We start from the raw sequence: 42,324 nt of genomic DNA on the forward strand, positions 1-42,324 counted from the left end.
TCCTTCGCTCATCCTTCGCTGAAGGTTCGGTGAGGCAATTTTGAATTTTGAATTGGCATTTTACTATTTCTGTTGAAAAAAGAGTTGCATTTATAAAAGAAAGTTGTACCTTTGTGGCATCAAATTATAAAACAATAAGAAACGATGAATACCCAACAACTTACTGACCTTACTACCCAAGTGCGTAGGGATATATTGCGAATGGTACACAAAGTAAATTCCGGACACCCTGGAGGCTCTTTGGGCTGCGCTGAGTTCTTAGTATGCCTATACAACGAGGTGATGGATATTAAACTGCCTTTTAGTATGGAGGGCAAAGATGAAGACCTTTTCTTCCTTTCTAACGGACATATTTCGCCTGTATTCTACAGTGTACTGGCTCGTAGAGGCTTTTTCCCAGTGGAAGAACTCAATACTTTCCGCTTGCTTAATTCGCGCTTGCAAGGGCACCCTACACCTCACGAAGGGTTGGAAGGCATACGTATAGCTTCAGGCTCTTTGGGACAAGGGCTTTCGGTAGCTATAGGGGCGGCTTTGGCTAAGAAACTAAACGGCGATAAGCATTTGGTTTATACTCTACACGGTGATGGCGAGCTACAGGAAGGACAGATATGGGAGGCGGCAATGTACGCTGGTGGCAAAGGGGTGGATAACCTCATCGCTACGGTTGATTACAACCAAAAACAGATTGATGGTCCTACCGATAAGGTACTGCCTTTGGGTAACCTTCGCGCTAAATGGGAAGCCTTTGGTTGGCAGGTAATTGACATTGAAAAGGGTAATGATATTAGTGCTATCTTGAAAGGTTTGGCTGAAGCTAAAGCACTGACTGGCAAGGGGAAACCTGTTTGTATTTTGCTACATACCGAAATGGGTAATGGTGTAGATTTTATGATGGGTACTCACGCTTGGCACGGCAAGGCTCCTAATGACGAGCAATTAGCGAAAGCTTTGGCACAGAATGCTGAGACGTTGGGAGATTATTAATTAGGAAATTAGAAAATTAGCAAATTAGGGAATTAGCAAATTAATATTTATGACTGAAATTACTGAAAGATTAGCTGATAGTGAAGAAAAGGAAGAGCTATCAGCTTTGAAAGAAAAAGCTATTGACTTACTAAAAGAGAACAATTTTACTTGTGATGAAAGCAATCCTAAAGAAGTAGCTACTTCTTTGAGGCATTTTATTGATGCTTATAAAGAGCAAAAAGTTACTGCTAATACCTTAGCATACGACAAGGTTGATTTAGCTTATGGTTTAGGAGAATTATTTGCTAATGCGGTAATGAATTTTTATCAATGGGAGTATTTCTATCTTGATAAAGGGAATGACCACGGAGGTTTTGCAGTGGTAAATCCTAACAAAAAATGGTATATTTTTGTTCATCATTATCTTTACGACTTGCTTTTTGATGAAGAAAAAGAAAATAACCTATTGTTAAACTTTAATATGCTTAATCCAAGCGAGTTAAAGCCTTACGAAAAACCACATATTAATTATATGGGGTTAAGTTAAGAATTATAAAAAGAGCAAATCAGCTTATCGCTACAGAAGTAGAGGAAAGTCTGGACACCACAGAGCATCATAGCGGGTAACGCCCGTCCGCCGCGAGGTGAGGACAAGTGCAACAGAAAGGATGTATGGGTAATGCCATAGTGAAATCAGGTAAACTCTATGAGGTGCAACGCCGCGTAAACCAGCGTTTGAGGGTTGCTCGCCCGATGTTGGAGGGTAGGCGGTTAGAGCTAATGAGTAATCATTAGCCGAGATAAATGATAAGCACTTATCAGCAATGATAAGAACAGAATCCGGCTTATGATTTGCTCTTTTATTTTTATAGAATATTTATAGTGTAGGGATGAAGAAAAAAATAGTTAAAAATTTGTTAATTATATAGAGAAGTTGTACCTTTGCCTCAAAATCAATAACCAACTTAGTAAATAGAAAAAAAGAATAATTATGACAGCAGAAGAAAAAAAGGATTTGGAAAAATATTTGTGGGATAAATTTAAAATAAATGTACATTTTACAGAGTTTTCAACAAAAAAATACGATCCTATTAAGAATTCTTTTCCTAAAAAACTAGCTGAAGCGAATGCAATGCTGAAAAAAATGCGTTTTCCTGAAGGTTTTTTTGACCAAAAAGAAAGTGCTGGCATTTAGTGCTTGGCTTTACAAAAAACAAACTATAAATCTTTACAAAAAATAATCATAATTGCTTAATTAATAATTTTTTATGTATAAAACATAAAGTATTATATTAAAAAAACGTTATATTTTTTTTGATATTTAAACGAAAAGTTATACCTTTGCACTCACTAAAGTATATACTTAGGCTTATTATATTATAACCTTTAATTATTTGGATTATGGCATCAAACCTTTTAGAAGAATTGAAACAGTATTTTGAAAATACTCCAAGAGAACAGATTTTAGAAGATTGGGAAAGAACCAAAGAATATGAAGGTGTAGGGCTCACTGCAGATGAGTTTTTAACTTCTGTATATTCCCAAAGAGTCAAAATTGTTACTAATATATATAGCCCGAGTTTTTCTTCGGGCTTTTTCTTTAATTAAAAACATAGAATTATGCAACCAGCATCTTTTTCAATTATCAATTACCAGTTTGATGAGGTATATATCAACCTTCATAATTACAAGGAAGGTGATTTAGGTATTCTTTTCACTACGAAAGGTATTTTTCAAAAAGATAAAAAGATATTTGAACTTATTTTTTCGATTTCTTTACAACAAGAAAATACAGAGCCTTTTGTGCGTATAAATTGTAAAGGACTCTTTGAGTTTAAAAATGTAGAAACTATTAATGATATTCCCGATTTCTTCTACAAAAATAGTATAGCTATTTTATTCCCTTATGTACGAGCTTATATAAGTTTAGTTACTACTCAAGCTAATGTTCCTGGAATCATCCTTCCGACTTATAATTTATCGGGTTTAGAAGAAGAACTACGAAATAATACCACAGAAGCATAAAATGAAACTGAGAAAAGCCTATCAAACTCTTGAAAACAGAAATAACCCAGACGAAATAGAGGAGAAAGGACCTTTTTTATGTAGTCATAAAAATGCTTGGTTAGGTAAAGGCTATTATTTTTGGGATTCTTTTATTGAAAATGCACATTGGTGGGGACAGAAAGGAGCTTGTTATAAAAACGGATATATCATTTGTGAGTCTACTTTTGAATTAGATGAAGATAAGTGTTTCAATTTAATAGATAATCCTGAACATCTTGAATTATTTGACTTTACGAAAGAAACCTTAATAAAACAACAAATTCATAACAATCCTGTTGTTCCACGTGTCATAGAATTTCTAAAACAACGAGAAAGCTTTAAGTATGAAGCCATTAGAGCAAATGGTATCAATAGTAAAAATGAAAACAGAACTCCTTTTAAAGCAAATCGCCCTCATCAGTATTTAGAACTATCTCCTGCTATACAAATATGTTTTCTTACTAAGGAAGCTCTTAATAGAAAAGGTTTTAAAATTGTATATCCTGAAGAGTACGCAGAGGGATATGTAGTATAAAAACTCTTTATCTCTACCTCTATTCCAACCTTTAAAAAAATATTTCGTTTATATAAATGAAAATTAAAATTAACAAAACCAATGAAAAAAATTATTTTATCACTGCTATTAGCAGCAACCACCAGTGCCTTTGCACAATCTTCTTTCAAAGGTACTCTCGTAAGCACTGACCAAAAACCTGTAAGTGCTGCCAATATTATCCTTATAACGCTTCCTGATTCTACTCTTGTAAAAGGGGCTATTAGCGATGCTAAGGGTGTTTTTGAATTGCCTAATACGGCAGAGCATAAGAAAATCATTATTAAAATTACTCATTTGGAGTATGAGCCTAAGATACTTACTCCCTCACAATCGCAGTTGGGCACTATTGAGCTCACTCCTGCTACTAATCAGTTGGGCGAAGTAGTGCTAACCGCTCGCCGTCCTATTATTGAGCAGAAAGGTACACGCATCAGTACTAATGTGGCGCAATCTTCCTTGCAAAACTTACCTCGTGCTGAGATGCTTATCAACTTCCTGCCTGGGGTTAGCACTTCCTACACGGGGGGTGGTTTTGAGGTTTTTGGCAAAGGTAACCCTATTTTCTTTATCAATAACAGACGCGTACGTAACCTTGATGATGTGTATCACCTTTCGCCTAAAGACATTGAAAGCATAGAACTTGAAACCCAACCAGGTGCTGAACACGATAATAGCGTGGGGGCTGTGATTTATATCAAACTGAAAAAGAAACAAGGCGATGGACTTAGTGGCTCTATTGAAAACGAAGAATACTTCCGCAAAAACGGGCTACACAATAATAGTTGGGCAAATTTGAATTATCGCTCGGGAAAAACTGATCTCTTCTTAAACATAGGTGCATATAACAACTTCAAAAATCATTTTTACCGCAATAATGAGTTGCAAACTTTCACTACCCCTCACCAATGGCGTGTAACTACCAATGAAGTAAGCGATAACAATGATAAAAGTGCTGAGGTGAAGGTAGGTTTTTCACACGATTTTTCTGACAAACACGCTATTGGAGCAAGTGTGTGGGGAGGTATAACGCCTTATTCTGGGCACGCTTATACCCAGCAAGAAACAGCCACTTACCGAAATAATGCTATTATTGCTAAAGGACTGAATGAATACGACCAATTCAACCAAAACAAAGACCTCAATGCAAATGCTTATTACGAAGGAAAACTTACTGATAAACTCAAACTGCAAACTGATATTGACTATATAGGGCAACGTTCTAACAACCAAACCGACATAATAGAACACAACTTGCTCACTTCTTCGGCACAAAAAGTGCACAAACATCAAGAGGCTTCTTCTAATTGGTGGAACTTAAAAGCTACTTTTTTACAACAAATAGGCAAAGGTGCCCTCAACTACGGAACGGAACTTAGTAACCAATACCGCAAAGAAACCTACAATGATAACGCTCTCACTACTCCCGATATTAAAAATACCGAAGTGCGTTCGGCAGGATTTGCAAGTTGGGCATATCCTTTAGGCAAAATAAGTACTAAAGTGGGATTGCGTTATGAATACGCTGATTTTGGCTATTATGAAAATCAACAAAAAAGTGAGGTGAAAAGCCGAATTTATCGCCATTGGTTGCCTAATGTGTCTGTCGCTTTTCCTTGGGATAAAACACAATTCACCCTCAGCTATGTGCGCAAAATAAAACGACCTGCCTTCTACGAGCTTAGCGATTATAGTGCCTATTCTTCTCCTTTCTTGTACGATAGGGGTAATCCTTACATAATACCCCAACTCAATGACGAATGGACTGCCTTGGCTACCTATGGTCCTATTTCGGCTTCGCTGATGTACGGACATATACGCAACGCTATTCACAATGATTATTCGCTTTCGGCAATAAACCCTAATGTGATTGAAAAAACAATTCGTAATTATGACCATTACAGCTTGCTAAAAGGGGTGCTGAATGCACAAATGCAAATAGGCAAATGGATGCCCAAACTAACGCTTACTTACTACAAGCCTTTTGCTAAAGATGTATTACCTACTAGTGAAGCTGCTTTTTCAGCTGAATTGATGAACCAAATAGCACTTAACGACAAATGGTTGGTATTGGCACTTTTCAATTACGTTAGTAAAGGTACAGAACGAGAGTATTATATGTATGAACAACGCAGTGGGGTGCATTTGTTTGTAGCCCGTATGCTGTTCAATCAATCGCTTACTATATATGGAGGGGTAATGGACGCTTTTAATCAGCTGAACAATCACAGTGAGTTTCGCAATCCCTACATAATGAGTAGGCAGTCTAAAAACTACGAGAATTACTGCATCAAAGTGGGGATTGATTATAATTTCAATACCACCCAAAATAGATATAAAGGGCACAGCGTTAATAATTAAATCTTGAATTTTGGTTTTAGTGTATTTTTTTGTAATTTTGCGGTTTGAAAGTTACAAATAAATAATTAAAACGATGGAAGTGAGCAAACGCTATGCACAACGGGGAGTTTCGGCTGCTAAAGACGAGGTGCATAAAGCTATCAAAAATATAGATAAGGGATTGTTTCCGAAGGCATTTTGCAAGATTGTACCCGATATGCTTACAGGTGATGACAACTATTGCCTTGTGATGCACGCTGATGGGGCTGGTACAAAATCATCTTTGGCATATATGTATTGGAAAACAACTGGCGACCTGAGTGTGTGGAAAGGAATTGCTCAAGACGCTCTGATTATGAATATTGACGACCTGCTGTGTGTGGGTGCTGTGGATAATATTATGCTATCTTCCACCATAGGGCGCAATAAAAACCTTATTCCTGCGGAAGTAATTTCGGCAATCATTAATGGTACTGAGGAACTTATAGCAGAGTTGGCAGCTCACGGGGTGCATATTCACTCTACGGGCGGGGAGACTGCTGATGTGGGAGATTTGGTACGCACTATTATTGTCGATTCGACTGTAACGGCGCGTATACACCGCAGTAAGGTGATTGATAATGCGAACATCAAAGCAGGAAATGTGATTGTAGGCTTGGCTTCGTACGGGCAAGCTACTTACGAAACGGCATACAATGGCGGTATGGGTAGCAATGGACTTACTTCGGCAAGGCACGATGTATTTGCTAAGGAATTGGCAAATCGTTTTCCTGAAAGTTTTGACCCTTCAGTACCTGAAGAATTGGTATATGCGGGTACTAAACAACTGACCGATAGAGTAGAGGGGAGTCCGTTGGATGCTGGTAAATTAGTGCTTTCGCCTACACGTACTTATGCACCTATCATCAAGAAAATTTTAGAAAAATACGACAATACCCAAATAAATGGTATGGTGCATTGTAGCGGAGGGGCACAGACAAAAATACTACATTTTATTGAAAATCTGCACATTGTAAAAGATAACTTATTTGCTGTACCGCCGTTATTTCAATTGATACAACAAGAGTCGGGGACAGAATGGAAGGAGATGTACCAAGTGTTCAACTGTGGGCATCGTATGGAGTTGTATGTAGATGAGACGATAGCTAATGATTTGATAGCTATTTCGGAGAGCTTTGGTGTGCCTGCCCAAGTGATAGGACGCGTAGAGGTTTCGGATAAAAAACGCCTGACTATAAAGAGTGAGTATGGCACTTTTGAATACTAAATTGGATATACGTACCGATGTAAAATGGGCATTTACTTACTTTGCAATAGTAGTATTGTTGGGGATATTTATGCGTTCGGCAACGGTGGTAGCCTATCCTTTTACTTTTAATTATCGGAATATAGTACATACTCATTCGCATTTGGCGTTATTAGGCTGGGTGTATGGGTTACTTTCGGCACTATTGGTGCGAACATTTATTCGTTTTCCTCAAAAGAATATTGATGAGGTAGGTGAGAACTCTTGGGGTATTCGCATCGTAAATAGGCGGCTTTTTAACTATCGGTTGCTGTTTTACATCACACAGTTTTCGGTATTAGGAATGCTTTTTAGTTTTCCTTTTCAGGGCTATGGAGCGGTGTCTATCAGTTTTTCATCGGTATTTATTATATGTACTTATATTTTTGCAAGATTTTATTTTAAACATTCTGAAAAAGATGTTTCGTTGCTGAAAAGAGCGGTAAAAGGGGAAGATTTTGTAAAAATGGGGGTATTTTACCTTGTATTATCAAGTATAGGGATTTGGTTGATGCCTGTAATGATTGTGAAATTTGGCAAATACTCTGATATGTATATGTGTGCTATTGCCTTTTTTTTGCACTTTCAGTACAACGGCTGGATGCTAAGTAGCCTGATGGGGCTTTTTATAAAGAAATACGGTTGGGCAGAACGTTATCCTCAGTTGCTAAAAAAAGTATTTATAGGTTTTCATATAGGTATTATTGGCACGTTATTTGTTTCGTGGTTGGGGTACTTTGGTTATTCCATTTACTATGTAGTGGGGGCAGTTTCGGCACTTATGTGGTTGGCAGCGGTGTGTGTGATAGGGTATTTGTACTTGAAACACAAAGAACGAACACTTTTGGCAAGTATTTTTATAGGAGCTTTTGCCGTAAAAGTGTTGTTGATGCTCATTGGAACCCTGCCTGTGCTTACGCAGTATCTTTTTACTAATATGGATTTGCTGATAACCTACTTGCACTTCAATTTTTTGGGAATTATCACCATCGGGCTGTTCTTGTTTTTGGAAGAAGTATATAAGGTAAATCGCTATTTGCTTTATATATATTTGTTTGCATTTTTTAGTACCGAATTGCTGATAGCCTATAAAGGATTTGCAATTGTGTTTCAGTATCCTATACTTACAGAGTTATACGATTGGCTTTTTATAGCGACCGCCTTGTTTTACTTACCAGCCATAGGTTGGCGCATAGGGTGTTATAAAATAAAATATATATAAAATTGCATTTGTAGAATAATAGTATTACTTTTGCAACCTATTAAAAGGAGAAGAACAATAAACTTATGAATAGAACAAAGATTTTCACATTTTTGGGAATGTTATTGGCTACTACGGTAGTTTTTGGACAAACGAGCCGCAAAAAAGTAGACGGAGTAGCTGCTGTAGTGGGCGATTATTTGATATTGGAGTCGGATATAGATAAAGCATATATAGATTTGCGCCAGCAGGAGGTGGATACTAAAGATATATCGCGCTGCCAGATGCTTGGCAAGCTGATGGAGGACAAGCTATATGCACACCAAGCCGTGCAGGATAGTATTAAACTTACGGATGCTGAGATACGCGACCAAGTGAACCAACGTATTGAGTTTTTGACAGCTCAATTAGGGGGAGATATTAAAAAACTATTGGAGTTTTATAAAAAAGATGATGAGCAGGCTATGCGCGATGAGCTTTTCAACCTCTTGAAGGTGAATACACTTGCCCAACGAATGAAGCAACAGGTGGTGAAAGATGTGGAAGTAACCCCTGAAGAGGTGCGCAACTTTTTTAATGCTATTCCTGCCGATGAACGTCCGCATTTTGGTACAGAATTAGAGATAGCACAGATAGTGGTAAACCCAGTAGCACCCCCAAGTGCTGTACAAAAGGTAATAGACCAGCTGAACGACATAAAAAAAGATGTGGAAGAGGAGGGGATGAGTTTTGCTACTAAGGCAATACTTTATTCACAAGACAGAGCGACTGGAGGACAAGTACTTACATTCAATAGAAATTCGGCTTTTGACAAAGCATTTAAAGAGGTAGCTTTTACCCTACAAGAAGGGGAAATATCAAAGCCTTTTGAGTCGAGTTTTGGGTGGCATATTATTCAGATGGATAAAATAAGAGGGAAAGAGGTGAGTGTACGCCATATTTTGATAATGCCTGATATACCTGATGAAGCTTTGAATGAGGCTAAAGAGAAAATAGCAAAAATACGCGACCGCATTGTAAATAAAGAATTAACTTTTGACGAGGCAGCTCGTAACTTTTCTGACGAAAAAGAGACCCGCAATGATGGAGGACAGCTCATAAACCCTGAAGACTTATCTACACGCTTTGAGCTGACACGTATAGAACCGTCCCTTTATGCGCGTATATCAGACCTAAAAGACAATGAAGTATCTGTACCATTCTTGGATGAAGACCGCACGGGCAAGAAAAGTTATAGAATTTACCAAATTACTAATCGTATAGAGGAACACCAAGCGGATTTTGTGAAGGATTACGTAAAGATACAAGACTTGGCACTAAAAGAAAAACAGCTAAAAGCTATTAGTAAATGGCTGAAAGAACACATTGAAAAAACTTATATAGCAGTAAAAGGCGAGTACAGAAAGTGTGAATTTTCTAACAATTGGCTAAAAAAATAGCGATGGAAGTTTCATCATATTATACATTACAAGGCGATAAAAATGCAAAAACGATAGTATTTTTGCACGGATTTTTGGAAGATAGCACTGTGTGGCAATCACTTGCCGAAAAACTATCGGGCGAGCACCAAGTGCTTTGTATAGACTTATTGGGGCACGGCAAAACGCCTGTAATAGCTGAGGTACATACTATGGAGCTAATGGCAGCAGCAGTGCGCGATGTGCTACAAAAAGAGGGTGTTAGCCGCTGTAGCTTGGTGGGGCACTCTATGGGGGGATATGTGGCACTTGCTTTTGCAGAATTGTATCCTGAAATGGTGGAGGGGCTCGCCCTAATGAACTCTACTACACTTCCTGACAGTGAAGAAAAAAAGAAAAATAGGGATAGGGTATTGAAGATTATACCTACGCAGAAAGAACTATTTGTGAGAGCTGCGGTAACGAACCTATTTAGTACTGAAAATCAGGTGGTGATGAAGGACGCCTTGGAAAAATTGGTAGCTATAGGAATGGCAACCAACAATGAGGGGATAAAAGCGGCTTCGCTGGGGATGAAGGTACGTTTAGACCGTACGATAGTATTTGAACAATTGGCGGCAAAAAAACATATATTTATAGGGGCTAATGATGCACTCATTCCTGCGGATAGCTTAGTAGCACTGGCAAATAGTGCAGGGGCTACCTATTCACTTCTTTCGGGTGGGCATTTATCGTATATAGAAAATGAGGCAGAAACGCTGGAAGCGTTGTTGGCATTTACTTGTTAGTGAAAAATAATTATGGCAAAATATTGGGGAATAGGGCTGGGGGTGCTTATGCTAGTGGCTTGTAGTGGAAATGAGACGTCACAAAAAAAGACCACAACTACAACCACAGTAGCGGAGACAGTAACACCTACCACCAACGAAAAAGATAAAGAGGCTAAAACAGATGAAGCGGAGGGTAGTGTGCTTAGCAAGACACTCACTACCGATTCGGCAATACCTTTTTTGTACGAATACGAAAAACAACATAAAGAACGCTATGTGCGTATTATTACCGATTACGGAAATATAGATATAGAGCTTTTTAACGAAACGCCTTACCATAGGGCGAATTTTATTTTTTTGACAAAGCAGCATTATTTTGACGGTACGGTATTTCACAGAGTAGTGAAGGATTTTGTGATACAAGGGGGAAATTCGGAAAGTTGGAAAATAAGCAGACGCCGAGCTGCAATAGGTTCGTACCTACTGCCTCCTGACACAAAAAAAGGATTTAAGCACCACCGAGGGATTGTATCGATGCCGAGTAGCGATATAGACAATCCGCACCAATTTGCATCGCCTTATGAGTTTTTTATAGTGGTGCAAAAGCCAGGAGCGTATCACTTAGACGGGCATTATACGGCTTTTGGCAAGGTGATAGCAGGAATGGAGGTTGCGGATAAAATTAATCAGGTGGAGACAGAAGGCAGGGACAATTGGCCTAAACGAGATATAAAGATGAAGGTTGTTATTCTCAATAAATAGCGAGCAATGAAATACTACATCATAGCAGGAGAAGCTTCGGGTGATTTGCATGGGGCTAACCTGATGAAAGAACTATACAAAAAAGACTCCAAGGCAGAGATTCGCTGTTGGGGGGGCGACCAAATGCAGCGGGCAGGAGGCACGCTGGTGAAGCACTACCGAGACCTTGCTTTTATGGGTTTTTGGGAGGTGCTTGCTAACTTGCGCACTATTTTGAAAAATATAGACTTCTGCAAAAAAGATATTATTGCTTTTGCGCCTGATGTGCTTATTTTTATAGATTACCCAGGTTTCAATATGCGGATAGCTAAATGGGCAAAACAGCAGCATATCCCGACACATTACTATATTTCGCCACAAATATGGGCGTGGAAAGAGAACCGCATAAAATCTATAAAGCGAGATGTGGATGCGATGTACGTAATACTGCCTTTTGAGAAGGAGTTTTACGAGCAAAAACACCAATATAAGGTGCATTTTGTGGGGCACCCGCTCCTTGATGCTATAGGGCAACGAGAAGAAGTGAATGAAGAAGCCTTTAGAGAAGCTAATGGATTGGACAAACGCCCTATCATAGCACTGCTGCCAGGCAGTAGGAAGCAAGAAATAGCCAAGATGCTAAAAGTAATGCTAACGGTAGTAGATGATTTTCACGAATATCAGTTTGTAATAGCAGGGGCACCAGCGATAGATTACAGTTTTTATGAGCAATTTATCTGCAATGAAAACGTGCATTTTGTGAGTGGCAAGACTTATGACCTGCTATCACTATCATATGCAGCTTTGGTAACAAGTGGTACAGCTACTTTGGAAACGGCACTACTGAATGTGCCAGAGGTGGTGTGCTACAAAGGGAATAGAATTTCATACGAAATAGCAAAACGCGTTATTAAGCTGAAATATATATCGTTAGTAAACTTAATAATGGACAAGCCTGTGGTTACAGAGCTTATACAAGGAGATTTGACGACTGAAAATTTGAAAAAGGAATTGCACAAGCTCACAACCTATGTGCATAGATATGAAGTTTTTAAAAACTATGTATTGTTGCGGGAAAAATTGGGAGGCAAAGGAGCGAGTGAAAAAACAGCGGCTTTAATTATAGGAGAATGAAGAGAGATATTTATTGGCAACAGATGAACCTTAATCTATCGGATAGGCTTATACTGCTAATAAGTGGGGTATTTTTATTAGGGAAAGTGTTTGTAGCTATGGAGCTCATTGAGGTAGAGACACTGAATCGTTGGCTTTGCTTGTCTGAAGATTTTTCTTTATTTGTGAAACGACCATTTACCATACTCACCTATGCCTTTTATCACGTGAGTTTTGAGCATTTTTTAGGCAATATGCTTTTTTTATTTTTTATAGGGCGTATATGGTTTCATTTTTTGGAATGGAAGCGTTTTTGGGAGGTGTTTTTGGTGGGTATAATTACAGGAGGTGTGTTGTTTTTGGGAAAGGGATATTTCTTCTGGGAGGCCACCGAACACACGATGTTGTTGGGTACATCGGGGGGCATAATGAGTTTGCTGGCTTATATGGCAATAAAAATGCCACGACATAAGGTAAATTTATTCACGCTAAGCATACCATTAATTTACTTGTTTGTAGGGGTAATGGTGCTGGATATGTTTAATTTTACAGAAAACCCAGGAGGTAAAATAGCTCATTTGGGAGGAGCTATGGGTGGGCTTATTTATGCTCTATTAAGTAGGTATAATGTTGCCTTGCGAAAAATATTTTTAAATGATAAAGAAGCAGCTATAGAGAAAAAAAAGGCTATAGCAGCTGAACAACAAAGGATAAAACAGCTAAAGGTTAATAAATTATTAGAGAAAATAGGAGTGAGTGGTTATGACAGTTTGACGGATGCCGAGAAGAAGTTTTTGTTTGAAGCGAGTAGGGATAGGTAGTTATTAAATATTTAACATTCCATTAACATTTCATTAACATTGGTTTGTGAGATTTTTTTGTATCTTTGCAGAAAGTTGAATGATAATTGATTTAATGACAGATGAGAAAACTATTGCTTATAATTTTATTGTTCCTATTTTCTTGTAATAGGAAAGGTGAGGACAATACGGTTTTGCGAGGATTTTTTCCTAACGCAAAGGATATGCAAGTAACGCTATATGCTGATGATGTTCCTATAGATACGGCTTATTTGACCAAGGATAAGAAATTCATATTTAATATGAAGTTATTTGAGAGTAAGCTTTACAATTTTGAGATAGATAAGAATTATCAGTATGTGTTTTTAGAACCTAAAGATAGTTTGGTGGTGTATGCCAATGCTTTTAGGTTTGCAGAGAGTATTTCATTTTCGGGCAAAGGGGCAGGCGTAAATAATTTTATTATATTGCAAGCGAGTGAGTTTGACACTCAAGAGAGCTTGTTTAAGGCATACCACAGATTGCCACCTGTTATTTATAAACGAGTAATGGATTCTATTTGCCTACAAAAGCAAAAGGAATACAATAATTTTGTAAAAAATAATCCTAGATTATCAGCACGAGCAAGAGATTTGGCACTAGTGAGTGCTACATTTCCTATTTACAAAGAGATGGAGATATATCCGTTTGTATATCAAGATGTAGATGGAAGTGCTATAACAGATCGTTTGCCTGCTAATTTTTACGATTATAGAAAGCGAATTAATTACAATAATACTTTTTTGGAGTATTTTCGTCCGTATTACAGCTATATGGTGATGTATGTGAATAATCTTGCTTTTACGAAATATACTCGTGATAGGCAAACGCTGGTGGATGTGAGTAGGGAGCTTGGATTTCATTTAGAGAAAATAAAGATTATAGATAGCTTGTTTAGTAAAGGGAGCTTGCGAGATAATTTGTACAGGAATGCTGCCTATGCTTATGTGTTTAACATTCAGGGACATATACCTTATAAGGATTACTTTGATAAATTTGCAGCGTATAACAAAGATAATAAGCACAAAGCAGAACTTGATAAGGTTTTTGGGAATGTAGTAGCCTTGCAAGCAGGGAAGATACCGCCGGACTTTGATTTGATAGATACAAAGGGAGAGCCTACAAAATTTTCGCAGATACAGAGGCAGGAGGTAACGATTTACTATTTTTGGTCGGTGAGCCAACAAGAACTTTCTAATCTTATATTTGATAGGATAGCGCAATTAAAACAGTTGTTTCCTAATGTAAAGTTTGTAGGGATAGATATAGGGCAAGACAAGCACCAATGGCGTAAGCAAATAGAGCGTACTAAATGGACAGACCAATATCACTCTATCAACTTTATGGATTTATCACAGAAGTTTTTAATCAACAATATCAATAAATCATTGATTATAGATAAAAATGGGCGAATTATATCGGCATTTGAAGATATTTTTAGTCCTAACTTAGAAAAGATATTATTGCTAAAAGAATCATAATTTAGTTATGACAAATCAGATTATTACGCTGGTAATGTATTGTATTCCTGCTATAATAGTGGGAGCGGTGGCATTCTATTTTTTTAGGATACACATAGAGAATGAAGACCGCAAACGGTTGTTTTTGTTGCAACAAGAGGCGCACAAATACGCTTTGCCTATCAGGTTGCAAGCCTATGAGCGAATGACGCTTTTTTTGGAGCGTATAAGTCCGCAGCAGTTGTTTTTGCGGATTCCTCCTCGAACATTATCAAAGAAGGAATACGAGATGCTGTTGGTGAATAGTATAGATGAAGAATTTGAGCACAATTTGGCACAACAAATTTACTTAACGCCTAAATTGTGGAATATTATACGTACTGCCAAAGCAGCTACAATACAAGTAATAAGGAAGGCAGCTTATAATAATGAGGTGGCTGATGCGAATGCTATGGTAGAGACTGTTTTTAAGGAGTACATAGATAGGAGTACGCCCACAGCGAGTGCGCTTAGCCATTTGAAAGACGAAGTTCGTCAGTTTTTAAGATAATATATAGTATATAGAGGTTGTTCTTGATAGGACGACCTCTTTAATTGTGGATTATTAATTTTTTTCTTATGAAAATACTTTTAAAGTCAGCACATATTATTGATAAAGAGAGTGCTTTTCATAATACTATCAAGGATATATTGATTGAAGATGGAGTAATAAGACAGATAGGAGAAGCATTAGGAACGATAGAGGCTGATAGTGTAATTGAAAATATATTTGTTTCGCAGGGCTGGACAGATAGCAGTGTGTGCTTTGGGGAGCCAGGTTATGAGGAACGAGAAACTTTGGCTAATGGAATGCGTACTGCGGAAAGGAGTGGTTTTACACACGTGCTGGTAAATCCGCTAACGCATCCTGTAGTGGATAGCCAATCGGGGGTGGTGTATATAAAGGATAAAACACGAGGTTTTGCAGCTACGGCACACCCTATAGGAGCTTTGACGGTGGAGAGCAAAGGCGATTATCTTGCGGAGCTTTACGATATGCAACAAGGAGGAGCTGTGGCTTTTGGCGATTATAAAAAGCCAATAGCTAATAGCAATTTGCTGAAGATTGCCTTACAATATGTGCAGCCATTTGGAGGTTTGGTTATCTCATTTGCCAATGATACTAAAATAATGGGTAAAGGGGTGGTGCACGAGCATAAAGAGAGTACGCGCTTAGGGCTAAAAGGGATACCCCCTTTGGCAGAAGAACTATGTGTAGCGCGTGATTTGGCTATATTGGAATATACGGGGGGAAAGCTGCATATTCCTACGATTTCAACCCAGCAATCGGTAGCACTTATTAGGGAAGCTAAAAAGAAAGGATTGGATGTGAGTTGTAGTGTAGCCCTTGCTAACTTGCATTTGACAGATGAGGTACTTGAAGATTTTGACACGAACTATAAAGTATTGCCACCATTGCGTGATGCTGCTACTGTAGCGGCTTTGAGAGCAGCACTAAATGAGGGAGTGATAGACTTTGTAACTTCTGACCATAACCCTTTAGACATAGAATTAAAATTTAAAGAATTTGATTTGGCTGCTTTTGGCACTATAGGGTTGGAAAATATGTGGGGGATATTGAGCAAGTATGTTTCGGTGGAAAAAGCAGTAGAATTACTTACAGCTGCCAGAAAGCGTTTTGCTATAGAAACACACCCTATAAAAGAAAATGGAATAGCTGACCTTACTATTTTTAGAACAGAAGGTACGCATATTTTTAGAAAAGAAGATATACTTTCAGCTTCAAAAAACAGTGCTTTTATAGGTGCTGAGCATCAAGGAAGTGTAGTGGGTGTAATAGCAAACAATAAGGTGATAATAAAAGAAAACAACGCATAAAGAAACTATGAATGCAAATAAAAAATTACCATTGGAGTACATTCTTAGAGAACCGTTATTGAAAGTGGAACTACCGCCAGTTATTTTTATGATACACGGTTATGGTAGCAACGAAGAAGATCTTTTCTCGTTTGCAAATGCTTTGCCGCCAGAATATATGATTATTTCTTTTAGAGCACCTTATCATTTGGCTACTTTTGGTTATGCGTGGTATATGATTAACTTTGATGCAGACCAAAATAAATGGAGTGATAACCAACAAGCGATAGAGTCGCGAGATTTGATTATGCACGCTATAGAGGAGGCTTGCAAGGTATATAAGCTGGATACTAACGATATTACTTTGCTCGGTTTTAGCCAAGGAAGTATATTGAGTATGGCAATAGTTCTTTCATATCCTAATAAAATACGCAATGTAATTGCACTGAGTGGTTATTTAAACGAAGAACTTATAAAAGAGGGTTACGAAAAGCAAGATCATACAGGGGTACGCATTTATGTATCGCACGGCACGAGCGACCAAGTAATACCTGTGGAATGGGCGAGGAAAACACCCGAAATATTAGCGCGATTAGGAATAAAATACAAATACGAGGAATATCCTGTAGGGCACGGTGTATCGCCTCAAAACTTTTATTCATTTCGAGATTGGCTTACAAACAAGGATTAGCAATGATTAAGAAAGAGTTTAAAGAGAAGTATGAACTTTTCAAGCGGCTGGCTTACGTGATTATTTATGGAACTAATACACGCTTAGGCAGGCTTTTTGACCTTGTGCTTTTGGCACTAATAACCGTTAGTGTGATAATGGTGATGCTTGAAACCGTAAAAGGCATAGACCATCGCTTGCACGGATTATTAGTTTTTATGGAGTGGATTATTACTGTTTTTTTTACAATAGAATATATACTTCGTATCATTAGCAATAAAAAACCATATCGCTATATCTTCAGTATGTATGGTATCATTGATTTGATATCCATATTGCCAATGTATCTATCATTTATAACCCCCTATACGAAAGCTATCTCGGTAGTACGAGCATTGCGTTTGTTGCGTATTTTCCGTATTCTTGATTTGGTAACTTTTATGAACCAAGGGGAAGAACTGAAAATGGCACTTAGGGCAAGCCGTAATAAGATTATAGTTTTTGTATACTTTGTATTGGTAATTTCTATATTATTAGGTTCCTTGATGTACGTTATAGAAAAACACCAAAATGGCTTTACAAGTATACCGCGCAGTATTTATTGGTGTATAGTAACCCTTACTACAGTGGGTTATGGCGATATATCGCCTTCTACCACTTTGGGACAGCTGGTAGCAGCAGTAGTAATGATATTAGGTTATGGTATTATAGCGGTGCCTACAGGTATTGTAACGGCTGAATATACAAAAGTATCGCGAGCTAATATTTTGAAGGAAGAAGAAATGAACTACCGTGAGGAAATAGCACAACGAGAAAAGAAGATAATTTGCAATCATTGTGGTAATACGCAACATTTGCCTGATGCGAAATATTGTTCGGAGTGTGGACATTTATTAATAGAAAAAAGAATAGATGCAGCCCAAACGTAAAACATTACTAACCATAGTGGGACCTACTGCTATAGGAAAAACACGTATGGCAATAGCTCTTGCTACTCACTTTGGCACAGAAATACTATCGTGTGATTCACGTCAGTTTTTTAAGGAATTGCGTATAGGTACGGCTGTTCCTTCGGCAGAAGAGCTAATGGCAGCGCCTCATCATTTTATACAACACAAGAGTATTTTTGAAAGTTATTCGGTGGGAGATTTTGAGCGTGATGTGATAGCATTGTTAGATAAATTGTTCAAAAAACACGATGTAGTAGTGATGGTGGGCGGTAGTGGCTTATATGCCAAAGCAATTATTGATGGTTTGGACGATTTTCCCGAAGTAGATGAAGTAATTAGGCAGGAACTGAACGAGGCTTATGCACAAAAAGGCATTGAGTACTTGCAAGAGCTGCTAAAAACTTTAGATGAGGTGCAATATAACCAAATGGACGTACAAAATCCTCAGCGACTTATCAGGGCACTTGAGGTGTGTAGAGCTTCGGGGAAGCCTTATTCTTCATTCTTGCAAAGAAAGGAGAAGCAGCGGGATTTTACAAGTGTGCAAATAGGACTTACCGCAGATAGAACAGAAGTGTATGAACGTATCAATAAGCGTGTGGATATGATGCTTGAAGAAGGACTACTGATAGAAGCGCAAGATATGATGCCCTATAAACACCTGAATGCGCTACAAACTGTAGGATATAAAGAATTGTTCCCTTTTTTTGAAGGAGAGTGCAGTTTTGAGGCAGCCATAGAAGCAATAAAAATGAACACACGCCGTTTTGCAAAGCGTCAATTTACGTGGTTTCAGAAAGATAAACGAATTAAATGGTTTGATTATAGAAGTTCATTAGAAGAAGTAGTGCTTGGTATTTAGTGCTTTTCTTTTTTGCCGTTTGGCGATGACAAACTAAATAATAGATAAAAAATATAAATAAGAGTATGAAAAGTATTTTTAAATATTGCCCCAATTGTGCTTCTACAGATATAGAGTTTCCTAACAATGTGCGTTTTGAGTGTCACAATTGTGGTTTTACCTATTTTCACAATATAGCAGCTGCGGTAGCAGTAGTTTTTAAACAAGGTGATAAGATACTTTTTACAGTACGAAATATAGACCCTGACAAAGGGAAATTAGACCTGCCAGGTGGTTTTATAGATCCTAATGAAACAGCTCAAGAGGCTGCTTGTCGCGAAGTGAGAGAAGAGTTGGGCATAGAGGTTGTACCATCGCAAATGCGCTTTCTTACAACCTTTCCTAATAACTATCTATACAAAGAAGTGCCTTACAGAACAATGGATATGTTTTTTTTATGTGAATTACCTACTACACAACTATCTATAACAGCTCCTGATGAAATAAAATCTCTTGAGTGGTTTCCTATAGCTGAAATCCCAGTTGATAAGATAGGATTTTTATCTATAAGAACTGTAACAGAGATGATTATCAATAAAGAATTGGCAATCTAAAAAAAATAATTATTGATAATTAAACATTATTTTGTACCTTTGCTGCCTGAATATAAAAATAATTTGTAAATGTTTAAATGGGTTAAAGCAGCTTTTTGGAGTAATATTGCAGGTTTAATTTTGCGCAATAGAATTACATTTTTGCTACTTTTGGCTGCCATTACAATAGGTTTGGCATCGCAGTGGAAGTATATACGCTTCACTTTTACAGAAGCAAATATGTTACCAGATGATCACCCTGTAAATATGCAGTACAAAAATTTTCTTTCTAAATTTGGTGAAGAAGGAAACCTTATATTGCTGGCACTTGATGATCCTAATATTTATACTCCCGATGTATTGAATAAATGGATAGCACTTAGCAAAGAACTAAAACAGTTTAAGCAAATAGATGCTGTAATATCTATTGATAATTTGCCAATATTGGTAAAAGATACGGCTACACAGCGTTTTATTACCCATAAATTCATTACAAAAGAGATTAAAACACAAGCAGAAGCTGATAGCTTGCGACAAGTACTCTCTGAACGTCTTCCTTTTTACGAAAATCTTATTTACAACAAAGCGACCAATACACTGCAAACAGCGGTGTATATGAATAAAAAAATCGTCAATACGAAAGCCCGCAAGGATTTTATACTGAATGATTTTATACCTATTATTGAAAAGTTTGAGCAACAAACAGGGCTAAAGGTACACACTTCGGGGATGCCTTATATACGTACGCTTAGTGCTCAAAATATTATGGACGAAATAGGGCTTTTTATCATTGCGGCACTTATTTCTACATCATTAATCTTCTTCTTTTTCTTCCGTTCATTTAGGGCTATGCTCATCTCGCTGGGAGTTGTATCAATAGCAGTAATGTGGGTATTTGGTTTTCTAGGTCTTTTTGATTATGAAATTACGATACTTACGGGATTAATACCTCCTTTAGTAATTGTAATTGGTATTCCTAATTGTGTATTTTTGATTAATAAATACCAACAAGAAATCAGCAAACACGGTAATCAGGCAAAATCGTTGGTTAGGGTGATAGGCAATGTGGGTAATGTTACCCTACTTACGAACCTTACTACGGCAATAGGCTTTGCTACTTTTATTTTTACAGAAAGTACCTTGCTGAAACAATTTGGTATTATTGCCTCTATCAACGTGTTATCTATATTTTTTATATCGCTGTTGTTTATTCCTATTGTATATAGTTATTTGCCTATACCTAAAGAGAAACACTTGCGACACTTACATCGCAATTGGATAGGAGGCTTGATTAAATTTATAGAAAATACGGTGAAACATCACAGAATAGCTGTATTTGTGGTGGCAATAGGCTTGCTTGTGGCAAGTATTATAGGTATCTACAAAATAAAAGTATCGGGTAGTTTGATAGAGGATATGCCTAAATCGGCAGCTTTTTTTGATGATATTTCGTTTTTTGAGAAGAATTATGGGGGTATTATGCCTTTGGAAATTACTATTGATACGAAGCAAAAAAACGGAGTTACCAAGTTGGCAAACTTAAAGCGCATAGATGAGCTTTGCAGTCATATAGAGGAAATACCTGAAATATCTAAACCTCTTTCAATAGTAAACTTGGTGAAATATGTGAAGCAGGCGTACTATAATGGTAATCCTAAATATTACAGTTTGCCCACTTCGCAAGAACAGACTTTTATACTTTCTTATATAAAGAATTCTAAGGGCAAAGCCAATATGCTTTCGGCTTATGTGGATTCGTTGGGGCAAACAGCGCGTATTACTACTTTTATGAAGGACATAGGCACAGAAAAGATGCAACAAATAGAGGAGGATATTTATAATAAGGCACAAAAACTATTTCCGAGTGATAAATATGAGGTAAAAATTACGGGTAAGGCTTATTTATTTACCAAAGGGACGAATTATTTGGCGAGCAATTTGATTTGGTCATTGGCATTAGCTATATTGCTTATTGCAACGATAATGGCATATATGTTTAGATCGTTTAAAATGATAGTGGTTTCGCTGATACCCAACTTGCTGCCACTGCTCATTACAGCAGGCTTAATGGGGTATTTGGGTATTCCACTTAAACCTTCTACTATATTGGTTTTCAGTATAGCTTTTGGTATTTCGGTAGATGATACGATACACTTTTTGGCAAAATATCGTTTGGAACTGGTGGCGCGTAATTGGAAAATTAGTAAATCGGTATATGGGGCGTTGCGAGAAACGGGTATAAGTATGTTTTATACTTCTGTAGTATTACTTTCTGGATTTTCGGTATTTTTATTGTCAAGTTTTGGAGGTACGAAGGCTCTTGGAGGTTTAATATCGGCAACTTTACTATTTGCAATGATGACGAATTTGATATTATTGCCAAGTTTATTGCTTTCGTTGGAACGCTCACTATCAAACAAACAGACTATTAAGGAACCTAATATAGATATTTTTCCAAAAGAAGAAGAGGAAGCACAAGAACAAGATAAAAAAGAAAACTAAATTAGAAATCTTATGGAAAATAAGAAACACGTAGTGATTGTGGGCGGTGGATTTGCAGGTTTGCAATTGATGAAAGGACTTGACCGCTCGGATAAATACAAAATTACTTTGGTGGATATTAATAATTATAATTTTTTTCCACCTTTACTATACCAATTGGCGGCGGGCTTTATGGAGCCTTCTTCTATTTCTTATCCTTTTAGGCGATTGCTCAGGCAGCATAAAAATGCGCGCTTTAGAATGGGGGTGCTAAAAGAGGTAGTGCCTGCTGAAAATAAAGTTATTCTTAGCAACGGAGAGCTTGGCTATGATATTTTGGTAATGGCAACGGGTGCGGAGTCTAATTTCTTTGGCAATAAGAATGTAGAAGAGAAGGCGATGCCGATGAAGACGGTGGGTGATGCGCTGATGTTGCGCAATTTGGTATACACGCGATTGGAACGTGCAACACGAACAGACGATAAAGAAGTGCGCCGCAAGCTGCTTTCATTTGCTATAGCAGGTGCGGGACCTACAGGGGTGGAACTTTCGGGTATTTTTGCTGAAATGAAGCAAAATATTATGAAAAAAGATTACCCTGAATTGAGCCAATCGGATTTGGGGGATATTTACCTTATAGATGGGCAAAAAACGGTGCTTGCTCCTATGTCAAAAAAAGCTCAAGAATATACCGAGAAAGCCCTTTTGAAAAAGGGAGTAAAACTGAAAATGGGGGTATTCGTAAAGGATTTTGTGAATGATGAGGTTGTACTTTCGGACGGGACTATACTGGAAGCACGTAACTTGATATGGGCAGCAGGGGTATCGGCAAAAACCTTTAAAGGGATAGACGATAAGGAATATTTGGGACGCGGCAAACGTATGAAGACTGATGCGTATAACAAAATGGAAGGTTTTGATAATATTTATGCTATAGGCGACTCGTGCATTATGACTGCTGACCCTAATTATCCTGAAGGACACCCTCAGCTAGCGCAAGTAGCAATACAACAGGCTGATAACCTAGTTGCTAATATGAATAACGACTTTCAAAAACCTAAACCTTTTAGCTATGTAGATAAAGGTTCTATGGCTATTATAGGACGAAACGAAGCTGTAGCTGATTTGCCTAAAAATATTTTTATTAAAGGTTTTTGGGCGTGGGCTATTTGGGCGTTTATTCATATAATGTCGTTAGTGAATTTTAGAAATAAGATGCGTGCTTTTTATAATTGGGTGGGTTACTACATTAGCAAAGACCAATCATACCGAATGGTACTAAAACCTAACGAAAAAGCGAAGGGATAAGGCTAAAAACTGATGGACATAGCAGTAAAACAATGGAAACAAGCTTTGCAATACGAATTGCAGGGGGAGGATTATCAGTCGCTGGTATATACCTCGCACGAGGGTATTCCTATACTGCCATTTTATACTGCTGAAAATGTGAAGGAATCTTTTGGAGTAGGGGTAAAGACGCAAGTAATGATACCGCTATTTGTACGAGATAAGGAGCTTACTTTGGCACGTATTAGTTTATGGAAAGGTTTTTCGGTTGGTAATTTTTTGCTTGTAATACAGCAGGATACAACCCAAGCGGAGGTGTTACAATGGTTGCCTAAAGAGGCTAATTACATTTTTGCTACAAGCCTTGTAGATGTAACGGCTTACCAGAATGCAGGAGCTACCATAGTGCAACAAATTGCTTTTGCGATAGCGCAAATAACAGAAAATATAAGTGCTTTGCAAGGTAGGGGTAGGGATATTGCTATAAAAGTGGCGGTAGGAGGTAGCTTATTGTTGGAAATTGCAAAATTACGAGCTTTTAGAAGGTTACTTTCAGAGTGTTTTCCACAGCACAATATACAACTGATAGCAGAGGTCTCTAATAGAGGACTAAGTTTGCAAAAAGGGGATTACAATAGGAATTACGTGCATTTGGCTTATGAAGGAGCTGTATTGGGTGGGGTGGATTATCTGTTGCCTAAAAATCCGCTGTTTTTTAAAAAGAGCCATTTGAATATAGAAAAGGAAAATGTGGGCGTTATCAATAAATTGCTTAACAACCGACAGGCAGCACTACTTAATGGGGCTTGCGCTATTGAGGCATTGAGTTATGAAATTTATAAAAAATCATCTGAATTATTGGAACAAGTGATGAAAGCTGGAGGTTTTACTATGCTGCTTAATAGCAATAAATTGCAGCGGCAAATAAAGCAAAAGGCAGATGAGGAACAGGCGATTTTTGATAAACAATGCAATGCCTTATTGGCAGGGGGTACATTGACTTTTTACGGCAGGAAGGAGTGGGATTTTTATCCGTTTAGCAAAAGACAAGCAGAAAAAGGAGTGATAATACCACTTGTAGCGAAACGGCTTTGGGAAAAGATAGAAAAGCAATATGGACAAAAAGACGACACAAATAGCAGGACTTCCGCCTTATGAACGAGGATATGACTATATGGGGTATTTGAAGAAAATACCTGAGCTGAAGGTGGTGGAAAATATAGCGCATTTGCCTTCGTATTACTTGCCAGCGGTGGAACTTTTGGAAGAAGACCATAATAAGCAGTTGGTAATGCAATTTATGCCAAATGAGCCATATAGAATACTTTACCTACTTGATGAAAATAGGCTGTATGAAAGTATAGCGGACTTGCGAAAATTGCGTGCAATGGCAGCCACATTGGGAAAGAAGTTGCCCATAGCTTGCTGGGTAACAAGTATAGAGGCTTATTTATACGCACTTATAGCCCAGGCTGATGAGTTGCTGTGTGATGAGGCTCATAAAGAATTGGCTTCGGCAGCAAATAGGATGCTGATAGAAAATAGTTTGGTAGGGCGTAGTATAGATGTTTTTTATACTATATAGAAAAACGATACAAATAAAAAATAAAAAAAAACTTACGATTTATTTTGCTAAGTGATATTTTTTTTGCACCTTTGCAAATATTTTTAAGGTGTAGTGTTTAGAGACTACTCTATAGGCTGAAAATCAGTGGAATTAACATAAAAAAGAATAACAAATAATAGATTTTTACACATAAACGAATGAAAGAATTTGATAAAGAAGTGTACCTAAAATGGTACGAGGATATGCTTTTTTGGAGAAAGTTTGAAGATAAACTTGCGGCAGTTTATATTCAGCAAAAAGTAAGAGGTTTTTTACACTTGTATAACGGTCAGGAAGCGGTGGCAGCAGGATGTTTGCACGCTATAGATAAGACCAAAGACAAGATGATTACTTCTTATCGTTGCCACGTACAACCTATAGGGTTAGGAGTAGATCCGCGCCGTATTATGGCTGAATTGTATGGTAAGGCTACTGGTACTTCACAAGGATTAGGAGGCTCTATGCACATTTTTTCTAAAGAACATAATTTTTATGGAGGGCACGGTATTGTTGGTGGACAAATAGCATTGGGTGCAGGTTTGGCATTTGCAGACAAGTATTTTGATAGAGGAGCAGTTACCCTTACATTTATGGGTGATGGAGCTGTACGTCAAGGAGCTTTTCACGAGACACTTAACCTAGCAATGCTTTGGAAACTGCCTGTAGTTTTTATTGTGGAAAACAATCATTACGCTATGGGTACATCAGTAGAAAGAACTGCTAACCACGTGGATATTTGGAAGCTTGGTTTGGGCTACGAAATGCCTTGCCAAGAGGTAGATGGTATGCACCCAGAGCCAGTAGCGGAAGCAGTGTATGAGGCTGTAGAACGTGCACGCAGAGGCGATGGTCCTACTTTGCTTGATATTCGTACTTATCGTTATAGAGGGCACTCAATGTCGGATGCACAACACTATCGTACAAAAGAAGAGGTAGAGAAACAAAAAGAGAATGACCCTATTACTAATGTACTAAAAGTGATAAAAGAAAAGGGTTATGCTACTGATGCAGAATTGGACGCTATAGAAGAACGCGTAAAAGAACACGTAGCAGAGTGTGAGAAGTTTGCAGAAGAATCACCTTATCCAGAAAAACACGTGATGTATGACGTTGTTTATGCTGAACCAAACTATCCATTCTTGCCTAGCAGATTGTAAAATAGAGATAAACACTAATAAAAATAACAACATAAATGGCAGAAATTATTACTATGCCACGCCTTAGCGACACTATGGAAGAAGGTGTTGTGGCAAAGTGGCTTAAAAAAGTAGGAGATAAAGTAAACGAAGGTGACATTTTAGCCGAAATAGAAACAGATAAGGCTACGATGGAGTTTGAGTCTTTTCATTCAGGGACTCTATTATATATAGGTTTGCAAGAAGGTGAAGGTGCTAAAGTAGATACTCTTTTGGCTATTATAGGTAAAGAAGGAGAGGATATTTCGGCACTTATAGGAGGTGGAGCTCCTACGGCGGCTGCTGCTGCACCTGCAGCTGAAGCAAAACCTGTAGCTGAAGTAACAAGTGCGCCTGCAGCGGCTATGCCTGCAGGTGTAGAAGTGGTTACAATGCCTCGCTTGAGCGATACTATGACTGAAGGTACTGTAGCTTCTTGGTTGAAAAAAGTGGGTGATACTGTAAAAGAAGGTGATATACTTGCTGAAATAGAAACTGATAAAGCTACTATGGAATTTGAATCTTTCCATTCAGGTACTTTATTGTATATAGGTTTGAAAGAAGGTGAAAGTGCTTCAGTAGATTCATTATTGGCGATTATAGGTCCTGCGGGTACTGATGTAAATGCGGTATTGGCAGCTTTACAAGGAGGTGGTGCTAGTGCTCCTGCTGCTGCGGCTGCACCAGCGGCTGAAAGCAAGCCAGCTGCGGCGGCTGCTCCTGCTGCTACAGCATCTAATGCTAATGATCGTGTATTTGCTTCGCCACTTGCTAAGAAAATTGCACAAGATAAAGGAATTAACTTGGCTGAGGTGAAAGGTTCTGGAGAGAATGGACGTATTGTAAGAAAAGACGTAGAAAACTTTACTCCGAGTGCTAAAGCTGCTGCTCCTGCTGCCTCATCAGCTTCTGCGGCTATACCAACAGTAATACCTGTGGGAGTGGAAGTTACTGAAGAAGTGAAGAACTCACAAATGCGTAAAACTATTGCAAAACGCTTATCAGAATCTAAATTTACTGCGCCACACTACTATTTGGCTATTGAAATAGATATGGATAATGCAATGGCATCACGAGCTCAAATAAATAGTTTGCCTGATACCAAAATATCTTTCAATGATATGGTAGTGAAAGCTTGTGCAATGGCACTTAAGAAACATCCACAAGTAAATACATCTTGGAAAGGAGATACTACAGTGTATAACAAACACGTGAATGTGGGTGTAGCTGTAGCTATTGAAGATGGTTTGGTAGTACCTGTGATTAAATTTACTGATTCATTAACTCTTACTCAAATAGGAGCTTTAGTGAAAGATTTGGCAGGAAAAGCGCGCAATAAGAAATTGACTCCTGCTGAAATGGAAGGTAGTACTTTCACAGTGTCTAACTTGGGTATGTTTGGGGTAGATGTATTTACTTCTATTATCAATCAGCCTAACTCAGCAATCTTGTCGGTAGGTGCTATTATTGAGAAACCTGTAGTGAAGAATGGACAAATAGTAGTGGGACATACTATGCAAGTAACCCTTGCTTGTGACCACCGTACTATTGACGGTGCTACTGGCGCTCAGTTCTTACAAACATTGAAAGCTTATATAGAAAATCCTGTAACTATGCTTGCATAATTAAGGAGATAAAAATAAGCCCCAAGTTACTTTGTAGTGCTTGGGGCTTTTTCTATATCCTAAACTTAAACATTACGTTCCATTAAATCTAACGAAAAATCTTTTAGGTATTGTACTTTTTCTTCTGAAATAGATAGTTTTTCTAATATACTAAGAGCATTTTTAGTGGTTTGAGCTATTGCTTCGCGTACTTGCGTTGCTGCATTTGTATCTTTGAATAGTTGTTTTACTTTGTTTATTTTTTCATTGCTTTCTTCTGTAGTGTTGTACCATTGCAATAGTTGTTTTCGCTGGTTTTCATTGGCTAATTCTAAAGCTTTTAAGTATAGTATAGTTTTCTTATTTTCAATAATATCACCTCCTATTTTTTTACCAAAATTTTCATCGCCGAAGGCATCTAAATAGTCATCTTGTAGCTGAAAAGCAAGCCCTATTTCTACTCCAAAGTCATAAATATATTGCTGATTTTTTTCTGAAGTTTCTGCTATAATAGCACCCATTTGTAAGGCAGCTCCTATTAGTACGGCAGTTTTATAGCGAATCATTTGTGTATAACGAGCAACACTTACTTCTGTTTGTGCTTCAAAGTCCATATCCCATTGTTGTCCTTCGCATACTTCTAAAGCTGTTTTAGAGAATAGTTTGGCTAATTGGGCAAATATTTCAGGAGGATAGGTTTCAAAGAGTTGGTATGCAATAATAAGCATAGCATCGCCAGAGAGTATTCCTATATTGGTATTCCATTTTTGGTGTACGGTAGGTTTGCCACGCCTGAGGGGAGCTTTATCCATAATATCATCGTGTACTAATGAAAAGTTATGGAAAACCTCAATAGCTATAGCTACATTCATTGCTTTTTGGTAGTTGCTATCAAAAAGATCAGCAGCTATGAGAGCCAATACAGGTCGCAAGCGTTTGCCACCAAGTTGCAGTATATATTGGATAGGCTCATATAAATTGCGAGGCTCTTTGAGTGTAATTGCAGTGTTAAGATGCTTTAAAAAAGCTTCACGGTAATAATCAACGGAGTACATTAAAAAGAATTGTTTATTAAAAAACTCCAAACAAGTAAGAGTATCTTATATGTTTGGAGTTTTCAGTTTATGAAATAGATGAATTAAAATATTAAATGTCAATAGCCTCACCATAAGCTGCAGCTACAGCCTCTTTTACGCCTTCACTCATTGTAGGGTGAGGGTGAACAGCTTTGATGATTTCGTGTCCTGTAGTTTCTAATTTACGAGCTACTACAGCTTCAGCAATCATATCAGTAACACCTGTACCAATCATATGGCAGCCTAACCATTCGCCGTATTTAGCATCAAATATAACTTTGATAAACCCTTCGGTAGTACCAGCAGCATTTGCTTTACCTGATGCAGTGAATGGGAATTTACCTACTTTTATTTGGTAACCTTTTTCTTTAGCTTGTTTTTCGGTAAGACCTACTGAAGCGATTTCAGGAGTACAATAAGTACAACCAGGTATGTTACCATAGTTAAGCGGTTCTACGTGTAGTCCTTTAATTTTTTCAACACACAAGATACCTTCAGCAGAAGCAACGTGAGCCAAAGCTTGTCCAGGAACAACGTCACCAATAGCGTAGTAACCAGGAACGTTAGTTTGGTAGAACTCATTTACCAAAATCTTATCGCGCTCTGTTTTGATACCTACAGCTTCTAAGCCAATATTTTCAATATTAGTTTTAATACCTACAGCCGAAAGAAGAATGTCGGCTTCTAATACTTCCTCGCCTTTAGCAGTTTTTACGAAGGCTTTTACACCCTTGCCTGAAGTATCTACTTTAGTAACCTCAGCAGAAGTCATAATGTTGATACCAGACTTTTTGAGGCTCTTTTCTAATTGTTTAGAGATGTCTTCATCTTCTACAGGAACGATGTTAGGCATAAATTCTACGATAGTAACTTCAGTACCCATAGCGTTGTAGAAGTAAGCAAACTCAATACCGATAGCACCACTACCTACTACAATCATTTTTTTAGGTTGTTCAGGAAGAGTAAGCGCTTGGCGGTAGCCAATGATTTTCTTACCATCTTGAGGCAAAGCAGGTAATTCACGTGAGCGAGCTCCTGTGGCAATGATAATATGGTCGGCACTATATTCAGTTACTTTACCATCTTTATCTTTTACATCAATTTTTTTACCAGCTTTTAGGGTACCATACCCCATTATTACATCAATTTTGTTCTTTTTCATCAAGAACTGAACCCCCTTGCTCATAGTACCCGCTACATCACGGCTACGCTTGATAACTGCTGGGAAGTCTTTGTCAAAACTACCTTCATTTACGTTGATACCGTAATCTTTAGCGTGTTTTAAGTACTCAAATACCTGAGCTGATTTTAGTAGTGCTTTTGTAGGGATACAACCCCAATTGAGGCAAACGCCTCCAAGGTTTTCTTTTTCAACAATGGCTGTTTTAAAACCCAATTGAGAAGCGCGAATAGCGGTAACATATCCACCAGGTCCGCTTCCTAAAACAATAACATCGTATTTACTCATTTTTTCTAATTTTAATTGTCAAGTTTATAATTAGGCTACAAAGTTACAAATATTTTTTGAACAAGCATCATTATTTTCCTTTTTTAATTGTTCTTCTTTCGTATTAAAGTTATAATTATCTGAAAAATAATTCTTTATGGTGTTTATAATTTATAGCTTACAGTTCAAAATCTCCTAATTCAGTACCTAAGAAACGAATTTTAGCACCACCTCCTAATTCGGTAAGCCAATAACCATCTACGTTTTTTAGAAGATAAAAATCTGATTGAGGGTGTGTATCTCGGCTGCAACCCATACGATACCCTGTATAGATAGCCAATACCTCAAAATTTCTATTTTTTACGAGCCTATATCTACCGAAATACACATAATTTTTATCTACCAAAAAGCCATTACGCTCCTCTTTTAGGGTTGCAGCATCATACCCCTTTACCTCTTTTAAGGGCTTTCCATCTTCAGCCCAACGGTCAAAATAATACACCTTCTTAGCATCTTTGTAATAAGGATAACTCACTTCTTGGTAAACGGTTTTGCTGGGGTAGGGGTTAGGTTTGTCATAATCTTCTTGTATAACATCATTATTGTTGATTAATAATTCGTTATAGCTTATTTTTTTATCTTTCAGCTCTTGTATTTGCTTATCGGTAAGGTTATCTATAAGAGTTTTAGGGTAATGATGATACAGCTGATTTTCATACAAAACAACCCCATCTATATAAAATAGATTTTTACCATACACAGGTGGTGTGGTGTATCTGAAAGGTAGTTTTTGGCTCCAATTATAGACTCCATTCTTATCGTATTGATAATAATCTACCTCAGGGAATTCGGCAAAGGTAGCCGCATCATACATTTCTAAAGGCTCTCTGCCGTAATATACCAATTTTCCATCGGTAGCAAAACTTTTGAAAGCCTTTACATTGGGTAAATCTTCAGTAGCAATAGGCACTCTAAAGCCCTCATCTCTCACAGGGTAGTAGCTCGGGATATTATAAAGGCTGTTTTTATCTATTAAATAGTAATTGGTTAAGGTTTTAAGGGTAGGAATATCAAAATCTTCCGAATGTAATTCTGTAAAAATAGACTTAGTTTCATCGTCTTCCCACTTATACCCCAGTACATACTTAGATGTTTTGAATATCAGTGATGAAATTTGCTGTACGGGTTCCCCCTTGTAATACAAAGGTTTCCCTTTGCGATACAAGAATTTATCATCACAAATTCTGTCGTCTTCTGTGAATTTTTCGTTAATCTTATTAGGGTTTATACCCTCTATAATTTGGTCGTAGTAATACACGTGGTTTTTGTCTTTGAAATAGCAATAAGTGACAGTTTCAAAAGTAGCAGGATCGGAGATAGCAATAGGTTTGGTGCCAAAAAAAGCCTGTTTGTTGGTACGCCAATAATACCTGTCGACTCCTCGAGACCAGCCTTTAATCTCTTTGATTTCTTTACTACCAATAATCTTAAAGCCCGTAGTATCTACCTTCACCAACTTCCCTTGATAGTAAATGCCATTTTTATCTGCCGAAAAATCTTCGTCTATGACTTTAAATGTAGCCATATCGGGGTAGAACACTTTTCTAAGGTCATAATCCTGATATACTACATAGGTTTCATTCATAATGTAAACATCTCGCACATAGCGACTCGGACTCATAGTTCGCTGTACTGATAGGCTATTATCTTCTGTAGCCTTAATAACCTCTAATGGTTGCGCCTTGCAGTAGGGCAAACACCCAATGAGTAATGTAAATAATAAGAATTGTTTCATAGTTATATATTTTTAGTAAGTAGCCCTATCAATTTGTTATTAGGTAAAAATTCTTTTAAAACTACTTTTAAGACGGTATAAGCGGGAATAGCTACTACCATACCTACCATTCCAAAAAGCGTACCACTGATAAGAGTAATAAGGAAAATCTCTAAGGCGGTGGATTTTACAGAATTTGAAAAAATAAGCGGTTGCGAGAATACATTATCAATAAATTGCCCTACTAAGAAACCTATCAGTACGTAGATAGTTGTAGGCAGGCTAACGCTCATAAAGTCGTTTTGCAGGTTGCTGCTCATCGTTAGCAATGCCATTAGCACAAAGCTTATCATAGGACCTATATAAGGAATAAGATTAAGCATAGCACAGAGCAACGCTATGATAAAAGCATTTTCTACCCCAAAAATAAGTAAAACAATGGTGTAAATAACGAAAAGTATAGTAATTTGGAGTATCAACCCTACGAAATAGCGAGATAAAAGGTTGTTTATTTTGAAAATAGAAGTTTTAAGTTTTCGTTTTCTATGAGAGGGGAAAGTAGAAAGAAGGGCAATAAGGATTTTTTCACCGTCTTTCATAAAGAAAAAGCTGATAAAGAGTACCGAAAAAGCACCTACTCCAAAATCACTAATAAAAGAGATAAAGGAATTGAGGAAGTTAGGGATATCAATAAAATTTAGAATTTCTTGTACTCCGAAAGAATATTCTTCAGGGTTAAGCCCTATTTTGCTAAGAGTCTGCTGGATAAGGTCATCGAGATTGTTTTTGAGTAAATCAATATTAAGTCCTGAGAGGTTTTTGCCTTGCGAAACGAGCAGCGGTATAAACAAGCTAAACACACTCAAGGCTAACAAGATAAAGATAGTCATTGTAAGAATAACACAGAGGGAACGGCTTTTTATGCGCAGTCGCTTGTGGAAGAACTGAATGAGGGGTTTGCCCATTAGTGTTAGTACTAATGAAACGATAAGATAAACGATAATAGATTGTAGCAAATAAAGGGTGTATAGCCCTAATACTACTAAAACAATGATTGCTACGGCACGCAATATGCCATTTGCTATTTCTTTTGAGGTCACTTGCAATAATTTTGAATTATGAATTTTAAATTATAATAAAAGGGAATTGTCTTTCGTCTCTACAGCTTTATTCAATAGGTAAAAATCTAATAGTACCATTGCGGTCATTGCCTCGACAATGGGGACGGCACGGGGTACTACGCAGGGGTCGTGCCGGCCTTTGCCTTGCATCTCTACGATATTGCCTTGGCTATCAAGGGCGGGTTGTGACTGCATAAGGGTTGCTACAGGCTTAAAAGCTACCCGAAAATAAATATCCATACCATTGCTGATACCCCCTTGTATGCCTCCTGAATGGTTGGTTTGGGTAGTGCCATCGGGGTTGAAAAGGTCGTTGTGCTGACTGCCTCGCATTGTTGTACCCGCAAAACCACTGCCATACTCAAAGCCTTTTACGGCATTGATAGAGAGCATCGCCTTGCCGAGTTGTGCGTGGAGCTTATCAAATACAGGTTCGCCCCAACCTACGGGTACCCCTTTTACCACACAGCTTACCACTCCGCCTACCGTATCGCCCTCCTTACGTATGGCTTTGATATAGGCTTCCATTTGTTCGGCTAAAATAGGGTCGGGACAGCGTACAGCATTGGTTTCGGCTAAGGCTAAATCGAGGTTGGGGTAGGGTTTAGTGAGGGAGAGCTCGCCTACACTCGACACATAAGCATTGATTTGTATCCCTTTGAGTACCTGTTTGGCAATAGCTCCTGCTACCACGCGGCTCACCGTTTCGCGTGCTGATGAGCGTCCGCCGCCGCGAACATCACGAATGCCGTATTTCTGTTGATACACATAATCGGCGTGGCTGGGGCGGTATACCTCGGCTATATGGGCATAATCGGCTGAATGCTGATTTTCGTTTTCAATGATAAAGCCAATGGGTGTGCCGGTAGTTTTGCCATCTAAAATCCCCGAAAGGAAGCGTACCTTGTCGCCCTCTTTGCGCTGGGTAACAATAGCTGACTGCCCCGGACGACGACGGTCGAGTTCGTGTTGTATGGCTTCAAAATCTAAAAGGATATTAGGAGGGCAACCATCAATGATGCCTCCTAATGCTTCGCCGTGCGACTCGCCAAAGGTGGTAAGCCTAAAAAGTGTACCAAAGCTATTGCCTGCCATTTATAAGTCCTTCATTTTGGTTACTAATACTTCTATAAACTTGCTAATGGGCGTTTTGACCATCATCGCCATTACAGGGTTGAGGTCGCCTTTGAAAAGTAGTTGCACTTCACTTTCCTTATCGGATATTTCAGCAATATTGGTAGTAAGCTGAAAAGGGATTTTACCATTTGCTTCGCCTAATACTAACTGACTATTGGGGGTGGTGCTTTTCTTTTCTAACGAAATTTCGGGCATTCCTTTTAGGGCAAACACAAAAGATGTATCGCTAAGTTTTTGAAATTTGCTGATGTTGTCGGGCATCAGATGTTCAAAGTTTTCTACTTTTTCTAAGAGTGCAAATAGGTCTTTGGCACTTTTGGGGACGATTGTTTTTGGAGATTCTAAGTTCACAATGATTAAATTATTAATGGTTAATTGTTATTTTACTAAAATGGTTTCCCAGCCGTCATACTGACCATTGGTATCGAGGGCTACATCTATCAAATCCCAAGTGTCGCTGTTAATATTATCAACTGAGTTTATTTTAGAAATGATGAGATGATAGTAAGGTTCTTGGGGAGTGTCTTCTTCTTCGGGCTCTACCTTACCACTATCTTCTACCTTATACCCCAAAGCTATTACTTTATTAAGGGCACTATTCATATCCTTTTCAGTATCAAAATACAACCAATGTTCTATAGGGCGTTCTTGGTCGGTATGGTCGCCTGACTCTTCGCAATGGCGCTGTACCGCACTGTTTTTGATGCTTTGATGTTCGTAGATATTGGGGTAAAGATAGTCGGAATATATTTCCCAATTAGGGTCATCTACGATACGTATTTCAGGTTCATAATCGGTAATATTTGTGAAAGCCTTTTCGATATTGGCTGCCAATAGAGGAGCTTCTTGGGTATAGTAAAACCAAGTTGTATTGCCTTGATAGGTTACAACTCCTGCTAAAAAATCGGTTTCTTTTAGCGAAGGCATTATAATATCTTCAATGTTATAGAAGCGTTCTCTTTCCTCATCGGTAGTAAAACCGTGTTCATCGGGTGCTTTAAGGACAAGGTTTAGCCTTACGCATTGGGTGTAACCCTCTATAGGGAAATCGATTTCGTCTATACCTAAATTGATGCGAAACACAGCGGGCTTATCTTCTACTCTACCGATATAGACTGCCCAGTTTTCGGGGATTTCTATTTTTTGCATAGTTATTTTTTTTAAATTATTTTAAGCGGCTATGCCGTATAATTTGTTATTTATCCTTCGCATAACCTTCGGTGGGACAGGTAAGACGGGTAGGACGGGTGAGAGTGCGAGCTGCACGGGCTTTTATATTGCGAATTTATTAATATTCTTTGGTTTTTATTGCGAATCTTTCAGTATCATGGTAAAGTCGTTAAACGATTGAAATTCAGTGTTGTATCGTCTTATGTTCGGTATGTGTTCGGTATAGGTTCGCTCTTCCTTCGGTGTTCCTATATCCTTCCTATATCCAAAAAAAGGAGTAAGTTAATCGTTAAAACGCTGATTATCAAGGGTGATTATTTTTTTAATTTGCTATTTTGTCAATTATAGATTTATTGAAAGATTCGCAATGTTTTGACTAATAATTTGTCGATTTGTTAATTGCGCCACGTGTCGGGGCTTTTGCGCCATTCTTTGAGAGTGTCGAGTTCGTGTTCGCCAATGTAGCCTATTTCTAAGGCTTTGACCAGCAGATGGTCGTAATCGCTGAGGGTGTGGAGGGTGAGCTTTTCAGCGACAAAATTAGCATTGGCAACCTCAAAATTATAGGAGAAGATGGCTACCATACCTAATACGTCAGCCCCAAAGTCGCGAAGGGCTTTTACTGCATTGAGGCTGCTCATACCGGTGCTGATGAGGTCTTCAATAACAATTACGCGCTGTCCTGCTGTTAGCAAGCCTTCTATCTGGTTCTGACGACCGTGCTTTTTAGGCTCAGGGCGTACATATACGAAAGGCAACCCCAGCACGTTGGCTACCAACATACCCATACCAATAGCCCCTGTGGCTACACCTGCTACTACTTCGGCAGTGGGATAATGGCTTTTTATATAGGTAGCCATAGTATTGGCTACGTAATTGCGAACCTCTGGGAATGAGAGGATTATGCGATTGTCGCAATAAATAGGCGATTTCCAGCCACTCGCCCAAGTAAAATAATTTTCAGAATTCAATTTTATTGCGTTAATTTGCAGTAAAAATTCGGCGGTACTCTGTGCCGCAGTGTTATCTAATATCATAATGTTATGAATGAAATATTTTTAGACAATAAGTCGATTATTTTGACAAATGTACAAGAAAATATTGAGAACGAAAAATATTTTCGGTTAAAAGATGTAACCCTTGATGAAATCATCGAAGCACTAAACCATAAGGGGGTAGAGAGAATATACCTCTATCACCCTAAGGTTGAGAAACTTATGAAGAAATTTAAGCAGCTTATCCCTACCATAAAAGCAGGCGGTGGCATAGTGTATAATCAGGAGGGAAAGGTGCTGCTTATCAAAAGAAACGGCAAGTGGGATTTGCCTAAAGGAAAGAAAGAAAAGGGCGAAAATATTGCTACTTGTGCGCTGCGCGAAGTAGAGGAAGAAACGGGTGTGAAAAAGCTGCTCATACAGCGTTTTAGGACGATTACCTACCACATATTCAAACGCGATGGACACTACTTTCTGAAAGAAACTTATTGGTATGATATGACGACTACCTATAAGAAGAAATTAGTGCCCCAAACGGAAGAGGGTATAGAAAAAGTATGCTGGAAAGATGAGGCTACCGCCAAAGAATTAGCAAAAAGCTCGTATAAGAATATACAAAAATTATTCAATTAGTAAATTTGCTAATTAGCAAATTTTGACAATGAACAAGTTATGAAACATATTCCTACCACAAAAAAGCATATTGTTCTTAGAAAGAGATATAAGGAAATCACTTTCTGTGTGATGTATGAAAGTGCTAATGGTGGTATTGTAGAGAAGTTTAACCAAGGTTCGCAAAGCAAGACTGAAAAATACAAGAATATTGAGGCTTTGAAAATTTTGGCTAATAATGGCAAACAGTACCGTTTATTACCTGTAATTCAAGATGGGAAGAAGAACCCTGATGCTTTTAATTTGCTGACTTTAAAATATGTAGATATAAAAGTAGCAGAAAGTACTAATGGTAAAAATGCAATTCAGAGTGCTTTGAAAGAAGCTAATAAGCAGGAGGTTTCAGAAGTTATTATTCATTTTACTCAAGAATTAGAGTCTAACCGAGAAGCTTTTGATATGCTGAAAGCAACATTTAAACAAAAACGTGCAAAAAATATAAAAGCAATCACTTTTATTATGCCTGATAAAAGAGTGTTGCAAGTAAATACAGACCGATTTAAATAACAAGGAGGCAAACTGAATTATTATCAATTTGCCTCCCGGAGGGGTGAAGGCTTATAGAGACCCGAAGTCTCGTCCCGCACCATTCAAAACAACTTTTGCTGTTTTGCGGTGCAAAGATAATACTTTTTATGTAAGTATGCAAATTCTATAAAAAACTTTTTAAAAATGAAAAACATTATTTCTTTTATTTGTCTTCTTTTAGGAGGCGCTACCCTTTGTGCACAAACACAATATACCGTAAAAGGTTTTGTGCATAATGCTTCGCTTGAAGGTATTGCTAATGTCACCATCAGAGTATTGGATGCGGACACTAATGTGATAGTGAATGAACCTGTTACGGGAAACAATGGGCTTTTTAGCTTTTCTTCTGCTAAACGCAATCTGCGTATTTATATTGAAAGTACAGGCGATTACCTGTCGTATACTGGTGAGCCTTTCTTGCTGACTAACAATATAGAGTTGCTCTCTATACCTCTTGCTTCTTCACTGAATTTGGAAGAGGTAGTGGTAACGGCTACAAAAAGGAAGTCCGCCGTGTATATGGAGCAAGGAAAAATAGTTTTTTCGCCAAAAAATAGTCTTACTCATCAGCAGGGGACGGCACTCGATGCACTAAAAAGCACTCCTAATGTGGTAGTAGACAATCAAAATCGCCTAAGCATTGGCGGAAAAAGCAATGTGTTGGTTCTTATCAATGGCAAACCTACTTATATGCAGCCTGACGATTTGGCAAATTACCTAAAATCTATCCCTATAACACAAATTAAAAAGACGGAATTGCTGCTCAATCCGCCTGCTGAATATGAAGCACAAGGAGGGGCAGGAGCTGTGAATATTGTACTCGATAAAAAGACAATAGAAGGGACATTCTTATCGCTGAACAATGGGGTATCGTATTGGTGGAACTTGCGACAAAATACCGAACTACAATTACAACACAGCGTGAAGAAAGGTATTTTGCATTTGGGGTACAATCACCAATTGGGACATTACGCAATGGATTACGGCAGCGAGCGCGTGCAAAACGGACTGCGCTACGAAAGTCCGACAGATGATACTGAGAAGCGCAAGACCATAGCGGGGCATATAGGCTATGACTATTGGCTTGACCAACGACACTCTTTAGGTGCACAACTGGCTGCTAATACGCTATTTGGAAAAGGAACGACCAGCACGACTACTCGCTTTTTCGACACTTCTAATGCATTAGAAAAAACACTATCGGGCTATAACGATTACTTTATGCAGAAAGCTAATCGCTATAGCGCTAATGTTTATTATACTTTTAGTCCTTCGGATAACGAACGCTATCAGTTAGACATTGATTACGCTTTTTTTGATGGAGGGTCGGGCAATAGACAGCCTAACACCTATCGTTCGCCAGCGGGTGCGATACTTTCTCACGAAACCTACCTATCAGAAAACGATAGAAAGATACATATTTTTGCTACTTCTTTCCGTTCTGAATTACCCTTATGGGGCGGTAATCTTACGGCAGGAACTAAGTATTCGCAGGTGTTTTCGGACAATAGTTTTCAGTTTTTTAGACAATTGCCTACCTATAACCTCATAGATGTAAACCGCTCGAATGCTTTTGACTTCAAAGAGCGTATTTTTGCCGTGTATGCCCAGTATCATTACCCTATTACCGAACGCTTGAGTGCTGAGGTGGGCATACGCAACGAAACTACTTTTTCTAAAGGACAGCTATTGCCCGAAAAAGGAAGTGCTTCCACACCCCAAGAACACCGAAAGCATTATACTAATTTCTTCCCTACTCTTAATTTGCAGTACCAATACAACGATAACTTACAGCTATTTGCAGGCTATAGCACTCGCATCAACCGACCTGAGTACCAAAATCTCAATCCGTTTGAATACCTTTTGGACGAACTATCGTATTGGAAAGGTAATCCGTTTTTATTGCCTGAAAAGATACAAAAAGCTACCTTTTCGGCTTCGTACAAAAAGACTTCTTTTACAATGGCTTATAGCTACTCTACCGACTTTTTTAGTAGTATTAATGAGCCTTTTCAGGGTAATAAAATCATTTCTATACCTAAGAATATAGGCAAGCAGCACCATTTGCTTTTTTCGCTCTATCAAGAACTGAATTGGGGCAATGGCTATCAGACGACTCTTACTCCTAACCTGAACTATATAGAGAACAAAGGGGCGGTAATAGAGGGGAGCACCTTGCACCTACACAGGTGGCAGTACAGCCTGACAATGCAAAATTACTTTCGCTTGCCTTACCAATTGAAAGGAGAGCTTACAGCGGTTTACAATTCGCGTAGGTTGGCAGGTATTAACGAAATAGCTAAGTCTTCTGGGGGAATAGATATTGGGTTGCAACGCCTTTTCTTAAACGACTGCCTTACAGCTACTTTTAGCTTTACTGATATTTTTCACACCCAACGCTGGGATAGCGAGAGCCATTTGCCTAACTTAGACCTATACGCCTATGGTAATAGCGAAAGCCGACAGGTGAAATTGAACCTTACTTACCAATTTGGAAAAGCGAAAGAGGTGCACACAAGCGAAGTGGAAGAGGTAGAGAGATTGTAATTTGCTAATCTACTTATTTATCACTATCTTTGCTCTTGATAATCTAAAAAAATAACTTACTATGAGTGCTGTTATTACTGATATAGAACAATTAGACCCTATCAATGGGGTGTATACCTATGCCGACTATGTGCTTTGGAAAATAAAAGATAGGTTGGAAATTCTTAGAGGGAAAGTTTTTAAGATGAGCCCTGCTCCTGCTATTTCTCACCAAAAAGTAGCGAGAAACCTAACGGGGGAATTTTACAATTATTTTAAAGGGAAAACTTGTCAGCTTTTTGCGGCTCCTTTTGATGTGGTACTTAAGAACCAAAATGGTTTGGAAGATAGTGTGGTGCAGCCTGACCTTTGTGTGGTATGCGACCCTAAAAAGTTAGAAAACGACAAGCGTTGCTTGGGTGCTCCTGACCTGATTATAGAGATATTATCGCCTGGTAATACTAAGAAGGAAATGCGCTATAAATACGAACTTTATGAAGAAACAGGGGTATGTGAGTATTGGGTAGTACGCCCTATTGATAAAGAGATTACTCAGTTTGTGCTTGAAAACGGCAAATATTATGCTCAACCTCCTATTGTAGAGGGGGATATTATCTACTCGGCTAAGTTTCCTGAGCTGGGAGTTGCTACTGAGGATATTTTTAGATTGTGATTTTAACAATTATGACAAAAGAAATACTAATTAGGGAATTAGCAAATTAGAGAATTAGCAAATTGGGGAATTTGGAAATTAGAAAATTAGCAAATTAGGGAATTAGCAAATTAGAGAATTTGGAAATTAGAGAATTTGGAAATTAGCAAATTTGAGGGGGTAGATAGGTAGTATAGGGGAAAAAGTTTTTGAGAAAAGTATTACCTTAGTTTTTGTATATTAGAAAAAAAGTATTATCTTTGTCCCAAATTTAAACAATATTTAAACAGCATTTAAAAAAGATATAATATAAAAAACGACATATAGCATTTCGCTTTACGATTTTCCTTCTTATAGAAAAACGACCAATTTTTTCATTGTCATAGGAAAGTGTAAGTGCGAATGCCTGCGGTTACGTGGGCATTCCTTTTACTTATGACAATAGCCTTTGGTCGGGCTTCTATAAGAAAGTAAAAAGGAATGTTTCCACGTTTTTTTATTTTTAATAATTACAAGCTCTATCCGAAGGGAGCTAATAGGCACTATCCGAAATGCCTTTAAATAGTAGGAGTTATTTAAAAAACAAACAAATGAAAATATTTTTTAAGTTAGCTTTGATAGCTATAATGGCTTTAGTCATTTCTTGTGGAAATAAAGATGATGACAAGGTAACAAATAACAAAGAAATTATAGGCACTTGGGTCTTTGAAAAATGGACAGACAATGATAGAGATGCACCACCAGAAGCAACAGCAGATTGTCCAACGAAAGGAAAATTTGTTTTCACAGAGAAAACAGTTTCTTACTACGATTGTGAAAATAAAAAATTAGGGTCTTATCCTTACATAACATCAGGTTCCACAATAATTATAAATGGAGTAGCGCACCTATACATTGAGAATGGAAAACTCATCAGAGAAAGTTATGATACAGATCCTTCAGGTAAAAAACATATTTTTAAAGATTATTTTGTGAAGAAATAAAAGAAAACTCCCCTTACAAACTATTTGCAAGGGGAGTTTTCTTTTGGTAACAAATATTATTTCTTTGGACTTTTGCAAAAACAAGAGGCTGTCCCAAAAGTTTTATTTTAGCTTAAAACAAGCTTATTAATGAACAGAATATTTTTGTAACTAATTGATTATTAATACCCTACTATTAATGCATACTCCGCTGCGCCAGCTCGCGGACTTCCTTTAAAAAGGGGGGGAGATGCCAAAGTTGTACTATTAAAGACTTTTTGGACAGCTTCATAATGCTACAAGATGAAGATAAGGATATTTTATCAAAGGAAGAATTTCAAGAAGCTTTGGTTCAAAATGAAATTAAAGCTCAATTTGAAATGATATCTTTACTTAAAGAGAAAAAGTTAACAAGTGAGTTTAAACATTGGTTACGCAAGTAAGGGGGAAGTAATTGATAAGGAA

At 37.9% G+C, this 42,324-nt stretch carries 41 protein-coding genes and 1 other RNA gene; 34 read left to right on the forward strand and 8 right to left on the reverse strand.

Annotated elements, in window-relative coordinates:
- Positions 1-144 precede the first annotated feature (144 nt).
- The 28 genes from HMPREF9075_RS07455 (at position 145) to HMPREF9075_RS07585 (ending at position 27,820) form a co-directional block, all read left to right on the forward strand.
- On the forward strand, positions 145-987 hold the full coding sequence (locus HMPREF9075_RS07455; protein ID WP_009415904.1) for a transketolase: 843 nt from the start codon (positions 145-147) through the stop codon (positions 985-987).
- A 49-nt stretch (positions 988-1,036) separates the two neighbouring features.
- Entirely contained in the window at positions 1,037-1,516 is a 480-nt protein-coding gene (locus HMPREF9075_RS07460) for a hypothetical protein (protein ID WP_009415905.1), read from the forward strand.
- Positions 1,517-1,527: 11 nt separating this feature from the next.
- Positions 1,528-1,832: RNase P RNA component class A (rnpB, locus tag HMPREF9075_RS12630), an RNA gene on the forward strand.
- 128 nt (positions 1,833-1,960) lie between these two features.
- Positions 1,961-2,164 (forward strand): hypothetical protein, encoded by a 204-nt coding sequence (locus tag HMPREF9075_RS07465; RefSeq protein WP_009415906.1) that lies wholly within the window; start codon positions 1,961-1,963, stop codon positions 2,162-2,164.
- A 206-nt stretch (positions 2,165-2,370) separates the two neighbouring features.
- Positions 2,371-2,577, forward strand: coding sequence for a hypothetical protein (locus HMPREF9075_RS07470; protein ID WP_009415907.1), 207 nt, complete (start codon positions 2,371-2,373; stop codon positions 2,575-2,577).
- Positions 2,578-2,589: 12 nt separating this feature from the next.
- Positions 2,590-2,994 (forward strand): protein-export chaperone SecB, encoded by a 405-nt coding sequence (locus tag HMPREF9075_RS07475; RefSeq protein WP_009415908.1) that lies wholly within the window; start codon positions 2,590-2,592, stop codon positions 2,992-2,994.
- Position 2,995: 1 nt separating this feature from the next.
- Positions 2,996-3,550: a hypothetical protein gene (locus HMPREF9075_RS07480; protein WP_009415909.1), complete on the forward strand. Its 555-nt coding sequence runs from the start codon at positions 2,996-2,998 to the stop codon at positions 3,548-3,550.
- Between the two features lie 81 nt (positions 3,551-3,631).
- On the forward strand, positions 3,632-5,929 hold the full coding sequence (locus HMPREF9075_RS07485; RefSeq protein WP_009415910.1) for an outer membrane beta-barrel protein: 2,298 nt from the start codon (positions 3,632-3,634) through the stop codon (positions 5,927-5,929).
- Positions 5,930-6,002: 73 nt separating this feature from the next.
- Positions 6,003-7,175 (forward strand): AIR synthase related protein, encoded by a 1,173-nt coding sequence (locus HMPREF9075_RS07490; protein WP_009415911.1) that lies wholly within the window; start codon positions 6,003-6,005, stop codon positions 7,173-7,175.
- Complete coding sequence (locus HMPREF9075_RS07495) at positions 7,156-8,415, forward strand: hypothetical protein (protein WP_009415912.1); 1,260 nt, start codon at positions 7,156-7,158, stop codon at positions 8,413-8,415. The genes HMPREF9075_RS07490 and HMPREF9075_RS07495 overlap by 20 nt, the downstream gene beginning before the upstream one ends.
- 65 nt (positions 8,416-8,480) lie before the next feature.
- Positions 8,481-9,833: a peptidylprolyl isomerase gene (locus HMPREF9075_RS07500; protein ID WP_009415913.1), complete on the forward strand. Its 1,353-nt coding sequence runs from the start codon at positions 8,481-8,483 to the stop codon at positions 9,831-9,833.
- Positions 9,834-9,835: 2 nt separating this feature from the next.
- On the forward strand, positions 9,836-10,600 hold the full coding sequence (locus HMPREF9075_RS07505) for an alpha/beta fold hydrolase (protein WP_034557181.1): 765 nt from the start codon (positions 9,836-9,838) through the stop codon (positions 10,598-10,600).
- A 12-nt stretch (positions 10,601-10,612) separates the two neighbouring features.
- On the forward strand, positions 10,613-11,344 hold the full coding sequence (locus HMPREF9075_RS07510) for a peptidylprolyl isomerase (protein ID WP_009415915.1): 732 nt from the start codon (positions 10,613-10,615) through the stop codon (positions 11,342-11,344).
- A gap of 6 nt (positions 11,345-11,350) precedes the next feature.
- Entirely contained in the window at positions 11,351-12,457 is a 1,107-nt protein-coding gene (gene lpxB, locus HMPREF9075_RS07515; RefSeq protein ID WP_009415916.1) for a lipid-A-disaccharide synthase, read from the forward strand.
- Positions 12,454-13,257 (forward strand): rhomboid family intramembrane serine protease, encoded by an 804-nt coding sequence (locus HMPREF9075_RS07520; RefSeq protein WP_009415917.1) that lies wholly within the window; start codon positions 12,454-12,456, stop codon positions 13,255-13,257. The genes lpxB and HMPREF9075_RS07520 overlap by 4 nt, the downstream gene beginning before the upstream one ends.
- A 101-nt stretch (positions 13,258-13,358) precedes the next feature.
- A complete protein-coding gene (locus HMPREF9075_RS07525; protein ID WP_009415918.1) occupies positions 13,359-14,756 on the forward strand; it encodes a thioredoxin-like domain-containing protein in 1,398 nt (465 codons plus the stop codon).
- A gap of 7 nt (positions 14,757-14,763) precedes the next feature.
- Positions 14,764-15,285, forward strand: coding sequence for a hypothetical protein (locus HMPREF9075_RS07530; protein ID WP_009415919.1), 522 nt, complete (start codon positions 14,764-14,766; stop codon positions 15,283-15,285).
- A 68-nt stretch (positions 15,286-15,353) separates the two neighbouring features.
- On the forward strand, positions 15,354-16,613 hold the full coding sequence (locus tag HMPREF9075_RS07535) for a dihydroorotase family protein (protein ID WP_009415920.1): 1,260 nt from the start codon (positions 15,354-15,356) through the stop codon (positions 16,611-16,613).
- Between the two features lie 7 nt (positions 16,614-16,620).
- Positions 16,621-17,283, forward strand: a complete 663-nt coding sequence (locus tag HMPREF9075_RS07540; protein ID WP_009415921.1) for an alpha/beta hydrolase — start codon at positions 16,621-16,623, stop codon at positions 17,281-17,283.
- 2 nt (positions 17,284-17,285) lie between these two features.
- On the forward strand, positions 17,286-18,191 hold the full coding sequence (locus tag HMPREF9075_RS07545; protein WP_009415922.1) for an ion transporter: 906 nt from the start codon (positions 17,286-17,288) through the stop codon (positions 18,189-18,191).
- The gene (gene miaA, locus HMPREF9075_RS07550; protein ID WP_009415923.1) at positions 18,175-19,074 is read left to right on the forward strand and encodes a tRNA (adenosine(37)-N6)-dimethylallyltransferase MiaA; all 900 of its coding nucleotides are present in this window, start codon (positions 18,175-18,177) and stop codon (positions 19,072-19,074) included. Before HMPREF9075_RS07545 ends, miaA begins: the two co-directional genes overlap by 17 nt.
- Positions 19,075-19,139: 65 nt before the next feature.
- Positions 19,140-19,667, forward strand: a complete 528-nt coding sequence (locus HMPREF9075_RS07555) for an NUDIX domain-containing protein (RefSeq protein WP_009415924.1) — start codon at positions 19,140-19,142, stop codon at positions 19,665-19,667.
- A 69-nt stretch (positions 19,668-19,736) separates the two neighbouring features.
- The gene (locus tag HMPREF9075_RS07560; RefSeq protein WP_009415925.1) at positions 19,737-22,148 is read left to right on the forward strand and encodes an RND family transporter; all 2,412 of its coding nucleotides are present in this window, start codon (positions 19,737-19,739) and stop codon (positions 22,146-22,148) included.
- A 12-nt stretch (positions 22,149-22,160) separates the two neighbouring features.
- The gene (locus tag HMPREF9075_RS07565; protein WP_009415926.1) at positions 22,161-23,435 is read left to right on the forward strand and encodes an NAD(P)/FAD-dependent oxidoreductase; all 1,275 of its coding nucleotides are present in this window, start codon (positions 22,161-22,163) and stop codon (positions 23,433-23,435) included.
- A gap of 12 nt (positions 23,436-23,447) precedes the next feature.
- Positions 23,448-24,572, forward strand: a complete 1,125-nt coding sequence (locus HMPREF9075_RS07570; protein WP_009415927.1) for a methylmalonyl-CoA mutase family protein — start codon at positions 23,448-23,450, stop codon at positions 24,570-24,572.
- The gene (locus HMPREF9075_RS07575) at positions 24,529-24,999 is read left to right on the forward strand and encodes a hypothetical protein (RefSeq protein WP_034557174.1); all 471 of its coding nucleotides are present in this window, start codon (positions 24,529-24,531) and stop codon (positions 24,997-24,999) included. Before HMPREF9075_RS07570 ends, HMPREF9075_RS07575 begins: the two co-directional genes overlap by 44 nt.
- A 179-nt stretch (positions 25,000-25,178) precedes the next feature.
- Entirely contained in the window at positions 25,179-26,177 is a 999-nt protein-coding gene (pdhA, locus tag HMPREF9075_RS07580; protein ID WP_009415929.1) for a pyruvate dehydrogenase (acetyl-transferring) E1 component subunit alpha, read from the forward strand.
- 35 nt (positions 26,178-26,212) lie between these two features.
- The gene (locus HMPREF9075_RS07585; RefSeq protein WP_009415930.1) at positions 26,213-27,820 is read left to right on the forward strand and encodes a pyruvate dehydrogenase complex dihydrolipoamide acetyltransferase; all 1,608 of its coding nucleotides are present in this window, start codon (positions 26,213-26,215) and stop codon (positions 27,818-27,820) included.
- Between the two features lie 65 nt (positions 27,821-27,885).
- On the opposite strand, the gene HMPREF9075_RS07590 is transcribed toward HMPREF9075_RS07585, so the two are convergent.
- The 8 genes from HMPREF9075_RS07590 to pyrE all read right to left on the reverse strand — a co-directional run bounded on the left by HMPREF9075_RS07590 (position 27,886) and on the right by pyrE (position 36,561).
- A complete protein-coding gene (locus HMPREF9075_RS07590; RefSeq protein WP_009415931.1) occupies positions 27,886-28,854 on the reverse strand; it encodes a polyprenyl synthetase family protein in 969 nt (322 codons plus the stop codon).
- 91 nt (positions 28,855-28,945) lie between these two features.
- On the reverse strand, positions 28,946-30,343 hold the full coding sequence (gene lpdA / locus HMPREF9075_RS07595; RefSeq protein WP_009415932.1) for a dihydrolipoyl dehydrogenase: 1,398 nt from the start codon (positions 30,341-30,343) through the stop codon (positions 28,946-28,948).
- Positions 30,344-30,500: 157 nt separating this feature from the next.
- On the reverse strand, positions 30,501-32,117 hold the full coding sequence (locus HMPREF9075_RS07600; RefSeq protein WP_009415933.1) for a DKNYY domain-containing protein: 1,617 nt from the start codon (positions 32,115-32,117) through the stop codon (positions 30,501-30,503).
- Positions 32,118-32,119: 2 nt separating this feature from the next.
- Positions 32,120-33,196, reverse strand: coding sequence for an AI-2E family transporter (locus HMPREF9075_RS07605; RefSeq protein WP_009415934.1), 1,077 nt, complete (start codon positions 33,194-33,196; stop codon positions 32,120-32,122).
- Between the two features lie 30 nt (positions 33,197-33,226).
- On the reverse strand, positions 33,227-34,312 hold the full coding sequence (aroC, locus tag HMPREF9075_RS07610) for a chorismate synthase (protein WP_009415935.1): 1,086 nt from the start codon (positions 34,310-34,312) through the stop codon (positions 33,227-33,229).
- A complete protein-coding gene (locus HMPREF9075_RS07615) occupies positions 34,313-34,705 on the reverse strand; it encodes a hypothetical protein (protein WP_009415936.1) in 393 nt (130 codons plus the stop codon).
- 27 nt (positions 34,706-34,732) lie between these two features.
- A complete protein-coding gene (locus HMPREF9075_RS07620; protein ID WP_009415937.1) occupies positions 34,733-35,503 on the reverse strand; it encodes a DUF695 domain-containing protein in 771 nt (256 codons plus the stop codon).
- A 416-nt stretch (positions 35,504-35,919) separates the two neighbouring features.
- Entirely contained in the window at positions 35,920-36,561 is a 642-nt protein-coding gene (pyrE, locus tag HMPREF9075_RS07625) for an orotate phosphoribosyltransferase (protein ID WP_009415938.1), read from the reverse strand.
- Positions 36,562-36,567: 6 nt separating this feature from the next.
- On the opposite strand from pyrE, the gene HMPREF9075_RS07630 reads away from it, so the two are divergent.
- The 6 genes from HMPREF9075_RS07630 (at position 36,568) to HMPREF9075_RS13540 (ending at position 42,302) form a co-directional block, all read left to right on the forward strand.
- Positions 36,568-37,152 (forward strand): NUDIX hydrolase, encoded by a 585-nt coding sequence (locus HMPREF9075_RS07630; protein ID WP_009415939.1) that lies wholly within the window; start codon positions 36,568-36,570, stop codon positions 37,150-37,152.
- Positions 37,153-37,191: 39 nt separating this feature from the next.
- Positions 37,192-37,698, forward strand: a complete 507-nt coding sequence (locus tag HMPREF9075_RS07635) for a hypothetical protein (RefSeq protein ID WP_009415940.1) — start codon at positions 37,192-37,194, stop codon at positions 37,696-37,698.
- Between the two features lie 165 nt (positions 37,699-37,863).
- Positions 37,864-40,266, forward strand: a complete 2,403-nt coding sequence (locus HMPREF9075_RS07640) for a TonB-dependent receptor domain-containing protein (RefSeq protein WP_009415941.1) — start codon at positions 37,864-37,866, stop codon at positions 40,264-40,266.
- Positions 40,267-40,327: 61 nt separating this feature from the next.
- The gene (locus HMPREF9075_RS07645) at positions 40,328-40,918 is read left to right on the forward strand and encodes a Uma2 family endonuclease (RefSeq protein ID WP_009415942.1); all 591 of its coding nucleotides are present in this window, start codon (positions 40,328-40,330) and stop codon (positions 40,916-40,918) included.
- 569 nt (positions 40,919-41,487) lie between these two features.
- Positions 41,488-41,880 carry a lipocalin family protein gene (locus tag HMPREF9075_RS07650; RefSeq protein ID WP_062079412.1) on the forward strand — a complete coding sequence of 131 codons (393 nt, stop codon included), beginning with the start codon at positions 41,488-41,490 and terminating at the stop codon, positions 41,878-41,880.
- A gap of 272 nt (positions 41,881-42,152) precedes the next feature.
- Entirely contained in the window at positions 42,153-42,302 is a 150-nt protein-coding gene (locus tag HMPREF9075_RS13540) for a hypothetical protein (protein WP_009415944.1), read from the forward strand.
- Positions 42,303-42,324 lie beyond the last annotated feature (22 nt).

It is taken from the genome of Capnocytophaga sp. oral taxon 332 str. F0381 (genome assembly GCF_000318275.2).
In the GTDB taxonomy this organism is placed as follows: Bacteria; Bacteroidota; Bacteroidia; order Flavobacteriales; family Flavobacteriaceae; genus Capnocytophaga; species Capnocytophaga bilenii.

Bases quoted from the DNA above. Each gene is read 5' to 3' on its own strand.
- HMPREF9075_RS07455 (WP_009415904.1), top strand. From the start codon at position 145: ATGAATACCCAACAACTTACTGACCTTACTACCCAAGTGCGTAGGGAT.
- HMPREF9075_RS07460 (WP_009415905.1), top strand. From the start codon at position 1,037: ATGACTGAAATTACTGAAAGATTAGCTGATAGTGAAGAAAAGGAAGAG.
- HMPREF9075_RS07465 (WP_009415906.1), top strand. From the start codon at position 1,961: ATGACAGCAGAAGAAAAAAAGGATTTGGAAAAATATTTGTGGGATAAA.
- HMPREF9075_RS07470 (WP_009415907.1), top strand. From the start codon at position 2,371: ATGGCATCAAACCTTTTAGAAGAATTGAAACAGTATTTTGAAAATACT.
- HMPREF9075_RS07475 (WP_009415908.1), top strand. From the start codon at position 2,590: ATGCAACCAGCATCTTTTTCAATTATCAATTACCAGTTTGATGAGGTA.
- HMPREF9075_RS07480 (WP_009415909.1), top strand. From the start codon at position 2,996: ATGAAACTGAGAAAAGCCTATCAAACTCTTGAAAACAGAAATAACCCA.
- HMPREF9075_RS07485 (WP_009415910.1), top strand. From the start codon at position 3,632: ATGAAAAAAATTATTTTATCACTGCTATTAGCAGCAACCACCAGTGCC.
- HMPREF9075_RS07490 (WP_009415911.1), top strand. From the start codon at position 6,003: ATGGAAGTGAGCAAACGCTATGCACAACGGGGAGTTTCGGCTGCTAAA.
- HMPREF9075_RS07495 (WP_009415912.1), top strand. From the start codon at position 7,156: ATGGCACTTTTGAATACTAAATTGGATATACGTACCGATGTAAAATGG.
- HMPREF9075_RS07500 (WP_009415913.1), top strand. From the start codon at position 8,481: ATGAATAGAACAAAGATTTTCACATTTTTGGGAATGTTATTGGCTACT.
- HMPREF9075_RS07505 (WP_034557181.1), top strand. From the start codon at position 9,836: ATGGAAGTTTCATCATATTATACATTACAAGGCGATAAAAATGCAAAA.
- HMPREF9075_RS07510 (WP_009415915.1), top strand. From the start codon at position 10,613: ATGGCAAAATATTGGGGAATAGGGCTGGGGGTGCTTATGCTAGTGGCT.
- lpxB (WP_009415916.1), top strand. From the start codon at position 11,351: ATGAAATACTACATCATAGCAGGAGAAGCTTCGGGTGATTTGCATGGG.
- HMPREF9075_RS07520 (WP_009415917.1), top strand. From the start codon at position 12,454: ATGAAGAGAGATATTTATTGGCAACAGATGAACCTTAATCTATCGGAT.
- HMPREF9075_RS07525 (WP_009415918.1), top strand. From the start codon at position 13,359: ATGAGAAAACTATTGCTTATAATTTTATTGTTCCTATTTTCTTGTAAT.
- HMPREF9075_RS07530 (WP_009415919.1), top strand. From the start codon at position 14,764: ATGACAAATCAGATTATTACGCTGGTAATGTATTGTATTCCTGCTATA.
- HMPREF9075_RS07535 (WP_009415920.1), top strand. From the start codon at position 15,354: ATGAAAATACTTTTAAAGTCAGCACATATTATTGATAAAGAGAGTGCT.
- HMPREF9075_RS07540 (WP_009415921.1), top strand. From the start codon at position 16,621: ATGAATGCAAATAAAAAATTACCATTGGAGTACATTCTTAGAGAACCG.
- HMPREF9075_RS07545 (WP_009415922.1), top strand. From the start codon at position 17,286: ATGATTAAGAAAGAGTTTAAAGAGAAGTATGAACTTTTCAAGCGGCTG.
- miaA (WP_009415923.1), top strand. From the start codon at position 18,175: ATGCAGCCCAAACGTAAAACATTACTAACCATAGTGGGACCTACTGCT.
- HMPREF9075_RS07555 (WP_009415924.1), top strand. From the start codon at position 19,140: ATGAAAAGTATTTTTAAATATTGCCCCAATTGTGCTTCTACAGATATA.
- HMPREF9075_RS07560 (WP_009415925.1), top strand. From the start codon at position 19,737: ATGTTTAAATGGGTTAAAGCAGCTTTTTGGAGTAATATTGCAGGTTTA.
- HMPREF9075_RS07565 (WP_009415926.1), top strand. From the start codon at position 22,161: ATGGAAAATAAGAAACACGTAGTGATTGTGGGCGGTGGATTTGCAGGT.
- HMPREF9075_RS07570 (WP_009415927.1), top strand. From the start codon at position 23,448: ATGGACATAGCAGTAAAACAATGGAAACAAGCTTTGCAATACGAATTG.
- HMPREF9075_RS07575 (WP_034557174.1), top strand. From the start codon at position 24,529: ATGGACAAAAAGACGACACAAATAGCAGGACTTCCGCCTTATGAACGA.
- pdhA (WP_009415929.1), top strand. From the start codon at position 25,179: ATGAAAGAATTTGATAAAGAAGTGTACCTAAAATGGTACGAGGATATG.
- HMPREF9075_RS07585 (WP_009415930.1), top strand. From the start codon at position 26,213: ATGGCAGAAATTATTACTATGCCACGCCTTAGCGACACTATGGAAGAA.
- HMPREF9075_RS07590 (WP_009415931.1), bottom strand. From the start codon at position 28,854: ATGTACTCCGTTGATTATTACCGTGAAGCTTTTTTAAAGCATCTTAAC.
- lpdA (WP_009415932.1), bottom strand. From the start codon at position 30,343: ATGAGTAAATACGATGTTATTGTTTTAGGAAGCGGACCTGGTGGATAT.
- HMPREF9075_RS07600 (WP_009415933.1), bottom strand. From the start codon at position 32,117: ATGAAACAATTCTTATTATTTACATTACTCATTGGGTGTTTGCCCTAC.
- aroC (WP_009415935.1), bottom strand. From the start codon at position 34,312: ATGGCAGGCAATAGCTTTGGTACACTTTTTAGGCTTACCACCTTTGGC.
- HMPREF9075_RS07620 (WP_009415937.1), bottom strand. From the start codon at position 35,503: ATGCAAAAAATAGAAATCCCCGAAAACTGGGCAGTCTATATCGGTAGA.
- pyrE (WP_009415938.1), bottom strand. From the start codon at position 36,561: ATGATATTAGATAACACTGCGGCACAGAGTACCGCCGAATTTTTACTG.
- HMPREF9075_RS07630 (WP_009415939.1), top strand. From the start codon at position 36,568: ATGAATGAAATATTTTTAGACAATAAGTCGATTATTTTGACAAATGTA.
- HMPREF9075_RS07635 (WP_009415940.1), top strand. From the start codon at position 37,192: ATGAAACATATTCCTACCACAAAAAAGCATATTGTTCTTAGAAAGAGA.
- HMPREF9075_RS07640 (WP_009415941.1), top strand. From the start codon at position 37,864: ATGAAAAACATTATTTCTTTTATTTGTCTTCTTTTAGGAGGCGCTACC.
- HMPREF9075_RS07645 (WP_009415942.1), top strand. From the start codon at position 40,328: ATGAGTGCTGTTATTACTGATATAGAACAATTAGACCCTATCAATGGG.
- HMPREF9075_RS07650 (WP_062079412.1), top strand. From the start codon at position 41,488: ATGAAAATATTTTTTAAGTTAGCTTTGATAGCTATAATGGCTTTAGTC.
- HMPREF9075_RS13540 (WP_009415944.1), top strand. From the start codon at position 42,153: ATGCTACAAGATGAAGATAAGGATATTTTATCAAAGGAAGAATTTCAA.